Raw genomic sequence first — 57,671 nt, forward strand, 5'->3', positions numbered from 1 at the left:
TTCATGATTCCGCTGCCGGCATCGATCGTCGACGTGGTGACCTTGCCGATGAAGATTGCCGTGTCGGCCGCCACCGAACACCTGCTGTACTGGATGGACTATCCGATTGCGCGCAGCGGTGTGATCCTCACCATCGGCCATTACCAGTTGCTGGTGGCCGACGCTTGCGCGGGTTTGAACTCGCTGTTCACGCTCGAAGCGCTGGGCCTGCTGTACATGAACCTGGTGCGCCATCCTTCGCTGGTGCGCAACGTATTGCTGGCCATGCTGATCATCCCGATCTCGTTTGCCGCCAATACCATCCGCATCATTTTCCTGTCGCTTATCACGTATCATTTCGGCGATGCAGCCGGCCAGGGTTTCCTGCACGGCTTCTCGGGCCTGGTACTGTTCCTGTCGGCGCTGCTGCTGATTATCGGCGTCGATAGCGCACTGAGCTGGATGGTTCGCCGTGGCGGCGCCAGCGACGAAGGCGCTGGCCTGCAACTGCCAGCGCTGGTGCCAGGTGCCTGGGCGCAACTGGGCCAGATTGCCATCCGTCCGGCAGTCTTGCTGCTGGCTGGCATGCTGCTCGCCGTCGGCGGGGCTTGGGCGCTCACGCCGAAGTTTACGCCGAACCCCCAAACCATCGATCTGGCCGCCAGCGTACCAACCCGCTTCGGCGATTGGCGCGAGCTGCAGGGCGTCGTCACCCAGGCCGAATTGTCCACCGCCGAGGACGGCGGCCGCAGCCTGGAGCAGCCGTACGACGACGTATTGATGCGTACCTATGTGAACAGCCAGGGACAGCAAGTAATGCTGGCGCTGGCTTACGCCAAGGAGCAGCGCCAGGACGTCAAGCTGCACCTGCCCGAAATCTGCTATCCGGCGCAGGGCTACAAGGTGCTGTCGCTCTCGCCGGCGCCGCTGACGATGACAGCCGGAGCGCCCGCGCTGCCAGGCAAGCACATGTTGGCTACCGGACAAGGTCGTCTGGAAGCAGTGACCTATTGGACCCGGATCAGTGACGCTTATCCGCAGGGCGGCTTTGCCATGCGCATGCAGATTTTCCGCGACGGCCTGCGTGGCAAGGTCGCGGACGGCATTCTGGTGCGTTCTTCTATGCTCGTCCATGACGATGCGGAAGCGCCGGCTGCCTACGCCGTGCAACAGGAGTTTCTGCGTCAGCTGGTCGCAGCCAGCAGCCCGCGCGGTCATGCACTCGTGGTCGCACGCTGAGGCCAAGTTTTTTCGGATGTACGATGTGAAAGCGGCCCCTTCGGGGGCCGCTTGTTATTTGTGCGCTTGAATACCGGTCAGGCCAGCGTGCCTGCCATGGTGGGTTTGAACTGGCGTCGGCGCAATTGCCGCAGCGCGTGGCGACGCGTGGCCGGCGTGCCTGCCATGACCATCAAATCGCCAAGGCTCAGACGAATCTGCGGGTAGGCGCCCAGCGAATTGAGCAAGCCGGGCAGGGCGCGTCCGCCTTGACCGTGCTTGGCGTAGAACAGCTTCGCAGCCTGGATGATGCGGTCGCCGGACTTGAGCGTGATGCGTTCGAACTCGTGCGAAACGTCCATCAGGTAGCTATTGGCGCCGATGTTATGGGCCGGCCCACCGTGCTGTACCAGGCGCACCCACATTTCCCAATCCTGCCAGGCCGGCATGGCGGCATCGAAACCGCCGGCTGCGCGCATGCGTGCAGGCGTCGTAAACACCTGGTTGCCGATGAGGTTCTCGCCCAGCATGGTCTCAAAATCAGCCACCGGCGCGGCGTTGGCCAGGGTCACCGCGCCGCCTTGATCGACGATGCGGCGGTCGAACAGGCAGGAGAAACGTTCGCCGGCTTGTTCGCGAACGCGCCAGGCGGTAATAAAGCGCTCGAGCCGGTGCGGCAGGAACATGTCATCGTCGTCCAGGCCGGTGATGAACTCGCCCTCGGCGATGTCCAGCGCCTGGTTACGCGCGGCGCAGGCACCGACCGAGGTTTCGTTGTGAATCAATTTGACGTTGGTTTGCTGCTGCAAGCTGCGCACGTAGTCGCAGGTGCCGTCGGTTGAGCCGTCCGATACGATGATCAGTTCGATGGGGCCGTGGGTTTGCCCCAGCACCGACTGCACCGCGCGGCGCAGCAGCGACAGGCGGTTCTTGGTCGGAATATATACGGTCACTAAGGAGGTCATGGTGGGGGCCATTTCAGGGTTTGGAGGGGGAAGCACCCGGTGCCAGGCGGCGCCGCGCGGCGCGCAGTGCCCGCCTGCTCACGCGCGCCAGAACGCGCGGGGCGCGCACAGCGAAATAGCGCAGGCCTACCGGTCCGGCCAGCACAGCTGGCAACAGTCGCCGGTTCTCGGCCATCATCGCGGCAATCGCGTCGAACGATTCCGCGTCGTAGAGCGCACGCAGTGCCGGCGCCGACGTGCGCAGCAGTGCATCGGCCTCGTTGAAGGCGCTGATGCGCTCGGTGATGTACTGGGCGTTCTTGGCCGAGTTGGTCAGGGAGCCGGCGCGCAAGGTCTGGGTGTACAGCAAGTCCGGTAACGCCACCACGCAGCGCGCATGCAGCATCGTGCTGAGCGTAAACAAATGGTCTTCGTGAGCGCCACGGCGCGTGAAGCTGGCGCCGGCCGCTTGCAGCAAATCCCGCCGGGCTACAAAAGTCCACACCGCCGCAGTATGCATGTGTTGGCGCAGATTGTATTCGAGCAGTGCGCTGCCGTGGTCGAACACTTGCTGGCGGTCGTACTCGACCTTTCGACCAAGGCGCCGCATGCCGTCCGCCTCGACCACCGCGATCTCGGACGAGAAGAACAGCAGGTCGAGCGCCGGATATTGCGCCAGCGTGCGGCGAAATACTTCGACAAACGTGGGCCGCATAATGTCGTCGCTGTCGCAAAAATACACGAAGCGGCCGCGCGCGAGCGATAGGCCGAGCTCGCGTGCCTTGGCGGCGCCAGCATTCGGGGTAACGGTGAGGGCAATATGGCCGGGCCCGTGGTAGTCGGTCTGGAAGGTGCGGACAGTGTTGGCAGTGCCGTCGCTCGAACCGTCGTCGATCAGCACCAGCTCGCAGTCCGCGGCCATTTGTGCACTCACGCGCTGCAACAGCGGCAGCATGGCTGCGCCCACGTTGTAGCAAGGTACCACGATCGACAGTAGCGGTGGGCTGTCATCAAGCTGATTCATGAACGCGCTCATTTGGCCCGCCGCAACAGCAGGGTTTCCAGCTTGGGGCTGACGTTGCGACTGGCCAGTCCGACGAACTCGCGCACCACGGCAAACGGCGAGAAGTACAGGCCGAGCAGGTAGGCCAGCACGCCGGCGCCGACTACCAGTGCCAGGTTGACGCTTGGGTGGGCGCTCGGCGGATACAGCGTGATCAGGCCGGACACGAGCAGGATCGGCAACGCCTGCGCCAATGGAATCAGCACGGCCTTGATATAGGCCCTGCCCAAACCCTGCAGGCAGGCGCGCACCAGCACGAAGTAGCCAAGCACGGTGTTGCCGATCTGGACGATCAGGAAGCTGCAGACGATGCCGGTGATGCCGTAGCGGGTGCCCAGCAGATAGGCGAGCGCCACGCCAGTGGCCAGTTTGACGATGCCCATGCGTACGTTCAGGTACATCTTGGCCTTGACCAGCAGCAGCGAAATCACCGGCACGTCAAGACTGCGGAAGATGCCTACCAGGCAGAGGATCTTGACCAGACTGTCGATGAATTGCCACTCGGCGTTGAAGAACGTCGCCACGATCGACGAGCTGGCCACGAACATGCCCACCAGCAGCGGGAAGTTGACCAGCGAGCCATAGGTGGTCACCAACAGGAAGTTGGTGGCCAGGCGGCTGTCATCGTTCTGGATCTTGGCAAACGCCGGGAACAATGCCTGCGTCAGCACTGGTTTGAGCCGTTCGATCAACATGATGCTGATGCTGTTGGCAATGTTGTAGCCGCCGATAGCCGACAGGCTCACCAGGCGCGCCATCAGCGCCGGGTAAGTATTAATGCTGATCACGTTGATCATCGAATCGCTGACCAGTTGCAGCGAATAGCGGATATGCGGCTTGGCCGCAGGCCAGCTGAACCGCAGCGAGAACTTGCGTTCACGCAGGCTGTGGATGAAGAAGATGGCAGCATTGACCGCGCCGCTGACAAGGAAGGCCACCGAAGCGGCCCACGCTTTTTGATACAGCAACGCCAGGCCCACGACCACGACAAAATTGGTCAGCAAGGTAACGATGGTGACGATGGCAATAAAATTGAAGCGCATGTCGCGCGCCAGGATCGCGCGTTGCTGCTGGCCGAAAGGCGCCATCAGGAACAGGAACGACATGATGCGGATCTGGAATTCCAGCTCGGGCGACTTGAAGAAGATGGCAATCAGCGGGCTGCTGAAATACACGGCCAGGAAGGTTGCCACACCGAGGCCGACGTTGATCGCGTACAGCGATGACAACTCGAGCTCGGTGATGTTCTGGCGCCGGATGATGGCGTTAGAGATGCCGAAATCGATGAAGATGTTGAAGAAGGTGACCACCATCAGCGCAACGCTGATGATGCCGTATTGCGCTGGTGCGAGAATATGCGACAACGCCCACAATTGCACGATGCCGACCACGGTGCCGAGGGCGGTGGCGAGGAAGTTCCACTTCACCGCCTGCATCGTCTTGTTTTTTAATTCCACTGTGCCGCCAAATGAGATGATGTAATTAGATAATCGCTGCCTTGACGGGGGCGCCGAAGAAGCCGTAGGCGCCGATCATGGCGCCGATCTGGGTATCGTTGGCCTTGCCCACCAGGTTGTTTTGCCACAGGGCTGCTTCCTGCGAACCCTCCCAGCAGTACAACTGGTTGACTTCGGCAACCCGCTTCGAGCGCGCGCCATTGCTGCGGGCCATCCAGTAAAACCAGATGTCGTCGCCGTTCGGGCACAGTGCCGTAAAGGCGGCCACGTCGAGCACTTCGGGGCCGAACACGCCGGGCGGATACAGCACGCCGCCGATGCCGGTGGGGAAATGCGTGACGTCGGGCCGGGTGTCCTGCACGTCGTGCTCCCAGTCGGAATAGGGCAGTGGCAGGCCGGCGCCGTCGAACCGGATGCGGTGCATGCGGTGGCAAACCACTTCGAGCTTGCCCGGCGTACGGGCGTCGGCCAGCTGGCGCAGCCAGTCGCGCCAGTAATACACATCGTCGTCGGCGGTGACGATGGCGCGCCGTTCGCCTTGCTGCAGCAGCGGGATCATTTTCTTGTAAGAGCGGGTGTCGTCGCAGGCCTCGATTTCGAGGCCTGCCGCCCGCAGCGCCGTCACTGCTGGCGGCAGCTTGTCCATGTCGCGGTGGGCAATCCACAGCACCACCCGCGCCGGCGCCAGCGACTGCGACAGCAGCGATTTGAGCGTCAGGTGCAAGGTGCCAAAGCGTGGCGGATAGGACGTCAGCGATACCACGATGCCAGCATCGTCGCCGGCCTGGCGGTGGGCGCCGTAGTGGCGCCCATACGCCAGCCAGTCGCGCTCGAGCACGACCAGGCGGCGCAGGTTTACAACGCGCTCTTGCAGGCGGCGCGTCTTGTGCTTCAACCAGCTAGTCATCGGCCCGTCCTCAGGCGACGTGCTTGCCAGCGCGCCCGATCGCGTGGTATTCGACGCCTTGCTTGCGCATCGTGGCCGGTTCGTACAGGTTGCGGCCGTCGAAGATCAGCGGCTGCGACAGCGCAGCCTTGAGGGCGCCGAAGTCCGGGCTCTTGAATGCTTTCCATTCGGTCATGATGATCAGCGCGTCGGCACCGGTTACTGCGCTCATCGGTGCGTCGCTGTACGACAGGCCGCGCTGTTCAGCCGGCAAGTCTGCCAAGTCGAGCTCGAAGGCATGACGCGCCTCTTCCATCGACACAGGGTCGAAAGCAACGACCTTGGCACCGCGCTTGAGCAATTCCTTGACCATCACGCGGCTTGGGGCGGCGCGCATGTCATCGGTGTTCGGTTTGAAGGCCAGGCCCCACATGGCAAAGGTCTTGCCGCTCAGATCTTCGCCCAGGCGGGCGACGATTTTGCCGAGCAAAATTTGCTTTTGCTGGTTGTTGACCGACTCGACCGCGTTCAGGATTTCCAGGTGCTGGCCAAACTCGCCGGCGCTGCGTACCAGCGCTTGCACGTCTTTCGGGAAGCAGGAGCCGCCGTAGCCGGTACCGGCGTACAGGAACGAGAAGCCGATGCGCGGGTCGGAACCGATGCCTTTACGAACATTTTCAATGTCGACATCGAGCTTGTCCGCCAGGTTGGCCAGCTCGTTCATGAACGAGATACGGGTGGCCAGCATGGCGTTAGCGGCGTACTTGGTGAACTCGGCCGAGCGCACGTCCATGTACAGGATACGCTCGTGGTTGCGGTTGAGCGGAGCGTACAATTCGCGCATCTTGTCGCGGGCCTGCTGGCCGGCGGCATCGGAGTCGGCGCCAATGACGATGCGGTCCGGACGCATGAAATCGTCGACGGCCGCGCCTTCCTTGAGGAATTCCGGATTCGACACCACGGTGACGCCAACGTCGGTGTTACGGGCGGCCAGTTCTTCGGCGATCGCAGCGCGCACCTTCTCGCCGGTGCCGACCGGTACCGTCGATTTGTCGACGACAACCTTGAATTCGGTCATGTGGCGGCCGATGTTGCGGGCGGCGGCAACCACGTACTGCAGGTCGGCCGAGCCGTCTTCGTCGGGCGGAGTGCCCACGGCGATGAACTGGACATCGCCGTGCGCCACGCTGGCGGCAACATCGGTGGAAAAGGTGAGGCGGCCTGCGGCGCGGTTGCGCTCGATAATCTCCTTCAGGCCCGGCTCGTAGATCGGCACGCCGCCATTATTCAGGATGTCGATCTTGCGCGAGTCGACGTCGAGGCAAAATACCGAGTTACCCAACTCGGCCAGGCAAGCACCCGTCACCAGGCCTACATAGCCCGAACCAATCACCGTAATTTTCATTCGCGTTCCTTGTTTTCACTGTTGGCGCGCCGCCGCAACAGCACGGCGCAATATCGTTTCATTATGATCTCATGCTATGCTACGCTGCAGCATTTAGTTGGGAATTTTACACGTTATCGACATTTGCATCGGTTTATTTTGCATCCAAACGTGCGCCACCCGGACAGCCCTGCAGGCTATCACACTGTTGACGGCCTGTTACATCTCCTTGCTATTCTTGCATGGTAGAATGACGGATGGTCGAGTAATTTTTTAATGTGTGAGCAGGAGTGTTAAGTTGGCAAAGATCGATGTCTTGTTACCTGTCAAAAACGGTATGGATTTCCTTGCGGAGTCGCTTGACAGTGTGCAAGCGCAGACCTTCCAGGACTGGCGTCTGCTTGTGCTCGATCACGGCTCCACTGATGGCAGCCTTGAAATGGCAGCCGCGTATGCGGCGCGCGATCCACGCATCGAGGTGCATCCATTTCCGCAAGCGGCCGGCTTGTCGGGGTTGCTCAATTGCGGGCTCGATATTGCCAATGCCGAATTTGTCATGCGCCATGACGCCGATGACGTTTGCCTGCCCGAGCGCATGGCCATCACGCTGGCTGCCTTCGCGGCCGAGCCGGATTGTGTGGCGATCGGCGGCCAAGCCGAAGTAATGGATGCCGCCGGGCACAAGCTGGGCGTGATGTCGGTGCCGGTGGGACGTGAGCGCGTGACCGCCGCCAGCCTGTTTCGCAACCCGGTGGCGCATCCCACTGCCATGATGCGCCTCGGCGCGCTGCGTGCGCTCGGTGCCCGTTATGGCAACGATTTTCTGCAGGCGCTGCCACAGCAGCAGAGCATGGAAGTGAGCCATCTGGCGGAAGACTATTTTCTGTTTGGCCAGTTGGCGATCCTCGGTAAGTGCAACAATGTGCCACAACAATTGCTGCGATACCGTTGGCACGGCAACAACGTGAGCGCCACCAAATTCATGGACCAGACTGCATTGTCGGTAGCGATTTCGCGGTTCCTGGCGCGCTCGTTCAGCGCACTGAAACAATTACCCGCTTTCGATCCTGCGCCGTTCGTCAACCATGGCGGCTTGCTGCTCGAGATCGATGGTCAGCGCAATTTCGACGCCTCCTTTGAACAAATGGCGAACGTGCTGCAGCGCGGCATGGGGGCATCTCCTGAACTGCAGCGCGAGCTTGATTACCGCCGCGTTTTGGCAAGCCGGAACCCGCTGGCCCTGCTGTGGCGTTATTATCGTTTCAGTAGTGCGCATGTCGCTGAAACCGGGGAGTGGAACGCGGTGCGTTCCTGGCTGGTACGCGTAGTACCGGGCAAGCGCCGCATGAGCGTTGCCGCCCAGCCGGCTTGAAGAATGAGAGTTCGTTTTAACTTCGCTGTCAGCAGACGCGATCACGATTATTGGATATAGGAGTCATATGGTTGCGTTGCTGAAAAGGCCCACTTTGCATTCGCTGAAAATGCCGGATTTTAGCCGGCACCCGTCGCGCATGGTCTATCTCATGGTGGCACTGGCCATCTGCCTGGCGGGCCTGCTTGGCGCAGCCACGCCCATCCTTGTCGATCTCATGGGCGGCAGCGTCGCCAAGCTGCTGGCCTTGCCGGCGGCCATGCTGTTTGGGCTGCTGCTGATCTATGACCGCAAGCTGACGCTGCTCCTTATCGTTGTATTACGCGCCGGGGCGGACAACGCGCTCGATCTCACCCGGTTCTCGCTTGGTGGCTACATGATCGGTATCGGCGGCGTGATCAACGGCATCGTGATCCTGCTTGCCATCCTGCTGATCTTCGAGCGTCCCAAGGCCATACCGCAGCGCGCGTACATGGCATGGGCGCCGTTCCTGTTGATCACTGCCATCGGGGTCGTGCATTCGCCGTTCACCGGCGAGTCGGTGCGCCTGTTTCTGCAACAGTTGTCGTATTTTTCGCTGTTCATTGGCGGCTATTACTGCGTGCGCAATCAGCCGGACTTCCGCTTTTGCCTGAAGCTCATGGTGTGGTCGTCCCTGATCCCGGTACTGTATTCCTTCGTCGACATTGCCTTGCATTTCAGTGGCGGTTTCCGCTTGAAGAGTACGTTTGCCCACGCCAACATCATGGCGTTCTATCTGACCGTGATCATTACCATTGCCTTTTATCTGTTTAAAACCTTGCCGCCCAAGGCCGGCCTGGGCGCGCGCTGTGGACTGGTTGCCTACCTGCTGCTGATGCTGGTGCTGCTGCTGCTCACGAAAACCCGCAGTGCCTGGCTTGCCACGGCACTCGGCTTTGCCCTGTATGCCTTGTTGTTCGACCGCCGCTTCCTGGTATATATGCTGGTCATGGGCGTGAGTGCTTTGTTTATCCCCGGCATTGGTGACCGTATCCTCGATCTTGGCCAGGGTAACGAAGTGGCCACCTACGCCACGCTGAACTCGTTTGCCTGGCGCGTCTACCTGTGGGAGACAGGGCTGGGCTGGATGTCGTCGGTCGATTACATCTGGGGCAAGGGTCTGCAAACCTTCTACGAGAATTCGGTGATCTTCTTCCCTCTGGCGGGCAAGATCAAGTGGGGCGCCCACAGCGTTTACGTGCAGTTGTTGTTCGAACTGGGCGCGATTGGTTTGGTCGCCTTCCTGTGGCAGTCAATCAGCATGATCAAGCAACTGGCGCCGCTGGTGAAAATCGACAAGCTGGCGGCGTTTTCCCTGATACTGATCATTGTCAATTTCCTGATCTGCGCGGTCAGCGACAACATGTTTTATTACCTGTCGTATAACTGGTATCTGTGGTTTGCCATTGGAGCCGGTTGTGCGCTGGCGCGCAGTGTGGTTGTCGAGCGCAACGCCAAACCGGTCGTTCAGTCCCGATATTGAGCCTGGATCTAGTCTGCCATGCAAACCACTCAAGCATTGTCGTCCGACGCCCCCGCTGCTACCGGCCATGGTGCCCACTTGTCGGTACTCGATGGTTGGCGCGGGCTGAGTATTTTGCTGGTGCTGGCGGCGCACCTGTTACCGTTGGGACCACATTCTTTGCTGCTCAACCACAGTGCCGGTGTCTTCGGCATGGTGATCTTCTTTATCCTGTCCGGTTTTTTGATCACATCTTTCCTGCTCAAGGACCAGCGTATTGGTGGTTTCCTGGTCAAGCGTTTTTGCCGTGTGTTGCCGCTGGCGTGGCTGTACCTCGTCATCGCGCTGGTGTTATCGGTAGTGCCGCTCTCCAAATGGGCTAGTCATATGCTGTTTTACGCCAACCTGCCACTCGAAGATGGCTTCCCTAACGATCTGTTGCCCATGACCGAACACTTGTGGAGCTTGTGCATGGAGTTGCAGTTCTACGTGGGCGTGGCGTTGTTGGTAGCAATGCTGCCCAAGCGCGGCCTGTTGTTGCTGCCATTCATAGGAATGGCGTTTACGGCGTTACGCTGGCACGATGGCGTGATCGCTTCGAGCATTAGTTATTATCGTATCGATGAAATCCTGGCAGGCTGCACCCTGGCATTGGTGTATCACGGCGTGTTCGGCGTGCGTGCGCGTGATTTTCTGCGCATCGTGCCACTCTGGCCGGTAGCGGTGCTGCTGGCGTTTTCCAGCATGCCGCAAGGACAATGGCTCAATTTTCTGCGTCCTTACTTGGCACTGCTATTGGTAGGGGGCTCGCTGATGCAGCCCACCTCGCTCCTGGTCCGGGTTTTGCACAATCGCATGCTAGTGTTTGTTGCTGGTATTTCTTATGCCCTGTACGTGATCCACCCGATGCTCACCTTCACCTGGCTCGGTAGTGGCGACGTGATCGTCAAGTACCTGAAGCGGCCGCTGTTCTTTGCCGTGCTGTTCATGCTGGCTTATGGCTCGACTTTTTATTACGAAAGCTGGTTCATGAAGCGCGGCAAGCGCTGGGCCGACAAGGTCAACGGCTGGTTCGATATCCGCCCATGGCGCACCCCAGCCGTTGCTGTTACCGCCGACGTGGTGGCCGAAGCCGCGCCCGACGAGGCGCAACTCGAGCCGACCGCCCCTGAAGCCGATGCCACGGCTGACGCTGAAGACAAGACAGGAGCTGACGATGATCTCGGCGCAGTCAAGGCCTCCACTGGCGCACCCAATGCACTCCGTTAAAGTTGAATAGAATATTTAATGAAAATAGCTTACCTCGTCAACCAATACCCCAAAGTCAGCCATAGTTTTATCCGTCGTGAAATTCTGGCGCTTGAGCGCCAAGGCTTCGAGGTCGAACGCTTCGCACTGCGCGGCTGGGCCGACCAACTGGTCGACGCCGAAGACTTGCGCGAGCGAGAAAAAACCCGCTACCTTCTACGCGACGGCGCGCTGGCCTTGGCCAAGTCCATGTTTGCTGAACTGGTGCGTGCACCTGGTCAATTTCTGGGAGCGGTCAAACTGGCGCTGCGCATGTCGCGACGCGCCGACCGGCCGTTGCCGCTGCATATGATCTATCTGGCCGAAGCATGTCGCATGGTCGGATGGATGCGGGCCTCCGGCGTGCGCCACCTGCATGCTCACTTCGGCACCAATCCGGCCGAGGTGGCCATGCTGGCACGCGAACTCGGTGGCCCGGCATATAGTTTTACCGTTCATGGACCGGAAGAATTCGACAAGCCGGAGTTTTTGCACATCAGGGAGAAGATCGCCCGTTCGGCTTTCGTAGTGGCGATCAGCAGCTTCGGCCGCAGCCAGCTGTTCCGCTGGATACCGTACACCGACTGGCCGAAAGTGGAAATCGTCCATTGCGGCCTGGAGCCGGCATTCCACGCCGGTGCCGCTGTTCCGCCGCCGGCAGCGCCACGCCTGGTGTGCGTGGGCCGCCTGTGCGAACAAAAAGGGCAGTTGCTGCTGGTGCGCGCGGTGGCGCAACTGGTGGCACGCGGCGTGGCGGTGGAACTGGTGCTGGCCGGTGATGGCGAAATGCGCGCCGAGATCGAAACCCTGATCGCGCGCCACCAGTTGCAAAACGTGGTGCGGATCACCGGCTGGATCAGCAGCGACCAGGTACGCGAAGAAATCCTGGCGTCGCGCGCGCTGGCCTTGCCAAGCTTTGCCGAAGGTTTGCCGGTGGTGGTGATGGAATCGATGGCGTTGCGCCGCCCGGTACTGACCACCTACGTGGCCGGCATTCCGGAACTGGTGCACGACGGCGAAAATGGCTGGCTGATCCCTGCCGGCGATGTCGATGCTGTGGCAGCCGGCATCGAACGCGTGCTGGCCACGCCGCTCGAGCAGATCGCCGTCATGGGCGAACGCGCCCACCAGCGTGCGGTCGAGCGCCATTCGATCGATACCGAGGCGGCCAAGCTGGCAGTGCTGATCAAACGCAGCCGGGGCTAGTTGCCCGCAACGGAAAAAAAGCCGCTCCTTACATTGAGCGGCTTTTTTCTTCGCCTGTCGCCGTTTAGCGGATCAGGCTGCTCTGATAGCGCCAGGTATCCGTGCACATCTGCTCGATATTGCGCTGGGCTTTCCAGCCCAGCTCACGTTCGGCGACGTCGGTGGCGGCAAAGCATACGGCGATGTCGCCGGCCCGGCGCGGTTCGATCTTGTACGGGATGGTTTTGCCGCAGGCGCGCTCAAAAGCACGCACCATATCGAGCACGCTGCTGGCGGCGCCGGTGCCAAGGTTGTAGGTCAGCACGCCGCGCTCGTCGTCGAGCTTGTTCAGCGCCTTGACGTGGCCGATGGCCAGGTCCACCACGTGGATGTAGTCGCGCATGCCGGTGCCGTCGGTGGTCGGGTAGTCGTCGCCGAACACGGACAGGCGCTCGCGGCGGCCTTCGGCCACCTGGGCGATGAACGGCATCAGGTTGTTCGGGATGCCGCGCGGATCTTCGCCGATCAGGCCGCTTTCGTGGGCGCCCACCGGGTTAAAGTAACGCAGCAGCACGATGCCCCAGTCGGGTGCGGCTTTAGCGTGGTCGCGCATGATGTTTTCCACCATCAGCTTGGAAGCGCCGTACGGGTTGGTGGTGCGCAGCGGGAAGTCTTCGCGGATCGGCACGGTATCCGGGTCGCCATACACGGTGGCGGACGAACTGAAGATGATTTTCTTGACGTTGTGACGGGCCATGGTTTCCAGCAGCACGATGCTGCCGTGAACGTTGACATCGTAGTAGCGCAGCGGCTGCGCCACCGATTCGCCCACCGCCTTGAGGCCGGCGAAGTGAATCACCGCGTCCACTGCGTGGGCGGCAAATACCTGCTCCATGGCAGCGCGGTCGCGGATGTCGGCCTCGATGAAGACCGGCGCACGGCCGGCCAGCGTGGTCACGCGCTCGACCACATCGGCCGTGCTGTTGGAGAGGTCGTCAACGATCACGATGTCGTGACCGGCGTGCAGCAGTTCGACGCAGGTGTGGGAGCCAATGTAGCCGGCGCCGCCGGTAACCAGAACTTTCATGAGGATTCCTTGGTATTAAAAGTTATTCGCTGTCGCGCTTGGAGCGCACCCATTCGACTTGGCGGTTGATCAGGAAGCCGATATAGACCGGCACCTTCCAGAATATGTACAGTACCGCCATTGCCAGGTTGGCCGCGCTCAGGGTCTGGCGGCCGTAGCGCCACCAGGCCAGCAACACGGCCACGCCCATCGCCACGGCGATCGACAGCGCAAACAGCAGCGGTCCGACCGCGCCGGTGAGCAATGCAAACAAGGCGCTGGCGCCCAGCGCGGCGATCACCACCAGCGACAGCAGCGCCAGCGGCGGCACGATCAGATCGAGCGCCATGCCGACCATGGCCAGGCGGCCACGCATCAGACCTTCAAGCAGAAAGCGCGGCGCGGCCGAGACGATCATGCTCAGGTGGCCGTGTTCCCAGCGGCGGCGCTGGCTCTGGGTGCCGGCGTCGCTGCTGGGAAAGGTGCTCGAGACCAGCACGTACGGGCAGAACAGCGGCGGCGTGCCAGCGCGGGTCAGGTCCATGCCCAGCTTCATGTCTTCGACGATGTGGCCATTGGCCAGCGAAGCGGTGCTGATCACCGACCACGGGAAGGCCATGCCGCTGCCCATCAGCGGGCAGGGGATGCCCAGGCGCAGGAAGCCGAGCGGGCGCACCAGGTTTTTCACGGTCCAGGCGAATTCCGCGATCTTCTTCATCGGGCCGCTGCCGGCAGGCGAGCGCATCAGGTACAGCGCCTGCACCGGCCGGCCGCTGGCCAGCGCAGTGCGCGCCAGGCGGTCGATGGCGCCCGGTTCGACCAGGCAGTCGGCATCGACGATGAGCATGACTTCCGGTGGATCTTCGGCCAGGCATTGCACGCCGAAGTCCAGCGCATAGCCCTTGCCACGGTGTTCGGCGTGGTGGCGTTCGCGCACTTCGGCACCGGCCGCGCGGGCGGCGCCGGCGGTATTGTCCGAGCAGTTGTCGGCCACGACCAGCACGCGGTCGCCGACAAGCATCTGCGGCAGCAGCGTGGCCAGGGTGGCGCCGATGCCGTCCTGTTCGTTATGTGCCGGTACCAGCACCGCCACCCGGGGGCGGCGGCCGGTCATGGCGGGGCCGGGACCGGCCGGCTTGGCTGCCAGCAGCGATTGCACCAGCAGCACCAGCACGGGAATCGCCAGCAGCGCCAGCACGGCGCACAGAATAATGCTGAGCACGGTAATCATGCAGCCTCCCGCGCGGCAATGATGCGGGCCGGGGCGCCAACGGCGGTGGCGCCGTCGGGTACGTCGCACAGCACCACCGACATGGCGCCGATGCGCGCATTGTTGCCGATGCGCACGCCGCCAATCACTTGCGCATAAGCGCCGAATTCGACATCGTCGCCGATCACCGGGGTGGGGCCGCCGGCGTGGCGGTTGCCGATGGTGACGCCCTGGCGCAAGGTGCAGCGGGCGCCGATCACGGTGTCCGGATGGACGAAGATATTGCCGAAATGCCAGACGCGCAGGCCGGGCCCGATGGTCGCGCTCTTGGGCAGGCTGACGCCGGTGACGGTTTCAATCACCCGGAACAAGCCCCAGTACACTGCCAGCCCGAGCTTGCGCCCGAGACCGGGCGGGCGGCGGTCGAGCCGGCGGCCACGGCGATACAGCCACACGGCCCAGATCGATTGTTCCTTGAGGAAAGGGCGGCGCATGCCGTAACGGTCCAGGTCGGCCGCCCAGTCTGCATCATCAGCCATGGTATTGGTGCTTTCGTGTCATGTTAATCTTGCGGCGCCAGGGTGGCGCGCACGGTGGCGTCGGCCTTGCCAGCGACGGCGCTCAGGTCGTAACGCGCCTTGCCCGACGGGCAGGGCAGGGTGGCGCTGGCGCCGTCGGCCAGTGGACCACTGTCAAACAGTTCATCGCGCATGTCGGCGCTGCGCACTTGCAGCGCCAGGGTGGCGCCGCCGGTGGCCTGCACGCTGAAACGGCACTTGGCGCCAGGTCGAGGCGCCGCCCAGTTGACGCGGCCAATGTCGCGCAACACCGAGCTGCGCGACTTGCCGCCGGCTTCAAGCGTGAGCTGGTCGTTGATGGCGTCGTATTCGCCTCCCTTGCCGCGCCAGGGCCCGCGCATCGACAGCAGATTGGTTGGCTGTTCCATCTTCATCGGTTTGCCGTTGCCATCGAGCCAACCGGCCGACGAGACCACCTGGCGCAGATTGGCGCGGATGCGGTGCAGCTCACGGCCGACGTCCTGGTTCCATCCGCTTTTGCCATGCAGGTTGAAGTTGCTGCCGTTTTCCACGTAGATGTAGAACGGCGTGCCGACGTTGCGATCGACCACATAGGCGCCATAGGTTTTCAGTGTGTCCACGACCTTGCGCAGGTGCGCGTTGGCAATCTTGCTGCTGTCGTAGTCTGGTGGCAGCATCATCAGCGCGCCTTCGGGAATGCTGCCGGTATTGCGCTCGGCATCGATGTCGGCGGCGGTGGCGGGGAAAATGTAGGCAGGCTTGCTCGACAAGCCGTTATAGGTGAGCGACATGGCTAGCGCGTGGCGATACGTGGGCTGGCCGTCATCGACCTCGTGGCGGCGGATCAGGCCTGCGGTGGACGGGATACCGACCGCACGCGTACCTTGGTAAAAGTCGGCGGGATCACCCCACCCTCGGCCGTTAAGGCGGCTCCAGGCGTAACCAACTGCCGCCCAGTGGTCGTTACGCTGGCGCAGTTGCCAGAACGAATGCAGCATCCCCGTGTCCGGCTCGGCAATGTCGGCGTGGCCGTCACTGCCGCTGGCTGGAGTGAGGCCGGCCGGCCAGTGCGTGATGGTAATGGCGCGCTGGACGCCCTGGTTGTAATCCCATACATCGGGCTTGCCCTTGGCACCCACAACTTCCTGCGACGGTGATTCCTTTCCACCCAAGAAACTGATAGTGGAAAAAGCACCCCCCCCAATAGCGGGGAAATAACTAGACGTGGGGATCTCGGCAGTCCCGAAAACAGGCCGAACCGGACGGGCATTCCATGGAGAGTCGGCAGCGAAAGGATGCTCGGCAGTACCAAATGCAGGCGGAGCGGAAGGCGCGGACGCCGGCGTGGCGGCAAACGACGTGTTGGCCATGCAGAGCAGGGCCAGCGAACTGAGGATGGAACGGTTCATGGGGCGCGGCAGCGCGGCAGCGGCGCATGCAATCTGATCATCAAGTGATGTATTTTAATCCACTTGTAGAGCGCACAGTAGGGTTTTTTGATGCACTGCAAAATGCTACTGGCCGACACAAGGTCGGCCAGTCATCAGGTGAAGCGCAGCGCCGACCGCAGCCGGCACGGTTCGATCATTTTACGCCGCTGCGCGAACCGGTATAGGTCGGCGAAGCTTGCAGCAACGTCTTTAGCGTGGCAGCCTTGGCGGCATTGGCCGCAATCGTCGCTGGGGCCAGTTCCACGGTAACCAGTTCACCACGGACGCTCGATGCCTGGTTCAGGCCGTTGGACGCGTAGAGCACGAACCACGCGCCGGTTGGCCAGACAAAGCGCTTGGTGTAGCCATTGCTCTGGGTGCCGGTGTCGAAGATCATCGTGCCGCCGGAGTAGAGCGCCATGCGCAGGGTAGCGCCGCCGGTGCCAATCACTTTCAGTTGCTGGGTGCTACCCACCACTGGTGCACCCCATTTGATCTTGCTTAGGCCGGTCGAGTTGCCGTTTTGCATAATGGTTTTCACAGGCGAAGCTGGGAACACGATCGATTGCGACCAGGTGTCGAAAGCGCCGGTCACGGTACCCGAGTTCTTGATCCACGGACCACGCATCGACAGCGCGTTGAGGTTCGGCGTATTGGCGTCGAACGCTTTGCCGGTGCCATCCTGCCAGCTTTGCGCACCGATTACGCGCCGCATGTTTTGACGCATGCGCTCCAGTTCTGCTGCAACAGCGTTATTCCAGCCGCCAGCGTGCAGGCCCAGCGAATTGCCTGTTTCCACGTAGATCACAAACGGCGTGCCGACGTTGCGGTCCACCACATACGCACCGTAAGTTTTCAGCGTCTCGGCCACTTTACGCAGCGCAAGGTTGGCGATCTTCGAGGTGTCGTAGTTCGCTGGCAGCATCATCAGCGCGCCTTGTGGGATCTTGCCGCTGTTGGTTTTGGCTGCATCGCCGTCGGCCGAGGTGGCCGGATAGACGTATGGCTCGGTGGCCGACAGTGCATTGTAGGTGAGCGACATGGCCAGTGCGTGGCGGTACATCGGCAAACCGTCGTTGATTTCGTGGCCGCGGATTAGTCCAGCCGAGGCAGGCACGCCGGTTGCACGGGCGCCCAAGTAGAAGTGGGCCGGATCGCCCCAGCCGGTGCCGGTGGCTGGCGACCAGGCATACAAGCCAGCCTGCCATTTGCCATTGACGTTCTTCAGTTTCCAGAACGAGTGAATCACATTGGTGACCGGATCGTAGATGTCGGCGTGGCCGTCGCTCCCGCTGGCAGGAAGGGTGTTGGCAGGCCAACGCGGCAGTGTAACTTCGGTATTGCCGCCAGCGTCAGGATTATTGACCAGGTTGGCGCCATTGGTGCCATAGATCTTCATCGGCAGATCGGTTTCCTTGGCAAGGAACAAGCCGGTCGAGTAGGCGCCCGCAGTGATGTCCGGGTAGTAACTCGAGGTGGGTATGGTGTACGAGGTGTCGAGCACCGGATTTACCGGGCGCACGTTCCACAGCGACTGCGCGGCAAACGGGTTAGCGTAGGTGGAGAATGATGGAGGGGTGCTCATGCTCGGCGCCGGGGTGCCGGTGGTTTGCGCCTGCACGTTCAAGGTCAGGGCACACGCGCTCAATACCGACCAGCCGATCACTTTGGTGAGCTGGGACGCGGACACAGAAAGCGGTTTATTGAAAAACATGTCTAACTCCTGGGATTAATTTCAAAATGATTGGGCGGTAACGCAACCTGAAATTTATTATACACAAACCCTTTCCGTAGCGAAATTTTTTTCATTCATTTTGGCTGGTTGCAGCACCTGTGCAACACATTGTTACCTTATTGATCATGCGCATAGAAAAATCTGATTAGCCCCGCAGTTGCAGGGCTTGCGCTGGATCTGAGGGACCTGTTTTAACCAAAGAACAACCCACATGGCATATACTCAACGCATAATGACTATTAAATTTAGTTACTACTTAATTTGAATATGAGAGGATGTCAAAAATATATTGTTTTATCGAAATATATTTATTGAAATAGATTATTATCACTGCCGATATTCAATTGATATTTAGTCCCGCCGAGGCGCGCACCGCTGCCAGTCGAAGCGGGTGCAAGCGTTAGGCTCTGCTATATTGCGTTGCAAGACGTCAGTCACCTGTGTGCCCGCTGTGGTCGATGTGCACACGCAGCATTTTGGGCTGGTCAAGAAGTTGACGGTATGTCATGATTCACCCGACAGGGCTAATTACTCGGGCTGCTGCAGCTGTTGTGCGCTTTGACGCACTGCGTGCCGCGCGCCCTTTCGAACATTTTTTAACTATCTAGAGGACCTCATTATGAAAGCTATGATCTTGGCCGCAGGCAAGGGTACCCGCGTGCGCCCCTTAACGTTTGACCTTCCCAAGCCGATGATACCGGTGCTGGGCAAGCCGGTGATGGCTTACCTGATCGAACACCTGGCCAAGTACGGGGTCAACGAGATCATGGTTAACGTCAGCTACCTGCACGAAAAAATCGAGGATTATTTCGGCGAAGGCCACCAGTACGGCGTCCAGATCGGCTACTCGTTCGAGGGCTACACCAACAACGAGGGCGAAGTCGTTGCCGAAGCGCTCGGTTCGGCTGGCGGCATGAAGAAGATCCAGCAGTTCGGCGGTTTTTTCGATGACACCACCATCGTCCTGTGCGGCGATGCGGTGATCAACCTCGACCTGAAATCGGCGCTGTTCGAACACCGCCGCAAAGGCTCCAAGGCCACTGTGATCTGCCGCGAAGTACCGTATGACAAGGTGTCGAGCTACGGCGTGGTGGTCAGCGACAAGGATGGCCGGATCACGCAGTTCCAGGAAAAGCCTAGCCAGGAAGAAGCGCTGTCGAACTTTGTCAGCACCGGCATCTATATCTTCGAACCAGAAATCCTCGACCTGATCCCGGCCGACACCGTGTTCGATATCGGTTCCGAGCTGTTCCCGCTGCTGGTCGAGAAGGGCGTGCCGTTCTATGCCCAGAACCGCACGTTCAACTGGATCGACATCGGCAGCGTCAAGGATTACTGGGAAGTGTCGCAGAGCGTGATGATGGGCGAAGTGGCCCACATGGACGTGCCGGGCATCCAGCTGGCCGATGGCATCTGGGTTGGCCTGAACACCAGCATCGACTGGGAAGGCACCACCATCGAAGGCCCGGTGTACATCGGCTCAGGTTGCAAGATCGAGGCTGGCAGCACCATCATCGGACCAACCTGGATCGGTCACGGCAGCCATATTTGCGCCGGTGCGAAGATCGTACGCAGCGTGTTGTTCGAGTACACGCGCGTGTTCCAGGACGTGAGCCTGGAAGAAATGATCGTCTTTAAGGAATACAGCGTCAATCGCGCAGGGGAGATGAAGCATGTGTCCGAGTACACCGCCAGCGAATGGACCAATGCCCGCGATCGTCGCAGCAAACCGCGGTCCGAGGTAGAAATCGCAGCATAACGACCGTCACATCCGGGGACAGCGCTCTATGGCGCTGCCCTGGCCAAGGTACTTGTCCCCGCTTCCCCCTCGGTTTCCCCTCTCGACATTCGTCACACTTCTCTTCAATCTCAAAATAATCACAATTGTGAGGCTTTTTTACATCACATTTATAAGTGATTGATTTTGTTGAACTAATTTTGTCTTTGCCGAAATTTTATGTACCTTTCATAACGTAATTTTCACAGTGTGGAAAATTTTTGTGTTGCTAGGAAATTTTTATACCGCAATGCAAAATGGTTTCAAAAAAATTATCTAAAGTAAAGAAATTGCAACGGAACAGGGGTTCCTTGTGCTATCATCCTTATAGTTGTTGTAAAAACACATTCTTGGCAACATAGCGTGGCCATTAACTTCTAAGGAATATTCAGATGAAATTCAAAATGCTCGTAGCAAGCTTGCTGGCCGCCGCTTCGTTTAGCGCTGCTGCTGCCGATCAATCGGTACCGGTCTTCGTCAACCCGACCAATGGCAACCAGAACCACTTCAACGGTCAGTTCACGCCAACCGACGGCATCCTGTCCGGCGGCAGCGACGTCATCACCCTGACCGGCCTGGCTGCCGGCTGGTACAATGTGGTCGTTACCATCAGCAGCCAGAACCTGAGCTTCAACAGCGCGCTGTCGAACCTGAACGGCACCAAAGGCACGTTCGATAACTACGGCAAATACAGCTTTGGTTACCTCGCTTCGACCGACAAGGCGCCATTCGTGCTGTCGCTGTTCGGCACTGCAAACAGCGGCGCCACGTACAGTGGCGACATCACCGTCACCGCCGTACCAGAGCCAGAAACCTATGGCATGATGATCGGTGGCCTGGCGCTGCTGGGTTTCATGGCTCGCCGTCGCAAAGCTAAAAACGCTGCCTGAGCAGCCAGGTGAGGCGGCCACGCCGCCCCACCGACAAAAAACCCCCGCGCGCGAGCCCGGGGGTTTTTTTATGGGGCGCTGCCGCAGCCCCCTATAATGGCGCCAGCCAGGTCGTGCCGACCGGGGATCATGGGAGTGGGGCAATGCGTTCATTTATCTTGTTGTCGCTGGGGCTGCTGGGTGCGGCCATTGCCGGCGGCGCCCATGCAGCGCTGGGTCCCAACCAGCTGGCGCTGGTGGTCAACGACAACGAGCCCAACAGCGTGACGCTGTCCGCGTTGTACCGCGAAGCGCACCAGGTTCCGGAGAAAAATATCATCCACGTGCGGCTCGATCCGCGCGCCCGCAAGCTCAGCCCCGAAGACTTCGCGCCGCTGCGCCAGCAGATCCTGGGCCAGCTGGGTCCCGAGATCCGCGCCGTGCTGATGGTGTGGACAGCGCCGTACGCGGTGGGCTGCAATGCCATCACCTCGGCGCTGACGCTGGGCTACGATGCCGATCAGTGCAACACGCCTTGCGGCCCCGGCAAGGCCAGCGCCTACTACGGCGACGGCAACGCGCTGGCGCCGGCGGCGGCCGCCATGCGCATCAGCATGCTGCTGCCCACCACGTCGCTCGATCTTGGAAAAGCCCTGATCGCGCGTGGCACCACCCGCAACTTCCGCTTGCCGGAAGCCAGCGCCTATTATCTGACCACGTCGGACACCGCGCGCAGTTCGCGGGCGCGGCTGTTTCCACCGTCGGGCAAGGTCAAGTCGCACGAACTGACCATCACCAACCTGCGTGCCGACGTGCTTGAAAACGTCAGCGACATCATGGTGTACCAGACCGGCATGATCAAAGTGGACAAGCTCGAGACCCTGAAATTTTTGCCCGGTGCGCTGGCCGACCACCTGACGTCCGCCGGCGGCGACCTGCTCGGTAACAGCCAGATGAGCAGCCTGCGCTGGCTCGAGGCGGGCGCCACCGCCAGCTACGGCACCGTGTCCGAACCGTGCAACCACTGGCAAAAATTCCCGCAACCGGCCGTGCTGCTCAAGCGCTACCTGAGCGGCGACAGCGCCATCGAGGCGTATTGGCGCAGCGTGGCCTGGCCGGCGCAGGGCGTGTTCATCGGCGATCCGCTGGCGGCTCCTTACGCGCGGTGATGTTCGAGCCGGGGTGATTGATCCATTCGGACCAAGCACCTGTCATGATGTCGTCATGCAGATCCAATAATATACAAAATACAATATTCAAAACATTTTGTTAACCTGGATCGCACATGAACTCCATTCGCACTGCCGCCGCCATCCCCGGCCCCCGTACCCTGATCGCCGCCGCCCTGCTGGCGGCCTTGTCCGCCCAGGCCCGCGCCGATGCGCCCGTCGTCATCAGCCAGGTGTATGGCGGTGGCGGCAATAGCGGCGCCACCTATAAAAACGATTTCATTGAAATTTTCAACCGCAGCAGTGCCGTCGTCGATATCAGCGGCTGGAGCGTGCAGTATGCGAGTGCCAGCGGTACTTCCTGGAATCCCACCCGGGTGCCGGCCAACACGCCCCCGCTCGAGCCGGGCCAGTATTTCCTGTTCCAGCAGGCGGCTGGCACCGGCGGCACGACCGACTTGCCGACGCCCTATCTAACCGGGACGCTTGCCATGAGCGGCACCGCCGGCAAGGTGGCGCTGGTGTCGAACGGCACCGCGCTCACCGGCGCCAGCCCGACCGGCGGCGCACTGGTGGACCTGTTCGGCTATAACGCCAGCGGCTTCGAAGGTGCTACCGGTCCCGGCCTGTCCAATACCCTGGCCGCGCTGCGCGCCAACGGCGGCTGCACCGACACCGACAACAACGCCAGCGATTTTGCCACCGGCACCCCGAGCCCGCGTACCACTGCCAGCGAACGCAAGCAGTGTGGCGTGCCGGCCCAGCCGCCGATCGTGGCCAACTGCCCGGCCAACCTGGCGCTGGCCGTGGGCCTGGGCGGCACTGCCGGCCTGTCCGCCAGCGATGCCGACGGCATCGTCAATGCTGCAACGATTACCGCCGGCGCCGTGGGCGGCATTGCGCTGGCCGATTTCCAGTCGGCGTCTGCCGCTGGCGGCACCGCGACGGCCGACCTGACCGTGGCACCCGGCCTGGCGGCTGGCACCTATCCGGTCAGCATCCGCTTCGACAACGACCAGTCGCAGCAGGCAGTGTGCACGGTCAACGTGAAAATCGCCGCGCCGGCCACGCTCACCCGCACCATCCCGCAAATCCAGGGCAGTGGCGCGGCCAGCCCGGTGGCCGGCACGGTGCAAACGACCGAGGGCGTGGTTACCGCCAAGGTCGGTTCCGGCTTCTTCATCCAGGACGAGGCGGGCGATGGCGATCCGCAAACCTCGGACGGCCTGTTCATCTTCACCACGCCTGCCAACACCGCCACCGTGCAGGTGGGCGACCGTATCCGCATTACCGGCACCGTGGCCGATTACGTCCCGACCGGCAGCAGCCATACTTATACAGAGCTGACCACCGTTACCGAGATCGTCGGCCTGGCCAAGGGCATTGCCATCGCTCCCACCAATATCGAACTGCCATTCGCCGATTTCACGCAAGTGGAAGGCATGCTGGTGCGCTTCAATAACAACCTGACCGTGTCGCAATTGCAGTACCTGGCCGATCGCGGCGAGGTGACCCTGTCGTCGGGCCGGCTGGAAACGCCGACCAACCGCTACCGCCCGGGCTCGTCCGAGGCCGTGGCGCTGGCAGCCGCCAACGCACGCAACCAGATCATTCTCGACGACGGCATATTTACAACGCCCACCGTGATTCCTTACCTGGGCGCTGACGGTTCGCTGCGTGCCGGCGACACCGTTTCCGGCCTGACCGGCGTGATCGACTTCGGCGCCAAGGGCGGTGGTGGCGCAGCCTTCAAGCTGCAGCCGACCGTGCCGCCGGTGTTCTCGCAGGACAATCCGCGCCCGGCGCCGCCGGCCCTGGCCAGCGGCAACGTCAAGGTGGCCAGCGCCAATGTCCTTAATTACTTCACCACGTTCACCAACGGTGGCAACCACCTGGGCCAGACCGGCCAGGGTTGCAGCGTGGGCAGCGGCACGCCGTCGCGCTCGAACTGCCGTGGCGCCGACAACCTGGTCGAATTCCAGCGCCAGAGCGCCAAGATCGTCGGCGAGCTGAAAGCATTGAATGCCGACGTGGTGGGGCTGATGGAAATCCAGAACGACGGCGATTATTCTGTGTCGCAACTGGTGGACGCGCTCAACGCCGCCATTGCACCGGGCAGCAAAACCTACGCGGTCGTACCGAAGCCGGTCACCACCGGCACCGACGCCATCCGCGTGGCCATGATTTACAAGCCATCCGCGCTGACCCTGCAAGGCACGGCCCTGACCGACAGCGACGCCATCAACAACCGTCCGCCGATGGCGCAAACCTTTGTCGCGCCCAACGGTGGCAAATTCACAGTGGTGGTCAACCACCTGAAGTCCAAGGGCAGTTGCCCGACCGCCGGCACTGCCGAAGCCGACAAAGGCGACGGCCAGAGCTGCTGGAACCCCACCCGCGTACGGCAGGCACAGCGCCTGGTGGGTACGTTCGTACCACAGGTGGTGGCTGCCGCCGGCGACCCGAAAGTGCTCTTGATCGGCGACTTCAACGCCTACGGCCACGAAGATCCGATCCAGGCCATCATCGACCAGGGTTTTGTAAACCAGCTCGAGCGCTTCGTGCGCGGCGCCGGCGCCATGCCGTATTCGTACGTGTTCAACGGCGAAGCCGGCTACCTGGACCACGCGCTGGCCAGCACCGCGCTCAGCGCCCAGGTGGCCGATGCAGCCGAGTGGCACAACAATGCCGACGAACCGGTGGCGGTCGATTACAACACCGACGGCAAGCCGCAGGACAAGTACACCGACGCGCCATACCGCGCGTCGGACCACGACCCCGTGATGCTGACGCTGAACCTGGCGGGCGCTCCTGCCGATGTGACGGCCAGTGTGCGCACCGCTGCTTCCGGCCTGGTGTTCGCCCGCGCCAGCGGCAAGTGGACCGGCACAGTCAGCATCACCAATACCGCTGGCACTGCGCTGACCGGTCCGTTGCAGATCGCCTTTAAAAACCTGCCGGCCGGCGTGGCGTTGTCCAATGCCAGTGGCAGCCAAGGCGGGGCGCCCTATCTGACGGCAGCGGTGGCCAACCTGGCGCCTGGCGCCACCATCACCGTACCGGTGAGCTTTACCAAGACCGGCACCGCCGCCATCACTTACACCACCACCGTTTATAGCGGCAATTTCTAAGGATTTACCATGTTCAAACCTGCTCTGACTTCCCTGCGCCGTGCCGCCCTGGTCCTGGCGCTGAGTGCCTGCACCAGCCTGGCGTCCGCCGCCTCCGTGTTCCAGATCGAACTCGACACCAGTACGCTGGTAGCCGCGAACGGCAACACCGGCTGGATCGACCTGCAATTCAACCCGGGTAATGGCGGCACGCCGTACGCCGAGGCGCTGCTGACCAATTTCGTCGGCTTCGGCGATCCGACCACGGTCGAGACGGCTGGCAATGTCAGCGGTTCGCTCGCTGGCGGCTACGTGATCGGTAACAACGACGCGAGCGGCTACAACGACCTGTTCCACGCCGTCAATTTCGGCGGCAAGGTGGGTTTTACGGTGACCTTCAGCGGCGATCTCGATCCGTCCCTGTCGGGCCTCGGTTCGGCATTCGCGGTGTCGCTGTTCGACAGCAGCAAAACCGTGGCGCTGGGTGCCGGCGCCGCCAGTGATGCACTGGTGGTGCTGAACTGGACGTCGCTGGGCGGCGCCACCGTCTCGCCGCTGACGAACCAGATCGGCACGTCGGTAAGCGCGGTGCCGGAGCCGCAGACCTGGCTGATGCTGGGCGCCGGCCTGGCATTGCTCGGTGGCGTGGCGCGCCGGCGCCAGCGCGGGTAACGCCTGACTCTATTTATTTGCGCATGATATAAATAGCGCAAAGAAAACATATTAGTCAGGGGCTGGCACGATGTTGCATAGTGTAATTTTTACACGGATATGCCATGCCAGCCGCCCACATCCTTGTCATCGAAAACGACCGCGCGATCCAGCAACTGATTGCGCTCAACCTCGGCATGGCCGGCCACGTGGTCAGCTGCGCACCGGACGCTGCCAGCGCGCTGATGCTGCTCGAGGACGACTGTCCCGACCTGATTCTGCTCGACTGGAACTTGCCCGAATATCGGCGCGGACTGTCCGGGCTGGCGCTGGTGCGCCGCCTGCGCACGCAACTGCATACGCGCGCGCTGCCGGTGATGATGGTCAGCGCGCGCGCCAGCGAAGCGGACAAGATCATGGCGCTCGAGGGCGGCGCCGACGACTACATGACCAAGCCGTTCAGTCCACGCGAAATGCTGGCGCGCGTGCATGCCTTGCTGCGTCGTGCGCCGGGCCGCGCCGGCTGGCAGGATGATGCACACGACACTTCGGATGCCGCCGGGCTGCGGCTTGATCCGCACACGCTGCGGGTGATGGCCGGTGCGCGCGAGCTGGCGCTGGGCCGGGTGGAGTTCAAGCTGCTCGACGTGCTGATGCGCCATCCGGGCCGCATCCATAGCCGTGCACAACTGCTCGACCAGGTATGGGGCAATGCCGTGTACCTGGAAGAACGCACGGTGGACACCCACGTGGGCCGCCTGCGCAGCGCGCTGCAACCGGCCGGCTACCAGCGCCGCATCGAGACCGTGCGCGGCAGCGGCTACCGCTTTGTCGGCGCTGCGGCGTGAGCGCTTCATCGATGACGCCGGCGCTGATCATACTCAGCGAGCGCGAGCAGGAATACTTGCTGCACGCGGTGGAGGCGGCGCTGCCGGTGGACGATGCGCGGCAGTTTTTCCTGTGGACCCAGGGGCCATTGCAGGCGCTGTTGCCGCATCAGGTACTGGTAGCGTTGCACTTCGAGGGCCAGGACCGGTTGCTGCACATGGAATGCCAGCACAGCATGGTGCTCGATGCCGGCCTGCGCCATCGCCTGGCCGGCGACGAGGGGCTGGCGGTACGCCTGGCGCGCCATTGCCGGCAGCACGGTTGCCGCTCGCTGCTGCTCGATGCTGTCCATGGCGCTGATGATGCGCATGCGGCCCACGGTGCCCCGGCCGCTGATGCCGCCCAAGGTACCCAAGGTGCCCAAGGTGCCAAAGCCGCCCTGGCCGTTGATACCGCTGATGGCTCCGCCTCGCAATCGGCCGCGCCGTTCCGCGCGGAGTTGCGCGCGTTGGGTTTCAATAACCTGGCGCTGCAAGCGACCAGCCGCTTGCCGGGCGGGTCCAGCGTGTTCGTGCTGCTGGGATTGCCGCACCGGCCGCATGCGCGCCACGCGTATTTTCTGGCGCTGCTGTTGCCGCACTTGCACCTGATGGTGCAGCACCTGGCGCAATGGCGCGCTGCCTGTGCCATCGCCAGCGTCACGGTATTGTCCCGTCCGGTCAGCGCGCGCGAAGTGGAGATTTTGCACTGGGTGCGCGAGGGCAAGACCAACGATGAAATCGGCCAGATCCTCGGCATCAGCGGGCTGACCGTGAAGAACCACTTGCAGCGGCTGTACCGCCTGCTGGGCGTTTCAAACCGGACCCATGCGATAGCGCGCGGCGCTGCCTTGCGGCTGTTCGAACAACCGCCGCCGCACTGGTCCCGGCAACTGGCGTTTGCGGCGTGAGTGCCACACTATCTGCGGTCGTGTTCGTTGAAAAAGATTGTCTTCCCGGCAAACAGCATGGTAGCCTTGTCGGGTGGTAGCCACATGGCGCGGCAGGACTTTTAAAGTAGTGAGTAACACAAAGGGAGTGGTTGGATGGATGTGGCAAAGATGCGCACGCAGACGGTAACGGGCAGCAATAATTCGCGCGGTTTTACCTTGCTGGAGTTGCTGGTAGTCATCGTGATCATCGGTTTGCTGGCGGCCTACGTAGGCCCCAAATACTTTTCGCAATTGGGCAAGTCCGAAGTGACGATGGCCAAGGCGCAAATCGGTTCATTTGAAAAGGCGCTCGACACCTACCGCCTCGACGTGGGCCGCTATCCCAACACGGAAGAGGGCATGAACGCGCTGCTGGTGGCGCCGCCCACGGCCGGCGCCAAGTGGAACGGTCCCTACCTGCCCAAGGTGCCGTCCGATCCCTGGGGCCGCGCTTACCAGTACAAGGCGCCCGGCGCCAAAGCCGATTTCGAGATCACCTCGCTGGGCCGCGACGGCCAGCCTGGCGGCAGCGGCGACGATGCCGATATCGTCTCCCAATAGACGTCTCGCATAGCCCAGTCTTCACCGAAAGCCGACTTTATCATGCAGTTTGACGTACGCACCTTGTCGGCCGAGATGGTCATTTCCGAACTGGTCATCGATGGCCGCGACGAGGCCGATGCGCGCCGCCAGGTGGAGGCGCGCGGCCTGTTCGTCAGTGCCATCGCGCCGGCCGGCAAGGGACTGCGTGCCGGGAGCAAGCGCAGCGCGCTGTCGCTGGTGCTGTTCAGCCAGGAGCTGCTGGCGCTGCTGACTGCCGGCCTCGGCATCGTGGAGGGACTGGAAGCGTTGCTGGAAAAAGAGGCCAACCCCGGCACCCGCAGCGTGCTCGAGCGCCTGCTGGCGGGCCTGCGCGACGGCCAGCGCTTTTCCGCCGTGCTGGCCGAACAGCCCGACCTGTTCCCGCCGTTGTACATCGGCATCGTCAAGGCGGCCGAAGGCACGTCCGACCTGCCACGGTCGCTGTCGCGCTTCATCGATTACCAGCAACGTATCGACCTGGTGCGCGGCAAGCTGGTCTCGGCCGCGATCTACCCGTGCATCCTGCTGCTGGTCGGCGGCGGTGTCAGCCTGTTTTTGATCGGTTATGTGGTGCCGCGCTTTGCCGAGGTGTACCAGGGCGCCGGGCGCGACCTGCCGTGGCTGTCGCAGCAAATGCTCAACTGGGGCCAGTTCGCCGGCGCCCACACCGGGCTGTTGCTGGGCATGATCGCCTTTGCGCTGACGGCGCTGGTGCTCGGCGTGCGGCGGCTGCTGCGCAATGGCGGCGTACTGCGCCTGCTGGGCCGCCTGCCGGCCATCGGCGAGCGGGTGCGCATTTACGAACTATCGCGCTTGTACCTCACGCTTGGCATGCTCAGCGAAGGGGGCATCACTATCGTCCACGCCATCAATACCGTGCAGGGCATGGTGTCGGCCGGGCTGCGCCAGAATCTGCAAGCGGCGCGCGCCGACATCGAGTCGGGCCAGCCGCTGTCCACCGCCTTCGAGGCGCACCAGCTGACCACGCCAATCTCGCTGCGCATGCTGCGCGTGGGCGAGCGCACCGGCGACATGGGCCCGATGCTCACCCAGTCGGCGGCGTTTTACGACGGCGAGATCACGCGCTGGATCGAACGTTTTACCCGCACCTTCGAACCGTTGCTGATGGCCGGCATCGGCCTGGTGGTGGGCGCCATCGTGGTGCTGCTGTATATGCCGATCTTCGATCTGGCGGGAGATATGTCATGAGCGCCGACGCGATGCCTGCAGCAATGGCGCCCGTGGTCGATGCGGCGCTGCTGGCGCGCGCGCGCCACTTGCGCGCGCAATCGAAGCGCACGCTGGTCGAGGAGCTCGAAGGCTTGAGCGGGCTGGAGCCGCGCGAGCTGGTACGCGCGCTGGCGCAGCCGTTCGCCATGCCGGTGCTGGAGACGGCCGACATGCTGGCCTGCGCGCCGGCCTTCGACCTGCTGCCGCTGTCGCAGGCGATGGCGCGCCACTGCGTACTGCTGCGCACGCTGGCGGCGCAGGCAGGGGAACATGCGGGCCAACTGCTGGCCGTGATCGCCGACCCGTTCGACCTCGACCTGCAAACCTGGTTGTCGACGCAGGCGCGCGCCACGCCGCATGCACCGCTGCCCATGCGCCTGGCGCTGCAGGCCGACATCCAGGCCTATCTGTCCAAGCAGGAGGAGTCGGCGCGCGCCACCGACAACCTGCTGCCCGGCGCCAGCGAAGGCCGGCGCGACGGCAAGACCGCTGCCGTGCTGTCGTTCGCGTCGGTGTCGGAAGCGGCCAGTCCCGCCGTGCGGCTGGTCAACTCCACGCTGTACGATGCGCTCAAGGCCGGGGCGTCGGACATCCACCTGGAAAGCACAGCCGGCGGCCTGGCCGTGAAGTACCGCGTCGATGGCGTGCTCGATCACGCCACCGCCGTCAACGGCATCGAGGTGGCCGAACAAATCATCTCGCGCCTGAAAGTGCTGGCCGAACTCGATATCGCCGAGCGCCGCGTGCCGCAGGATGGCAGCTTCCGGGTGGAGGCGGGCGGCCGCGAGATCGACCTGCGCGTGTCCATCATGCCCAGCATCCACGGCGAGGACGCGGTAATCCGTATTCTCGACAAGCGCGCCATGATCGAAGCCTATGGCTCGCTCACGCTCGAAGCCCTCGGCTTCGATGCGCCGTCGCTGGCCACCCTGCGCGTGCTGGCGCAGGAGGCTTACGGCATGCTGCTGGTGACCGGGCCTACCGGCTCCGGCAAGACCACCACCTTGTACGCCGCGCTCACCGAGATCCACAACGGCCGCGAAAAAATCATCACCATCGAAGACCCGGTGGAATACCAGCTGCCCGGCATCCTGCAAATCCCGGTCAACGAAAAGAAGGGCCTGACGTTTGCCAAGGGGCTGCGCTCGATCCTGCGCCATGACCCGGACAAGATCATGGTCGGCGAAATCCGCGACCGCGAGACGGCGGAAATCGCCGTGCAGTCGGCACTGACGGGCCACCTGGTGCTCACCACCGTGCATGCCAATAACGTGTTCGACGTGTTCGGCCGCTTTACCCACATGGGCATCGATCCGTACGCGTTTGTCTCGGCCTTGAACGGCATCTGGGCCCAGCGCCTGGTGCGCATCAACTGTCCGCACTGCGCCGCGCAGTACACGCCGGACGACGCCGAACTGGCCAGCGTGGGCCTCACCCGCGCCGAAGCGCAGGACTACCTGTTCATGCAGGGTAAAGGGTGCGGCGACTGCCGCGGCACCGGCTACAAGGGCCGCCGCTCGATCGCCGAGATCCTCACCCTCAACGACGAAATCCGCGAGCTGATCGTCGACAAGCGGCCGATCCGCCAGATCAAGCAGGCCGCCCACGCCAACGGCACCCGCAGCCTGCGCCTGGCCGCGCTGGAACTGGTCAAGCGCGGCGGCACCACGCTTACCGAAATCAAGCGGGTGACCCTGCATGCGTAACATGACCCTGGCCATCGGACAATCGCTCCGCATCGGCATTGCGCCGCACGCGGTGAGCCTGCTGCGCGTGAGCCGCTGGCGAGGTGCGCCGGTGACGGTGCTGGCCGAGCACACCATTGCCGCGTCGTCCGCGCACCCGTTCGACGCCATTGCCAACGCCTTGCGCACCTTGTTGAACGAGCAGGGCGTGGAACGCTGGCCGGCGGCATTCGTGCTGGCAGATGAACTGGCGCGCCTGTGGCGGGTGACGCCGCCGCAGGGCGCCACCCGGCTTGACGACTTGCAGGCCGCTGCCGGCCTGCGCTTCCAGTCGCTGTACGGCGAGCCGCCGGCGGCCTGGCAGATCGGCGCCGACTGGAACGCGGTGCAGCCGTTCTTTGCCGCTGCCGTGCCGCGCGCGTTGCTGGCGTCGCTCATGCTGGTGGCCGAAGAATTCCGGCTGGCTGTCGTCGGCGTGGAGCCGCATTTTGTCAGCGCCTGGAACCGCTGGCACGGCGGCCTCAAAGCGGGTGCCTGGTATGCGCTGGTGCACGACGGCCTGATGACGCTGGCCCCGGTCGCCGATGACGGCGTGCGCGCACTGAGGGTTCTGCCGGTGCCACCCGGTGCCGACCAGGCCTGGCTCACCCAGACCTTGCAGCGCGAGGCGCTGCTGCTCGACCTGCCGCCGCCGGCGTTGTTGCAGGCCTGCGGCGCGGTGCCGACGACCTGGTTGCGCGCGGCCGGGGCGGCCAATTCTGCTGGCACGGCCGCAGCGCCGGTCGGCTGCGAGGCGCTCGACCACGCACGGCAAGCGGTGTACGCGGGCTTTTCGCCGGTGGCGCAACTGGCCTGGGGAGGCGCCCGATGAGCAGGAAACCACGGACAATGCACATCGATTTCGCGCCGCGCAGCCTGCGCCGTACGCTGTTCCACGCCCATCCGGCGCTGCTGGCGGTGGGCGCATTAGGCGTGCTGCTGTGCGCTGGTGCGGTGCTGTCTGCCACCCGGCTGGCCGACGAACGGCGCGACCGCGCGCAGCAGTTGCAACATGTGCAGGAGCGGGCGGCGGCCATGTCGGCGCGGCCGGCGCAGGTGGCCACGGTGGACATTCCCGAAGCCCAGGCCGCGTTCGTGAACGGCGCCATCGCCCAACTGAACCTGCCGTGGCGCGAGTTGCAGGACGCCGTGGCGTCGGCCACGCCACCGGCCATCGCGCTGATTGCCCTGGAACCCGACGCGCGCAAGCAGGTGCTCAAGATTACCGCCGAGGCGGCATCGAGCGACGACATGGTCGATTACGTTTCGCAGCTCAAGCAGCAGGAGGCTTTCAGCGCGGTGGCCCTCACGCGGCACGACGTGCAGGAGACCGACCCGCATCGGCCGTTGCGCTTTCAACTGGAGGCCACATGGGTCAATCGCTGAAACCCGCCACCGGTGCAGGTGCTATCGATGCACCGGGCGTGCAGGCGTTGGTCCTGCGTGCAAGGCTGGCGGTGGCCCGGGTGGGCGCGCCGGCCTGCGTGGCGGTGGCGCTGTGCGTAGCCGCAGTGGCGGCATGGGCGTGGCTGCTGCCGCAGCGTGCGGCCCATGCGCGGTTGATGGCGCAACCGCTGCCCACGCCGGCTTCGCTGCTGGCGTTGCAGCCGGCGATGCCGCCGCCGTCGGCCAACCAGAACCTGGCCGACTTCTATGCCACGCTGGGCGAAAAACGCCACGCCGAGCAGCAGGTGCGCACGCTGTTCGATCTGGCCGCCAAAGCGGGCCTGGCGCTGAACCAGGGCGAATATAAATCCAGCTACGACAAGGCCAGCCGGGTGAGCACGTACCAGGTCACCCTGCCGGTCAAGGGCGGCTACCAGCCACTATGGCAGTTCGCCATGAACGGCTTGCGCGACATGCCGTTTGCCGCACTCGACGAGGTGAGCTTCCGCCGCGAGACCATCGCCGATCCGGTGGTGGAGGCGCGCTTGCGCTTCACGCTGTACCTCAAGGATGCGCCATGAAGCCGTATCACATCGTGATGGGACTGGCGCTGGCCGGCGCCGCCGCGCTGGTGCTGTTCGGCGACCGCACGCCGGCCGGTGAGATTGTCGAGCCGGTGGTGCGCCGTGGTGCGCCTGCCGTCGCCGCATCGGAGCGTGCGCACGACCGTGCCGGCGCCGGGGCCCGGCCCGACGTGGCCATCGCGCGCCTGGTGCCGCGCGCGCAGCTGGTGGGCGCAGCGGGTGACGCCACCTTCGGCGCCGGGGAGGGCGTGTTCCTCGGCCAGAACTGGAATCCGCCGCAGCAACAGCAGCAGCCCACGGCCGCCGAGCGCGCGGCCGCCAACGCACCGGCGCCACCGCCGATGGCGCCGCCGGTGCCATTCAACTATTTCGGCAAGGCCGTGCAGGACGGCGCCTGGGAGGTGTACCTGGCGCGCGGCGACAAGACCTATATTGCGCGCAACCAGACCGTGCTCGAAGGCGCCTGGCGCATCGACCGCATCATGCCGCCGCTGCTCACCATGACGTACCTGCCTCTGAATCAGGTGCAACAAATCAATATTGGAGCAATCGACTGATGGCAAGTCATCTTAAAAAACACCACCGGCGCCTGGCGTTGCCGCCGCTGCTGGCCCTGGTGCTGGCGCTGGGCGGCTGCGCCGGCCAGATGGCCTACCGCGACGGCAATACGCTGATGGCGCAGGACCAGGTGGAGGCAGGTTTGCTCAAGTACCAGGAAGCGCTCAAGGCCGAGCCGACCAACGCCGAATACCGCGCCGCCTACGTGCAGGCGCGCGACCGCGCGGCCCAGGGTTTTATCCGCGAGGCCGAACGCCAGTTGGCCGGCGGCCAGCCCGAGCTGGCCGAGCAGGGCTGGCGTCGCGCCCTGGCGCTCGATCCGGCCAACGAGCGCGCCCGCGCCGGTTTGCGCACGCTTGAGCGCAATGCCCGCCAGGCCAAGCTGCTGGCGATCGCCCGCGAGCATGTGGCCAGGGGCGAGTACGACCTGGCCAAACAGCGCCTCAATGCATTGCTGACCGAAACGCCGTCCAACGAGCCCGCGCGCCAGTTGCTGCGCGAGGTGACGGAAAAGACCGCGCCGTCCGCCGTCGAAACCGGTCTGGCAAAAGCATACAAGCAGCCGATCACCATCGAGTTCCGCGATGCGCCGCTGAAGCAGGTGTTCGAGGTGATCTCGCGCCGCTCCAACCTGAACTTCGTGTTCGACAAGGACGTCAAGACCGACCAGCGCACCACGGTCCTGCTGCGTAACAGCACCGTCGAGGCGGCGATCTATTTCCTGCTGCTGACCAACCAGCTCGAGCAGCAGGTGATGGACGCCAACACGGTACTGATTTATCCGAATACGGCCGCCAAGCAGAAGGAATACCAGGAGATGACGGTCAAGACCTTCTACCTGGCCAACGCCGACGCCAAGATGGTGGCCAACACCCTCAAGACCATCCTCAAGACGCGCGACGTGGTGGTCGATGAAAAGCTCAACCTGCTGATCGTGCGCGACAACCCGGAAGCGATCCGCCTGGCCGAGCGCGTGATCGCCACCCAGGACATGCCCGAAGCGGAAGTGATGCTGGAAGTGGAAATCCTCGAAGTCAAACGCAGCACGCTCATGAACCTCGGCGTGCAGTGGCCGACCAGCATCGGCATCAACCCGCTGACCGACCTTGCCGGCGATCTGACGGTCAACGAGTTGCGCAACCTGAACTCGGACCGCATCCTGCTGTCCGGGATCAGCGGCGCCATCAACATCAACAAGACCGACACCGACTCCAATCTGCTGGCCAATCCGCGCATCCGCGTACGCAACAAGCAAAAGGCGAATATCGTCATCGGCGACAAGCTGCCGGTGATTACACCGACCGTTTCCGGTGGTGGCTTGGGCGGCTTTGCCAGCGACAGCGTGACGTATGTGGATGTGGGCCTCAAACTGGCAGTGGAGCCGACGATTTATCTCAACGATGAAATCGCCATCAAGGTGGAGCTGGAAGTGAGCAACCTGGTCAGCACCCTCACTACCAGGAACGGCAGCACCGCTTACCAGCTGGGCACGCGCCAGGCCAGCACCACCTTGCAACTGAAGGATGGCGAGAACCAGGTACTCGCGGGCCTGATCAACAACGAGCAGCGCGGCACCGGCAACAAGATTCCCGGCGCCGGTGATTTGCCGATCCTGGGCCGCCTGTTCGGCACCCAGCGCGACGACAACCAGAAGACCGAGATCGTGCTGTCGATCACGCCGCGCCTGATCCGCAACGTGCAGCGGCCCGAGGCCTCCGCTTCGGAATTCTCGGCCGGCACCGACGCCAGCTTCCGCCGCCGCCCCGACTTCAGCGCGCGTCCCGCCGTGCAAATGCCGGCGCTGCCGGGCGCCCAGCCACGGCCGGGCGTGGGCGCGGTGGTCGAGCTGGCGCCGCCGGCGCAAACCGCGCCGGTGACGTTGTCGCCGTCGCAGACTTCCGGTCCGTCGCCGCAGCAACTGCAACAGCAGCAGCTACAACAACAGCAGCAGTTCCAGCAATTGCAGCAGCAACAGCAATTGCAGCAGCAGCCGCCACAATCGGGTCAGCCGACGGAGCAGATCGCGCCGCCGGCCGAACCTGCCCCACCAGCTGCGCCTGCGCCAGCAGCGCCGGTGGAAGAGTCGCCGATCCCCTCGGTACCGCCGCCAGTGCAAGATGTGCCGCTGTCGCGCGGCCAGCCGGCGCCGTTGCCGCCGGCGTCGGGCCAGCCCCGCCCGCTGCAATGACCGGGACCTGACGGCGATGCGCGCGCGCGGCTTTACCCTGATCGAACTGCTGGTGACGCTGGCCATCGTCGGCCTGCTTGGCGCACTGGTGATTCCGACCGCGCAGGTGGTGGTGCAGCGTCGCCAGGAGCAGGACTTGCGCGAGGCGCTGCAACAGATCCGCAGCGCCATCGACGCGTACAAGCTGGCTTACGACCAGGGGCGCGTCACGCGCAGCGTGACGTCCACCGGCTACCCGGGCCGCATCGACGTGTTGGTCGAGGGCGTGCCTGACATCCAGAACCCCAAGCAGGCCAAGATTTACTTCCTGCGCCGGGTGCCGCGCGATCCGTTCAATCCCGATGCGGCGCTGACCGATGCGCAAACCTGGGGCAAGCGCAGCTACGCCAGCGAGGCGGACGATCCGCGCGAGGGCGACGATGTCTATGACGTCTACAGCCTGAGCGAGAAGGCGGGCCTGAACGGCGTGCCCTACAAAAAGTGGTGATCATGAAAAAACCGGCCAGGGGCTTCACACTGATCGAACTGCTGGTGGTGCTGGGCATCGTCGCGCTGATGCTCACGCTGGCCGTACCGCGCTACTTCCCCAGCGTGGACAAATCGAGGGAGGTGGTGCTTGCTGATAACCTGCGCAACCTGCGCGGCCTGATCGACCAGTATTACGGCGACACCGGCCGCTATCCCGATTCGCTGGACCAGCTGGTGGAGAAAAAATACCTGCGCGCGCTGCCGCGCGACCCGGTTACCGACAGCGACAGCACCTGGATCATCGTGCCGCCCGAGGATGGCCTGAAGGGCAATGTGTACGACATCAGGAGCGGGGCGCCGGGCAATGACCGCAGCGGCAAGCCTTACGCCGACTGGTGATGCGCGGTCGGCATGTACATCCACGCCGGGAAGGCGGTTTTACCTACCTGAGCGTGATCATCGTGGTGGCGATCATCGGGCTGGTGGCCGCCGCGTCGCTCAAGCTCGGCGCCACGGTCCAGCGCAGCCGCGCCGAGCAGCAACTGCTGGTCATTGGCGGCGCCTTCAGCGATGCGCTGCAAAGCTATGCCGACGCCACGCCGGCCGGCCAGCCGCCGCAACCGCCGTCGCTCAAGGAACTGCTGCGCGACCCGCGCTTTCCCACGCCGCGCCGCCACTTGCGCAAGATCTTTGTCGATCCGATGACGGGCAAGGCAGAGTGGGGCATCGTGTACCTGGGCGGGACAACCAGCGTGATGGCGGTGTACAGCCTGTCGGATGCACGGCCGGTGAAGATCGGCAATTTCCCGGCGCGCTTCCAGAGCCTGGCGGGCAAGCGGAAGATTTCAGAGTGGCGTTTCATGGCCAGCGGTCCCGGCACGCCGGGCATGCAGAGAGCGAACACCGGCGCCGCACCACCCGATGCGCAGCTACCGCCGGCACCAGGCGGCCAGCCGCAGGGGCAGCCATTCCCGGCGCCAGGAGCGGGACCTGGATTTGGGCCTGGGACTGGAACTGGGCCTCTACCGGGATCCGAACCGGTATCAAAGCCGGTACGTGAGCCGGGCCCGGAAGCGCAGCCGGCCGAACCGCCGGCTGAAGCCGAGCCGGAGGCGGAACCAGAGCCGTCAAGAGCGCCGGACCCGGAACCGGAACCGAGAACTGAACCGAGGTCAAGACCGGAACCGGAACCGGGACCAGGTCCGGCACCGCAGAAATAAGCGAACGCGCGGACCTGACTCAGCGCGCCATGCGCTTGAAGTCGCGCGGCCGGAATCCCAGTACCAGCAGTGCGCCGAAGTACACCACGCAGCACACGCCGATCACCAGGAACAGCGCCCCCACGCGCAGCAGGGGCTGGTGCTGCATGGCCAGCCAGTTGACGTGGCTGGCGCTGTACCAGGCCGTGGCGCCCATCAGCGCACAGGCGACTACCAGCTTGGCAAAAAACAGCGGCCAGCCCGGCTTGGGGCGGTAGATGTCGCGCTTGCGCAGGCCAGCGTACAGGAAGCTGGCGTTTACGCAGGCGCCCAGGCTGATCGACAGCGCCAGGCCGGCCACCGCCAGGTGCGGCACGAAGATCATGTTCATCAACTGGGTGGCGATCAGTACGCCGATGGCGATGCGCACCGGCGTGCGGATGTCCTGCTGCGCATAAAAGGCCGGGGCGAGGGTCTTGACCAGGATGATGCCGAGCAGGCCAACGCTGTAGGCGATCAGCGGCTCGGACGAGGCCTGCGTGGCGGCAGCGGTAAATGCGCCGTTCTGGAACAGGGTGGCGATCAGCGGTTCGGCCAGCGTGGCCAGGCCGACGGCGGCCGGCATGGCCAGCAAAAAGGTCAGGCGCAGGCCCCAATCGAGCAGCGACGAGTATTCTTCGCGGTCGCCGCTATTATTGGCTTTAGAAAGACTCGGCAGCAGGATGGTGCCCAGCGCCACGCCCAGCAGGGCGGTGGGGAATTCCATCAGGCGGTCGGCATAGGTCAGGAACGAGATGCTGCCCTCGGCCAGGCGCGAGGCGATGCCGGTGTTGATCAACAGGCTGATCTGGGCGGCGGAGACGGCAAACACGGCCGGTCCCATTTTTTTCAATACGCGGCGCACGCCGGCGTCGCGCAGGCCGATCGCCGGATTCCACGACAGCCGTGGCAACATGCCGATCTTGATCAGGGCCGGAATCTGGATCGCCACCTGCAGCACGCCGCCCACGAACACGGCGATCGCCATCGCGTAGATCGGTTGTTCCAGGTGTTGTTGCAAAAACAGCGACGCCAGGATCGACGAGATATTCAGCAGTACCGGGGTAAAAGCCGGAATCTTGAACTCGCTCCAGGTATTGAGGATGCCGCCAGCGAGCGCCACGAAGGCCATGAACGAGATGTAGGGGAACATCAGGCGCGTCATCCACACGCTGGCGTCGAACGACTCGGGCGCGAGGCCGCCGCCGACAGCGAGCAGCAGCGCGGGCGCGGCGATGATGCCGATGATTGTGACCACCAGCGTGGCCCATACCAGCGTGGTGCCCACGTGGTCGGCCAGCGAACGGGTTTCTTCCAACGTTTTCTTGTTCTTGTATTCGGATAAAATGGGCACGAACGCCTGCGAGAACGCGCCCTCGGCAAACAGCCGGCGCAGCAGGTTGGGTAGGCGGAACGCGATGTTGTAGGCATCCGTCATGCCGCCGGCGCCAAAGGCGCGGGCAATTAAAATGTCACGCAATAGCCCGGTGATACGGGACAGCATGGTCATGCTGGAGATGGCGGCTAGGGTTCTGAGCAAGTTCATGGGGCATGATTATAGTTGCTCCGGGCGGAAAAGATCGCTATAATCGCTGGCTGTACAGAATTCTGTTATGCAGACAATAATTGTTTGGCAGGCAGCAGTTTGACTCACTTGGTTCGGCACACGAACGACCTGTTTGGCAAACGATAATGTTTGCAAACTACCTTTATTTTAGGAAATTCCATGGCAAATACCGCACAAGCGCGCAAACGTGCTCGTCAAGCAGTTAAACAAAACGCGCACAACTCGTCGCAGCGTTCGACCCTGCGCACTGCAATCAAAGCAGTTCGTAAAGCAATCCAGGCTGGCGACAAAGCCGCTGCTGCTGAAATCTTCCAGAAGTCGGTGTCGACCATCGACAGCATCGCTGACAAGAAGATCATCCACAAAAACAAGGCCGCTCGCCACAAGAGCCGCCTGGCCGCTGCTGTCAAAGCACTGGCAACCGCCGCTTAATTCCCCCCTTCGGGAATGGCAGCAAAAACCCGCCTGGCTTCGGCCAGCGCGGGTTTTTTCGCATGGGGCGGCGGTTTCAAGCTCCGGCAGCGGCCGAAGCTTGATTTTTATGGCTTGAGATCCTTGGCCGACACTTCCATCCACTCGCCCGGCAGCAGCGGATGCGTGGCCAGCGAGATGCCGCCAATGGCCGTGCGCAGCAGCCGCAAGGTGGGCAAGCCCACCGCTGCCGTCATGCGCCGCACCTGGCGGTTCTTCCCTTCCTGTAACGTGATCGCCAGCCAGCTGGTGGGCTGCTCGGCGCGCTGGCGGATCGGCGGATTGCGCGGCCACAGCCATTCGGGTTCGGCGATGCGCACGGCCTGGCAGGGCAGGGTGGTGAAGTCGCCGAGGTCGATCGGCGCCTGCAATTTCGCCAGGCTGGCCGCGTCGGGCACGCCGTCCACCTGCACCAGGTACACCTTGGCTTCCTTGTGGTCGGGGTGGGCGATGGCGTGCTGCAGCTTGCCGTCGTCGGTGAGCAGCATCAGGCCTTCGCTGTCGTAGTCGAGTCGTCCGGCGGGGTAGATGTTGGGAATGGTCAGATGGTCGGCCAGGGTGGCCTTGCCGTCCTGCGGCGAGAACTGGCACAGGACCTGGAACGGTTTGTTAAAAAGTATGAGTGCCATGCTGTAGAGGGTGGGATTGGTGTAGGCTAGCGCCTCGCATGATAGTCGTGCATAATGCGAAACAGTGTCTTATGTCTTATAGAAGAGTAGTGCGCTTCTTGATCCTGGAGCAGCATTGTAGCTGTTTGCCTGGTGTCCCCTGGTGCCCATTTAGGAGTACGCGATGTACCAACATATCAATGTCCCTGCCGACGGCCAGAAAATCACCGTCAACGCCGATTTTTCCCTGAATGTACCAGATAACCCGATCATCCCCTTCATCGAGGGCGATGGTACCGGCATCGACGTCACGCCGGTGATGATCAAGGTGGTCGATGCCGCTGTCGCCAGGGCGTACGGCGGCTCCCGCAAGATCCGCTGGATGGAAATCTACTCGGGCGAAAAATCGACGCGCGTGTATGGTCCCGACGTCTGGCTGCCTGAAGAAACCCTGGCCGTGCTCAAAGACTACGTGGTGTCGATCAAGGGGCCACTGACCACGCCGGTAGGCGGTGGCATCCGCTCGCTCAACGTGGCGCTGCGCCAGCAACTGGACCTGTACGTGTGCCTGCGCCCGGTGCGCTACTTCCCCGGCGTGCCGTCGCCGGTCAAGGAACCGGAAAAAACCCAGATGGTGATCTTCCGCGAAAACTCCGAAGACATCTACGCCGGCATCGAATACGAGCAGGGTTCCGAAGGCGCGAAAAAACTGATCGACTTCCTGGTCAAGGAAATGGGTGTCAAGAAGATCCGCTTCCCGGAAACCTCGGGCATCGGCGTCAAGCCGGTCTCGATCGAAGGCACGCAGCGCCTGGTGCGCAAGGCGCTGCAGTACGCCATCGACAACGACAAGCCTTCGGTGACCATCGTCCACAAGGGCAACATCATGAAGTACACCGAGGGTGGCTTCCGTGACTGGGCCTACCAGGTGGCGGTCGAGGAATTCGGCGCCGAGCTGATCGATGGCGGCCCATGGTGCAAATTCAAGAACCCGAAAACCGGCCGCGACATCGTGATCAAGGATTCGATCGCTGATGCATTCTTGCAACAAATTCTGCTGCGTCCGGCCGAGTACAGCGTGATTGCCACCCTGAACCTGAACGGCGACTACATCTCCGACGCGCTGGCGGCCCAGGTGGGCGGCATCGGCATCGCCCCGGGCGCCAATATGTCCGACTCCGTGGCCATGTTCGAAGCCACCCACGGCACCGCGCCCAAGTACGCCGGCAAGGATTACGTCAACCCCGGTTCGCTGATCCTGTCGGCTGAAATGATGTTGCGCCACATGGGCTGGACCGAGGCGGCCAACCTGGTCATCAAGGCCATGGAGCGTTCGATCATCTCGAAAAAAGTCACCTACGATTTCGCGCGCCTGATGGACGGCGCCACCCAGGTCTCGTGCTCGGGCTTTGGCGAGGTGATGGTCGAGAACATGGAATAAGCAGGGGAGCATCCACTGTCAAAGCTCCGTTCCTGTGCAGGGCGGAGCTTTTTTCATTCGGGGGGCAATTGCGCCGCGTAGGATCGGTACAACACTTCGCATCGGTCGAACCCAGCCGTATAGGCGAAAAAAAACCCCGCAGACGGGGTTTTTGTACATCGATGCCACCAGATTACGTGGACTGGATGTTGGAAGCTTGCTTGCCTTTAGGGCCTTGCGTGACTTCGAATTGAACTTTTTGACCTTCTTTGAGGGTCTTAAAACCGTTCATGTTGATTGCGGAGAAGTGCGCGAACAAATCTTCGCCGCCGTCATCTGGAGTGATGAAGCCAAAACCTTTGGAATCATTGAACCACTTAACAGTACCTGTTGCCATAAAAAGAACTTTCAAAATTAAAACTGATCACACGAGCCATAAAAGCAAGATGCTTCTTGCTCCTCCTCACGCCTCACTTCTTATCAACATGTACATTTCTGCACGGAGCCGATAACGCATTGTTAGCGGACCAAATTTGAAAGTCAAGAAGATTTATGGGCATTTTGTTACTTTTAATCGAATTGGTTGAAAAGCAACTCTTGTAATTGACAAACCGGACGCCATCTGCGGCAAGTCAGGAAAACGCGTAAGATGGAAAACAATTAGTTGTGCATGGTGAAATGCACATTGCATCAACCCCGAAAGCATTAGAATATAAGCGTATGGCAACCAAGCATGACACCGAAACCCTACTGGAGCGGCAAGCGCTGAAACCCCCACCGTTGTTCCAGGTGGCGCTGCTCAATGACGACTACACGCCCATGGAGTTCGTCGTTGCCATCATCCAGGAGTATTTCAACAAAGACCGTGAAACAGCCACGCAAATAATGCTCAGTGTTCATCGCTACGGCAAAGGAGTGTGCGGCGTGTTCTCAAAAGATATAGCCAGTACCAAAGTGGAGTTCGTTTTAACGCACGCACGCAAGGCGGGGCATCCCCTGCAATGCGTGATGGAGGAAGTATGATTGCGCAGGAATTGGAAGTAAGTTTGCACATGGCGTTTGTCGAAGCACGACAGGCACGGCACGAATTCATCACGGTGGAGCACTTGCTGCTCGCTCTGCTGGACAACCCATCGGCTGCCGAAGTGTTGCGCGCATGTGCCGTCAACATCGAGGATCTGCGCAAGACCTTGACCAACTTCATCGGCGATAATACGCCGACGGTGCCTGGCACCGGCGAGGTCGATACCCAGCCCACGCTCGGTTTCCAGCGTGTCATCCAGCGTGCCATCATGCACGTGCAGTCCGCTTCGAACGGCAAGAAGGAAGTGACCGGCGCCAACGTGCTCGTCGCCATCTTCGGCGAGAAGGACTCGCACGCCGTCTACTACCTGCACCAGCAGGGCGTGACCCGTCTCGACGTGGTCAATTTCATTTCGCACGGTGTACGCAAGGACCAGCAATCGGAAGCCGCCAAGGCGTCCGAGGGGGGGGAAGAGGGCGCCCCGGGCGCCGAGGGCCAACCGAAAGAAAGCCCGCTCGACCAGTTCACGCAAAACCTCAACAAATTCGCTGCCGAAGGCAAGATCGATCCGCTGATCGGCCGCGACGAGGAAGTCGATCGCGTGATCCAGATCCTGTGCCGTCGCCGCAAGAACAATCCGTTGCTGGTCGGCGAAGCCGGCGTGGGTAAAACCGCGATTGCCGAAGGCCTGGCCTACCGCATCACCCAGGGCGACGTGCCTGAAATCCTGCAAAGCGCCGTGGTGTACTCGCTGGACATGGGCGCGCTGCTGGCCGGCACCAAGTACCGAGGCGACTTCGAACAGCGTCTCAAGGCCGTCCTCAAGCAGCTCAAGGATAACCCGGCCGGCATCCTGTTCATCGACGAGATCCACACCATCATCGGCGCCGGTTCGGCGTCGGGCGGTACGCTCGATGCATCGAACCTGCTCAAGCCGGCGTTGGCCAATGGTCAGCTCAAGTGCATCGGTGCGACCACCTACACCGAGTTCCGCGGCGTGTTTGAAAAAGACCACGCGCTGTCGCGCCGCTTCCAGAAAGTGGACGTCAACGAGCCGACCGTCGAGCAGACCGTGCAAATTCTGCGTGGCCTGAAATCGCGCTTCGAAGAGCACCATGGCGTGAAATACACGTCGTCGGCGCTGTCCACGGCGGCCGAACTGGCGGCGCGCTTCATCAACGACCGTCACCTGCCCGACAAGGCCATCGACGTGATCGACGAGGCCGGTGCGGCGCAACGCATCCTGCCGAAATCGAAGCAGAAGAAAACCATCGGCAAGACCGAGATCGAGGACATCATTGCCAAGATCGCGCGCATTCCGCCGCAAACGGTCAACCAGGACGACCGCAGCAAGCTGCAAACCATCGACCGCGACCTGCGCAACGTGGTGTTCGGCCAGGATCCTGCGATCGAAGCGCTGGCGTCGGCCATCAAGATGGCGCGCGCCGGCCTCGGCAAGTCCGACAAGCCGATCGGTTCGTTCCTGTTCTCCGGTCCGACCGGCGTGGGCAAGACCGAGGTTGCCAAGCAGTTGGCGTTCATCCTCGGCATCGATCTGATCCGCTTCGACATGTCCGAGTACATGGAGCGTCACGCGGTGTCGCGCATGATCGGCGCGCCGCCGGGTTACGTCGGTTTCGACCAGGGCGGCCTGCTGACCGAAGCCATCACCAAGAAACCGCACGCGGTGCTGCTGCTGGACGAAATTGAAAAAGCCCACCCGGACATTTTCAACATCCTGCTGCAGGTGATGGACCACGGCACGCTCACCGACAACAACGGCCGCAAGGCGGACTTCCGCAACGTGATCATCATCATGACCACCAACGCGGGCGCCGAGAGTTTGCAGAAGGCCACCATCGGCTTCACCAACTCCAAGCAGGCCGGCGACGAGATGGGCGACATCAAGCGCATGTTCACGCCTGAGTTCCGCAACCGTATCGACGCGATCATCAGCTTCCGTGCGCTAGACGAGGAAATCATCCTGCGCGTGGTGGACAAATTCCTGATGCAGCTGGAAGAGCAGCTGCACGAGAAAAAGGTCGAGGCGATCTTTACCGAGAACTTGCGCAAGTTCCTGGGCAAGAAAGGCTTCGATCCGCTGATGGGCGCACGCCCGATGGCGCGCCTGATCCAGGACATGATCCGCAAGGCGCTGGCCGACGAACTGCTGTTTGGCCGCCTGGTCACCGGCGGCAAGGTCACCGTGGACCTGGACGAGAAGGACGTGGTCAAGCTGGAGTTCCCCGAACCGCCGGACGCCGCGCCCACCCTGCCGCCGGAAACGGTGGAAGTCGAATAAGCGTCAACGCTGGCAGAAAAACCCGCCCACGCAAGTGGCGCGGGTTTTTTTACGTCCTGATTTTTGCCTGCGGCACCCCGAGCTGTGCCAGAATTGTCGTTCAATCCGACAACTTAACCTGGTCTCCATGAAACTGTCCCGCCTGTCGCAACTGCTGCTGTCCACCGGCCTGCTGGCCACTCAGATCGGCGCCCACGCCGCCGACGCCTACTACCGATTCCCTGCCATCCGTGGCGACGCCGTCGTGTTCACCGCCGAAGGCGACTTGTGGAAGACCGGCGCCCAGGGCGGCGCGGCCCAGCGCCTGACCACGCACGCTGCTGCCGAAACCAATGCCGCCATCTCGCACGACGGCCGCTGGGTGGCGTTCACCGGCGCCTACGAGGGCGCACAGGAAGCGTACGTGATGCCGCTCGCTGGCGGCCTGCCCCGGCGCATCACGTTTGAAAATGGCGCGGTGACGGTGCTGGGCTGGACCGCGCAGGGCGAGGTGCTGGTCAGCACCCAGGACAGCAAGGGACCGTCGGCGCACCGCATCGTCGCGGCTGTCATCCCCACTACGCTGGCGCGCCGCGTGTTTGCCGTGGCCGACGCCAACGACGCCGTGCTCGACGACGCCGGCAAGACCCTGTACTTCACCCGCTACGGCCTGGCGCTGACCAATGACAACGTCAAGAACTACCGGGGCGGCGCCCACGCGCAGCTGTGGCGCTACGATGTCGATGGCAAGGCCGAGGCGGTGCAACTGCTGGCGTCCGATGCCGGCAATAGCAAAAGGCCGATGTGGTGGCAAGGCCGCCTCTACTTCATCAGCGACCGCGATGGCGCCGATAACATCTGGTCGATGACGGCCGTTGGCGCCGACCTGCGCCAGCACACGCGCCACAAGGACTGGGACGTGCGCAACGCCGCGCTGGGCGACGGCCGCATCGCCTACCAGCTGGGCGCCGACGTGCATGTGCTGGACCTGGCGTCGGCCAGCGACCGCCCGCTGGCAATCGACCTGGTGTCCGACTTCGACCAGCAGCGCGCACGCCAGATCCGCTCGCCGCTGGAGCAGCTGACCAACGTCCAGCTGGCGGGTACGCGCGAGCGGCTGGTGCTCACTGCGCGCGGGCGCGTGAGCCTGGCCGGCACCGGCGCCCAGCGCCGCGTCGAAATCGCGATACCCGAAGGTGCGCGGGCGCGCGAGGCGGTATTCAGCCACGACGAGCGCTGGGTGTATGCCATCGTCGATACCACCGGCGAAAACGAAATCTGGAAGTACCCGGCCAATGGCTCGGGACCGGGCGAACGCCTCACAAAAGACGGCATCAGTCACCGCTGGCAGTTGTACCCGTCGCCGGACGGCCGCTGGCTGGGCCACACCGACAAGAAGGGCCGTTTCTGGCTGCTGGACCTGACCACCAAAGCCAATGTCGTGATCGACGACGCCGGCAAGGCGGGCGTGGACAAGCACGACGAAATCGTCTGGTCGGCGGATAGTAAAAACCTGGCCATCGTGCGCGCCGCCAGCACCGAGCAGCGCGAGCAGATCGGCCTGTACAACCTGGCTTCAAAACAGCTGGCGTTCGTCACCAGCGACCGGTTCACGTCCGGTTCGCCGGTGTTTTCGTCGGACGGCAAGTGGTTGTACTTCCTTTCGGCCCGCAACTTCACGCTGGCCAACGGTTCGCCGTGGGGCGATCGCAATATGGGCCCCGTGTTCGACAAGCGCACCGGCGTGTATGCGCTGGCGCTGCAGCCGGGTAACCGCTTCCCGTTCAAGCCGGACGATGAACTGAGCCTGCCGGGCGAAAAGAGCGCGGTCGGCACCGAGGACAAGGCGGTTGAACAGGCGGCTGAAAAAGCGGCAGAAAAAGCCGTGGAAAAAGTCGCCAAGACCACCGACGCCAAGCCGAAGGCCAACGCCGGCAAGACACTGCCAGCCATCGTGTTTGCCGGCTTGCAGGACCGCCTGTACGAAGTGCCGCTGGCGCCGGGGAACTATCGCGCGCTGGCGATGGACGACAAGCGCCTGTACTACCTCGAGAGCGAAGCGCCTGGCGGCAAGGCCAACCTGAAAACGCTGGCGATTGCCGCCAACGGCCCGCAGCCGGAAACCTTTGCCAGCGGCGTGCGCGAGTTCGACCTGGCGCAGGACAAAAAGCACGTTTACTATCGCACCTTTGCCGCCGGGCCGGGCGAGATGATCATCGTCGATGCGGGCGCCAAGGCGCCAGCCGATATCTCCAAGGCCAGGGTCAAGGTGGACGACTGGAGTTTTACGTCCAACCCGCGCCTGGAGTGGAAGCAGATGTTCAACGACGCCTGGCGCATGCACCGCGATTTCCTCTACGACGCCAATATGCGCGGCGTGGACTGGGCTGGCGTGCGCCAGAAGTATGCGCCGCTGGTCGAGCGCGTGACCGACCGCGCGGAACTCAACGATATTCTGGGCATGATGGTGAGCGAAGTGGGCGCGCTGCACTCGCAGATCCGTCCCGGCGACTTGCGCCGCTCGGCGCCGGAAGGCACGCCGGCCGGCCTGGGCGCGCTGCTCACGCGCACCGCCGATGGCTACCAGGTCGATCACATCTACCGCAGCGAACCGGAACTGCCGTCCGAGCGCGGACCTTTGGCGCAGGCCGGCGTGGACATCAAGGAGGGCGAGATCATTACCGCCGTCAACGGCAAGCCGGCCAGCGAAGCGCGCGACATCGCCGACCTGCTGCTCAACCAGGCCGGCAAGCAGGTGCTCTTGCAGGTCAAGGACAAGAACAACCGCAGCCGGCCGGTGATCGTACTGCCGGTGGATATGACCAAACAGGCGGCGCTGCGCTACAGCGACTGGGAACAGAGCCGCGCACGCCAGGTGGAGGCGGCGTCCGGCGGACGTATCGGCTACCTGCACCTGCGCGCCATGGGCGCGCGCGACATCGCCTCGTTCGCACGCGACTTCTACGCCAACGTCAACCGCGAGGGCCTGATCATCGACGTGCGCCGCAATAACGGCGGCAATATCGACAGCTGGATCATCGAAAAACTGCTGCGCAAGGCGTGGGCCTTCTGGTCGTCGCCGGGCAGCCAGCCCGCTCCGAACATGCAGACCACGTTCCGCGGCCACCTGGTGGTGCTGATCGACCAGCTGACGTATTCCGACGGCGAGACCTTTGCCGCCGGCGTCAAGGCGCTGGGCCTGGCGCCGCTGGTGGGCATGCGCACTGCCGGCGCCGGCGTATGGCTCAGCGATAACAATCGCCTGAGCGACGACGGCATGGCGCGGGTGGCGCAGAACGGCCAGTTCAATACGGCCGACGGCCACTGGCTGATCGAAGGCGTGGGTGTGACGCCGGACGTGGAAGTGGACAACCTGCCGCATGCCACCTTCACCGGCCAGGATCGTCAGCTGGAAGTGGCGCTGGACCTGCTGGCGCAAAAGCTCAAGGCGCAGCCGGTGCAGCCCTATACGCCGCAGAAGATCCCCGCATTGAAGTAAGGTGTGCGAAAGCGGACAGCGCCGGTGTTCGACTATGAACAGCCGCTGCTGAATGCGCGATTCCCGGCGCGGAAAGTGCCGTGGCACGCTAGTTGCAATGTCACGGCATCACCACTTCAGGATATTCAATGAAACTCCAGGACTTCCGCATCGGCTGGCGCACCTTGCTGCACGAACCCGGCTACTCGCTGGTCGTGATCCTCGGCTTGGCCGTCGGCTTGTGCACCTGCATCCTGCTGCTCGGGTATGTCCGCTATTCGCTGCAATACGATGCGCACGTGCCGAACGCCGACCAGATGGTCGTGGTTACGCAGCGCTACAACGTCGATCCGCAGTCGCCGCTGCACGATGTGGCGCCGGCCTTCCTGCGCCAGACCGCCCTGGCAACGCCCGGGGTGGTGGACGCCACCGTGTTCTTCCCGTCGCGCCCCGAGACCACGCCGCTGGTGGTGCGCATCGGCGAGCATCGCCACCACTTGCAGGGACTGCTGGTGCTGCCCGGGTTTGCCGACATGCTGGGATTGCAGGCGGTGCAGGGCGACCTGCACCAGGCGCTCGCGCAACCGGATGCGGTGGTGCTCACCCAGGCCACCGCGCAGCGGCTGTTCGGCACCACCGACGCCGTGGGCCGCACCATGCAGGCCGAAGGCAAGACGGTGCGCGTGGGCGCGGTCGTGCGCACGCCGCCACCGACCACCACGATCCCGTTCGACTCGCTGCTGGGCGCGAATTCCACGCTCACCGACCCGATGGTGCGCGACGAACTGCTGACCGGCCAGCAGGGCTGGATGGGCAAGGTGCTGCTGCGGGTGACGTCCGAGGCTGCGCTGCCGGCCATCGTCGCGGCGTTGCAGCAGGCGGTCGATCGCGCACCCAGCCTGCGCAATGTGCCGCCCGAAACGCTGGCGCGGCTGGGAACGCGCAAGATCATGGACATCGGCGTCACGCCGCTGCGCCACGCCTACTTCGACCACCAGGTGCAAGGCAACCGCGTGTTCAAGCCCGGCAGCCGCGCCAACCCGGCGGTGGTTGCCGCGCTGGCCGCCATCGCGTTGCTGGTGCTGGCGCTGGCAGCCATCAATTACGTCAACCTGGCTACCATTCGCGTGCTGCGCCGCCAGCGCGAGGTGGCGGTGCGCAAGGTACTCGGTGCCAGTGCGCGCCGCCTGGTGCTGCACTTCGTGGTGGAATCGGTGGCGGTGTCCGTGATGGCCACTGTGCTGGGACTGGTGCTGGCGTGGCTGGCGCTGCCGCAGTTCTCGCTGCTGATGAACCGCGATCTCGATGGCCTGCTGTCGCTGCCGCACATCGCCGCCGCGCTGGCGCTGGGCGCCTTGCTGGGCGTGGCGACGGCGCTGTACCCGGCGTGGATCGCGTTGCGCGTGCTGCCCACGCAGGTGCTGGCGGAACGTGGGGACAGCGAATCGATGGCCGGCATGCGCTGGCGCCGTGCGCTGACTATCGGGCAGGTGGCAATCGCCATGGGCTTTGTGAGCGTGACCGCCGCCGTGGCCTGGCAGACCGCGTTCGCGCTGCGCGCCTCGCCGGGCTTCGATCCGGCACCGTTCGTCATTGTCGATCTGCCGGCGCCGGTGCGTGACAGCGCGCCCGCGCGCGCGTTCATGACCGCGCTGGCCGCGCAGCCGGGCGTGCAGGGCATCGTCATTTCGGAAGACCCGGTGGGACGGCTCGACCAGGCGTGGACGCGCGAACTGCGGCGTGAGGGCGGCCCTGGTGCGGGCATGGAAATGAAAGGCGTGAGCGCCAATTTCTTCGAGCTGTATCGCATCGCGCCCGAAGCCGGACGGCTGTTCCAGACGGCGCTGGACAAGGAAGACGATCCGGTACCGGTCGTGCTCAACGCGATTGCCACCCGCGACCTTGGCTTTGCCTCGCCGCAGGCGGCGGTTGGGCAGGTGGTGCTGTTTACCGGCTTCGACGGCAAGGTCGTGCGCAAGCGCGTGGTGGGCATCGCGCCCGACCTGCATTTCCATACGCTGCGCGAGGCGCCGCGCGCCACCGCCTACGAGTTATGGACGGCGGGCGTGGCGCTGAGCGTGCGCGCATCGGCACCGGCCGCGCAGGTGGAAGCGCTGGTGCGCGACCTGTGGCCGCGCTACTTCCCCGATGCGATCATGCATACCGAGCGCGCCGGCGCTATCCTGGCGGCGAACTACGCCGACGAATCGCGCTTGTCCACGCTGCTGGTCATTGCCACCGCCATCGCGCTGGCGATTGCCGCCTTCGGCACCTACGTGTTGTCGGCTACCACCGTGCAGCGCCGCGCCAGGGAGATCGTGCTGCGCAAGCTGCACGGCGCGCGTAGCGGCGATATCGCTCTGCTGGTAGTGCGCGACACGGGTGTGCTGGTGCTGGTCGCCGCCATCGTCGGCTTGCCGCTGGCGGCACTGGCCATCCAGCGCTACCTGGCCGGCTACGTGGCGCATGCACCGGGCGGCTACTGGACCTTGCTGCTGTCGCTGGCAATGACTGTCATGGTGGCGCTGCTGGCAATAGCGCGGCAGGCGCGCGTGGCCATGCGCATGGCGCCGGCGGATGCGCTGCGCGCCTGAGCGCCATCAGAAATTGGTGAGGCTACGGAACTGGGCGGCGCGGCGGCGCGACACTTCGATCTCCGCGCCATCGCGCAGCGTCAGATCCAGCCCGCCTGCATCATTGGACACCACCCGCTCGACGAAGCCGAGATTGACGATGTGGCGGCGGCTGGCGCGGAAAAACCTTTGCGGATCGAGCCGTTCTTCGAGCTGGCTCAGGGAGCGCAGCATGAGCGGCTGGTGCATGTCGAAATAGGCGCGCGTGTAATTGCCCTCGGACTCGAACATGCGGATGTCGTCGAGGGCGACGAACCAGCAACGCTCGCCGTCCTTGATGAACAGTTTTTGGGGCATGGCGGCGGGTGTGGCTGCCGGCAGCACATCGGTAAAGCGTTGCGCCGCGCAGCGCTGCAGCGCCGCCGCCATGCGCGCGGGCTGGATCGGCTTTTGCAGGTAGTCGAACGCGTTGACTTCGAACGCCTGCAAGGCGTAGCGGTCGAAGGCGGTTGTAAAAATCACCTGCGGCGCGGCGTCGAGGGCGGCCAGCATGTCGAAACCGCTACCGCCCGGCATTTGCACGTCGAGGAACACCAGGTCGGGTTTTAACGAGGCGATCTGCTGCATGCCGTCGGCGGCGTTGGCTGCTTCGCCGACGATGTCCACGTACGGGTGCGTCGCCAGCAGGCGCCGCAATTCGGCACGCGCCAGGCGCTCGTCATCGATCAGCAGTACCCGCATGGTTTGCATCATGGCAGCTCCGGCACGGTCATGGTGGCGCGCACCCAGCCATCGTCTTCGGTCAGGTCGAGCCGGGCGCCGGCGCCCAGTATCAACGCCAGCCGCTGGCGCGTGTTGGCCAGCCCCACGCGGGTGGAATCGGTGAACGGCGCCAGCGCGCCATGGTTGGCGATGTCGATGCGCACCACCTGGTCGGTGTCGCGCCACGCACGGATGCGGATGTCGCTGCCGGTGGGGCTGGCCTCCACGCCGTACTTGACGGCGTTTTCCACCAGCGTTTGCAAGGTCATGGGCGGAATGCGCACCGCGTCCATGCCCGGACCGATATCGATGACGATGCGCAGCCGTTCCTCGAAGCGGATTTTCTCGATCGCCAGGTAGGCTTGCACCGCTTCGATTTCTGCCGCCAGCGGCACGGTGTCGTGGTGGCCCGATTGCAGCGCGTAGCGCATCACGCTGGCCAGCTGGTCGATCATTTGCGCGGCCGCGTCCTGGTCCTGGTACACCAGCGCACGCACGCTGTTCATGCTGTTGAAGAAAAAGTGCGGATTGACCTGCGCCTGCAAGGCGCGCAGTTCGGCTTCTTTCGCGCTCAGTTGCAGTTGCAGCGCTTCCGCTTCGAGCCGGGCATTGCGGCGCAGGTAGGCAACCAGCATGTAAAAAATCGTCCAGACCAGGTACACGCCCCACCAGAACAGCAGCGCCCCCGGCAGCCAGCCGGCACCATGTATCTCGCCGAACGGCTTGATGACGAAATAGCCGACCGTTTGTATCGCCGAGGCTGTGGCCGACGATCACCGGTTGCGCCAGTTTGTTGGCGGCGATGTACTCGCTCAACTGCTGTTCGGCGGTGGCCAGCAGCGGGCCGTCGATGGCCGGTACGCCGGCAAAGCCGGCCAGGGTCAGCACGTGGCAGCGGCGCGCGCCGCAATAGCGCTTGATGGTGCCGTCCCATACCGCTCCCGACGATGCCAGGCCCGGGATCAGTATCATCGGCGCCCCGGTGGCGTTGCCGGTGACGTCGATCTTGAAGGCAGGGGCGGCGATGGCCGTTGAGGCGAGCAGCAAGCTGGCGGTGATGGCGGCAACGGTGCGGGCGAAGGACATGGCGTTTCTCCGTGATGGGTAGGTGTGGCCATGTTAGCGGTGGGGTTCACGGACGGCGAGCGCTGGTGGATGAGCGGTCGCTGGCAGGTGATGAACGGCGTGACGCTTTTAAGGCGTGACGGTTTGACCGCCGTCCTCCGCACGCAACCGGCGCCACAGCGTGGTGCGGCTGATGCCCAGGTAATTGGCGGCCGCGTCGCGCCGGCCGCCAAAGCGGGCCAGCACCTCTGCCGTGCTTGCCGTCTCGCGGTGCGCCCGGCCGATGCTGAACGACGATGCAGTGGCGCCGGCGGCAGCGCCGCCCGCGCCGGTGTTGCCTACATCAGCGCCAGCACCGGCGCCAATACCGCCGTGGCCTGCCAGCTCCGGCGCCACGCCAACGATGAACGCGGGCGTGAGCGCCTGCAGTGGCTCGGCCGCCAGGAACAGCGCCAGGCGTTCGGCCACGTTGCGCAGTTCGCGCACGTTGCCGGGCCACGCGTACGCTTGCAGCAGCGGCGCGCACGCCGCGATCTCGGCGCGCAGGTTGGGGTGCGGCCTGGCGCCGAGCGACGCCAGCGCATGCTTGAGCGACCATTCGGCCAGCGCCGCCACGTCGCCGGGCCGCGCGCGCAGCGGCGGCAGCGCCAGGCGCAGCACTGCCAGCCGGTAGAACAGGTCGGCGCGGAAGCGGCCATCGCGCACGCGCTGCTCGAGGTCGCAGTGAGTGGCGCTGATGATGCGCACGGCAACGGCGATGGGCCGCGTGCCGCCCACCCGCACCACCTGCCGTTCTTCCAGCACCCGCAGCAGGCGGGTTTGCAGCGTCAGCGGCATCTCGCCGATCTCGTCGAGGAACAGGGTGCCGTGGTTGGCCGCCTCGAACAGCCCGGCGTGGCCGCCCCGGCGCGCGCCGGTAAACGCACCGTCTTCGTGGCCGAACAGTTCCGATTCGAGCAGCGACTCGGCGATGGCGCCGCAGTTCACCGCCACGAACGGCCGGTTCTGGCCCAGGCTGCGCGGTCCTTCGTTGTGAATCGCCTGCGCTGCCAGTTCCTTGCCGCTGCCGGTTTCGCCGGAGATCAATACCGTGGCCGGCGATTTCGCATACAGCACCACCGACTGGCGCACTGCTTCCATGGCGGCCGATTCGCCGCGCAAATCGGTGATGCCGTGGCGGGCGCGCAGCGTGTCGATCGCGCCGCCCGTGGTGGCGCCGCGTGCGCGGCCCCGGCCCCGGTCCATTTCAAGCTGGGTCAGGCGCGCCAGCTCCAGCGCATCGTCGAACGCATGGCGCACCGATGCCGCCGAATACACGAACACGCCCGTCAGCCCCGCCTCTTCGGCCAGGTCGGTGATGCGGCCGGCGCCGACGATTGCCTTGATGCCGGCCGCTTTTAAATCGTTGACCTGGTCGCGCGCGTCTTCCTCGGTCACGTACGTGCGCTGTGCCACGTCGATGTCGAAGGTGGTGGTGAATTCGGCCAGCTCCTGCAGCCGCTCCTGGTAAGTGACGATGCCCACGTGCGGGGACACGCGCCGCGCCCGTGCCAGCGCCTGCATCACGTCGAAGCCGCTGAAGCGGGCCACGACCACCGGCACCGACAGTCGGCTTCTCAGGTAGGCGGCGTTGGAGCCGGCCGCGATGACAGCGTCGCAGCGCTCGGTGGCCAGGCGCGCGCGGATATGGCGCACGGCGTCGTCGAAGCCGAGGTGGATTTGTTCGATGGTGGCGCGGTTGTCGTATTCGAGCGTGATGTGGCGGAACACGTCGGACAGGCGCGAGACGGAAACGGTCCAGAGAACGGGTTTGTCGTCAGGATCGAGCGGCAGGGAAGGAGGTAGGCGCATGTTTCAATTGTAGTGCAGTTGTTTCGATGTTTCAAAATGAAACAATTTTGCAACATATAAAATCAGCAAGTGATTGATTTTAAAGGAGGTAGCGGGTGGCACGGCGCTTGCAAAGTAACGCCTAACTTCACCGCAACATTGAAAGGTCACCCATGAGTTATTCCGCAGGCGCCGCATTCCGCCAGGCCGTCCAAGAAGAATCGCCGTTGCAGGTCGTCGGCGCCATCAACGCCAATCACGCCTTGCTGGCCAAGCGCGCCGGTTTCCGCGCCATCTATCTGTCGGGCGGCGGCGTGGCGGCCGGCTCGCTCGGCTTGCCCGACCTGGGCATCTCGAGCCTGGATGACGTGCTTACCGACATCCGCCGCATCACCGACGTGTGCGACCTGCCACTGCTGGTCGATGCCGATACCGGTTTCGGCGCCTCGGCGTTCAATGTCGCGCGCACGGTCAAGACCATGATCAAGGCCGGCGCCGCCGCCATGCATATCGAAGACCAGGTGGGCGCCAAGCGCTGCGGCCACCGCCCCGGCAAGGAAATCGTCTCGCAGCAGGAGATGGTCGATCGCGTCAGCGCCGCTGTCGATGCGCGCACCGACGACCAGTTCGTGATCATGGCCCGCACCGACGCGCTGGCGGTCGAAGGACTGGACGCGGCGATCGCGCGCGCTGTGGCATGCGTGGAGGCGGGCGCCGACATGATCTTCCCGGAAGCGATGATCAGCCTCGAGATGTACAAGCAGTTCGCTGCCGCCGTAAAGGTACCGGTGCTGGCCAACATCACCGAATTCGGTTCCACGCCGCTGTTCACGGTGGACGAGCTGCGCGACGCCGACGTGGGCCTGGTGCTCTATCCGCTGTCCGCGTTCCGCGCCATGAACAAGGCGGCTGAAAATGTGTATGGCGCGATCCGCCGCGACGGCACCCAGCAAAATGTGCTCGATACCATGCAGACGCGCGCCGAGCTGTATGAACGGATCAATTACCATAGCTTCGAGCAGAAGCTCGATGCCTTGTTTGCAGCTCAAAATGCGGCCCAGAAAAAATAACGGAGACCACCATGACCGACACCACCACCACCTTCAAACCGAAAAAATCCGTAGCCCTGTCCGGCGTGGCGGCCGGGAATACCGCGCTGTGCTCCGTCGGCAAGACCGGCAATGACCTGCACTACCGTGGTTACGACATCCTCGACCTGGCCACCACCAGCGAGTTCGAGGAAATCGCCTACCTGCTGGTGCACGGCAAGTTGCCCAACGACGGCGAGCTGCGCGGCTACAAGGCCAAACTGCGCTCGCTGCGCGGCCTGCCGCAGGCCGTCAAGTCCGCGCTGGAAGCCTTGCCGGCCGCCGCCCACCCGATGGACGTGATGCGCACCGGCGCCTCGGTGCTCGGCTGCGTGCTGCCGGAAAAGGACGACCACAATGTGCCCGGCGCGCGCGACATCGCCGACCGCCTGATGGCGTCGTTCGGCTCGATGCTGCTGTACTGGTACCACTACAGCCATAACGGCAAGCGCATCGACGTGGAAACCGACGACGATTCGATCGGCGGCCACTTCCTGCACCTGCTGCACGGTTTCAAGCCGCCCGCGAGCTGGGTGCGCGCCATGCACACGTCGCTGATCCTGTACGCCGAACACGAATTCAACGCGTCCACCTTTACCGGCCGCGTGATCGCGGGTACGGGTTCGGACATGCACTCGGCGATCACCGGCGCCATCGGCGCACTGCGCGGTCCCAAGCACGGCGGCGCCAACGAGTTCGCGTTCGAGATCCAGAAGCGCTACGAAAACGCCGACGAAGCGGAAGCCGACATCCGCAACCGCGTGGCCAACAAGGAAGTGGTGATCGGCTTCGGCCACCCTGTGTACACGATTTCCGATCCGCGCAACGTGGTCATCAAGGAGGTGGCGCGCCAACTGTCGCAGGACGGCGGCTCGATGAAAATGTTCGACATTGCCGAGCGGCTCGAAACCGTGATGTGGGACGTGAAAAAAATGTTCCCGAACCTGGACTGGTTCTCGGCCGTGTCGTACCACATGATGGGCGTGCCCACCGCGATGTTCACGCCGCTGTTCGTCATTTCGCGCACGTCCGGCTGGGCCGCGCACGTGATCGAGCAGCGCATCGACAACAAGATCATTCGCCCCAGCGCCAACTACGTCGGCCCGGAAGACCTGCAATTCGTACCGATCAAGGACCGTTCGTAATGACTACGCCAATGAACACGCAATACCGCAAACCGCTGCCCGGCACCACGCTCGACTACTTCGACGCGCGCGCTGCCGTCGATGCGATCGAACCGGGCGCCTGGGCCGGGTTGCCTTATACCTCGCGCGTGCTGGCTGAAAACCTGGTGCGCCGCTGCGATCCCGCCACGCTCGATGCCTCGCTGTCGCAACTGATCGAACGCCGGCGCGATCTCGACTTCCCGTGGTTCCCGGCGCGCGTGGTCTGCCACGACATCCTCGGTCAGACCGCGCTGGTGGACCTGGCCGGCCTGCGCGACGCCATTGCCCTGCAGGGCGGCGATCCGGCGCTGGTCAACCCGGTGGTACCCACCCAGCTGGTGGTGGACCATTCGCTGGCGGTGGAGTGCGGCGGCTTCGATCCCGATGCCTTTACCAAGAACCGCGCCATCGAGGACCGCCGCAACGAGGACCGGTTCGACTTCATCGACTGGACCAAGAAGGCATTCAAGAATGTCGATGTGATCCCGCCCGGTAACGGCATCCTGCACCAGATCAACCTCGAACGCATGTCGCCGGTGATCCAGGCGCAGGACGGCGTGGCCTTTCCCGATACCCTGGTCGGCACCGACTCGCACACGCCGATGGTCGATGCGCTGGGCGTGATCGCCATCGGCGTGGGTGGCCTGGAAGCGGAAAGCGTGATGCTGGGCCGCGCCTCGTGGATGCGCCTGCCCGACATCATCGGCGTGGAACTGACCGGCAAACCGGGACCCGGCATTACCGCCACCGACACCGTGCTGGCGCTGA

At 63.4% G+C, this 57,671-nt stretch carries 49 protein-coding genes (2 of these 49 cut by a window edge); 33 read left to right on the top strand and 16 right to left on the bottom strand.

All coding sequences use genetic code 11. The features are described 5' to 3' along the window. Positions 1-1,218: the 3' portion of an exosortase B gene (gene xrtB, locus ASF04_RS06075; protein ID WP_056139063.1), read on the top strand. The gene continues 420 nt to the left of window position 1, outside the view; the window shows 1,218 of its 1,638 coding nt (coding positions 421-1,638); its start codon lies off the left edge, out of view; it ends in the stop codon at positions 1,216-1,218. A gap of 77 nt (positions 1,219-1,295) precedes the next feature. Here xrtB and ASF04_RS06080 read toward each other — a convergent pair whose 3' ends face one another. From ASF04_RS06080 to ASF04_RS06100, 5 genes are read right to left on the bottom strand one after another with little or no spacing between them, the layout of a single operon-like run. After that, on the bottom strand, positions 1,296-2,162 hold the full coding sequence (locus tag ASF04_RS06080) for a glycosyltransferase (protein WP_162241419.1): 867 nt from the start codon (positions 2,160-2,162) through the stop codon (positions 1,296-1,298). A gap of 13 nt (positions 2,163-2,175) precedes the next feature. Next, entirely contained in the window at positions 2,176-3,165 is a 990-nt protein-coding gene (locus ASF04_RS06085; RefSeq protein ID WP_162241420.1) for a glycosyltransferase, read from the bottom strand. A gap of 8 nt (positions 3,166-3,173) precedes the next feature. After that, a complete protein-coding gene (locus ASF04_RS06090) occupies positions 3,174-4,661 on the bottom strand; it encodes an MOP flippase family protein (RefSeq protein ID WP_156368546.1) in 1,488 nt (495 codons plus the stop codon). 25 nt (positions 4,662-4,686) lie between these two features. After that, complete coding sequence (locus tag ASF04_RS06095) at positions 4,687-5,568, bottom strand: hypothetical protein (protein WP_056139072.1); 882 nt, start codon at positions 5,566-5,568, stop codon at positions 4,687-4,689. 10 nt (positions 5,569-5,578) lie between these two features. Further along, positions 5,579-6,952, bottom strand: coding sequence for a UDP-glucose/GDP-mannose dehydrogenase family protein (locus ASF04_RS06100; RefSeq protein WP_056139074.1), 1,374 nt, complete (start codon positions 6,950-6,952; stop codon positions 5,579-5,581). Between the two features lie 277 nt (positions 6,953-7,229). On the opposite strand from ASF04_RS06100, the gene ASF04_RS06105 reads away from it, so the two are divergent. The 4 genes from ASF04_RS06105 to ASF04_RS06120 all read left to right on the top strand — a co-directional run bounded on the left by ASF04_RS06105 (position 7,230) and on the right by ASF04_RS06120 (position 12,279). Next, positions 7,230-8,303, top strand: coding sequence for a glycosyltransferase (locus tag ASF04_RS06105; protein WP_056139075.1), 1,074 nt, complete (start codon positions 7,230-7,232; stop codon positions 8,301-8,303). Between the two features lie 109 nt (positions 8,304-8,412). Next, a complete protein-coding gene (locus ASF04_RS06110; protein ID WP_229204940.1) occupies positions 8,413-9,807 on the top strand; it encodes an O-antigen ligase in 1,395 nt (464 codons plus the stop codon). Between the two features lie 18 nt (positions 9,808-9,825). Next, a complete protein-coding gene (locus ASF04_RS06115) occupies positions 9,826-11,055 on the top strand; it encodes an acyltransferase (protein WP_082488581.1) in 1,230 nt (409 codons plus the stop codon). An 18-nt stretch (positions 11,056-11,073) separates the two neighbouring features. Then, entirely contained in the window at positions 11,074-12,279 is a 1,206-nt protein-coding gene (locus tag ASF04_RS06120) for a glycosyltransferase family 4 protein (protein WP_056139080.1), read from the top strand. A gap of 64 nt (positions 12,280-12,343) precedes the next feature. Here ASF04_RS06120 and galE read toward each other — a convergent pair whose 3' ends face one another. The 5 genes from galE to ASF04_RS06145 form a co-directional block, all read right to left on the bottom strand. Beyond that, positions 12,344-13,345 (bottom strand): UDP-glucose 4-epimerase GalE, encoded by a 1,002-nt coding sequence (gene galE, locus ASF04_RS06125; RefSeq protein ID WP_056139082.1) that lies wholly within the window; start codon positions 13,343-13,345, stop codon positions 12,344-12,346. Between the two features lie 22 nt (positions 13,346-13,367). Beyond that, positions 13,368-14,555, bottom strand: a complete 1,188-nt coding sequence (locus tag ASF04_RS06130) for a glycosyltransferase family 2 protein (RefSeq protein WP_056139085.1) — start codon at positions 14,553-14,555, stop codon at positions 13,368-13,370. Further along, positions 14,552-15,073 (bottom strand): serine acetyltransferase, encoded by a 522-nt coding sequence (locus ASF04_RS06135; RefSeq protein WP_056139087.1) that lies wholly within the window; start codon positions 15,071-15,073, stop codon positions 14,552-14,554. The genes ASF04_RS06130 and ASF04_RS06135 overlap by 4 nt, the downstream gene beginning before the upstream one ends. A 23-nt stretch (positions 15,074-15,096) precedes the next feature. Next, positions 15,097-16,212: a hypothetical protein gene (locus ASF04_RS06140; RefSeq protein ID WP_056139088.1), complete on the bottom strand. Its 1,116-nt coding sequence runs from the start codon at positions 16,210-16,212 to the stop codon at positions 15,097-15,099. Positions 16,213-16,657: 445 nt separating this feature from the next. Then, positions 16,658-18,217: a hypothetical protein gene (locus ASF04_RS06145; RefSeq protein ID WP_056139091.1), complete on the bottom strand. Its 1,560-nt coding sequence runs from the start codon at positions 18,215-18,217 to the stop codon at positions 16,658-16,660. 640 nt (positions 18,218-18,857) lie between these two features. On the opposite strand from ASF04_RS06145, the gene ASF04_RS06150 reads away from it, so the two are divergent. The 18 genes from ASF04_RS06150 to ASF04_RS06235 all read left to right on the top strand — a co-directional run bounded on the left by ASF04_RS06150 (position 18,858) and on the right by ASF04_RS06235 (position 37,552). Next, positions 18,858-19,997 carry a sugar phosphate nucleotidyltransferase gene (locus ASF04_RS06150; RefSeq protein ID WP_056139093.1) on the top strand — a complete coding sequence of 380 codons (1,140 nt, stop codon included), beginning with the start codon at positions 18,858-18,860 and terminating at the stop codon, positions 19,995-19,997. Positions 19,998-20,407: 410 nt separating this feature from the next. Then, positions 20,408-20,905, top strand: a complete 498-nt coding sequence (locus ASF04_RS06155) for an FxDxF family PEP-CTERM protein (protein WP_056139095.1) — start codon at positions 20,408-20,410, stop codon at positions 20,903-20,905. Positions 20,906-21,048: 143 nt separating this feature from the next. After that, complete coding sequence (locus tag ASF04_RS06160; protein WP_056139097.1) at positions 21,049-22,053, top strand: TIGR03790 family protein; 1,005 nt, start codon at positions 21,049-21,051, stop codon at positions 22,051-22,053. 116 nt (positions 22,054-22,169) lie between these two features. Continuing rightward, positions 22,170-25,184 (top strand): ExeM/NucH family extracellular endonuclease, encoded by a 3,015-nt coding sequence (locus ASF04_RS06165; protein WP_056139099.1) that lies wholly within the window; start codon positions 22,170-22,172, stop codon positions 25,182-25,184. A gap of 9 nt (positions 25,185-25,193) precedes the next feature. Further along, a complete protein-coding gene (locus tag ASF04_RS06170) occupies positions 25,194-25,835 on the top strand; it encodes an NF038129 family PEP-CTERM protein (RefSeq protein ID WP_056139101.1) in 642 nt (213 codons plus the stop codon). A gap of 104 nt (positions 25,836-25,939) precedes the next feature. Next, complete coding sequence (locus ASF04_RS06175; RefSeq protein ID WP_056139104.1) at positions 25,940-26,662, top strand: winged helix-turn-helix domain-containing protein; 723 nt, start codon at positions 25,940-25,942, stop codon at positions 26,660-26,662. Next, positions 26,659-27,591, top strand: coding sequence for a LuxR C-terminal-related transcriptional regulator (locus ASF04_RS06180; protein WP_229204941.1), 933 nt, complete (start codon positions 26,659-26,661; stop codon positions 27,589-27,591). The genes ASF04_RS06175 and ASF04_RS06180 overlap by 4 nt, the downstream gene beginning before the upstream one ends. Before the next feature lie 135 nt (positions 27,592-27,726). After that, positions 27,727-28,173, top strand: coding sequence for a type II secretion system major pseudopilin GspG (gspG, locus tag ASF04_RS06185; RefSeq protein WP_056139107.1), 447 nt, complete (start codon positions 27,727-27,729; stop codon positions 28,171-28,173). A gap of 42 nt (positions 28,174-28,215) precedes the next feature. Continuing rightward, positions 28,216-29,403, top strand: coding sequence for a type II secretion system F family protein (locus ASF04_RS06190; RefSeq protein WP_056139108.1), 1,188 nt, complete (start codon positions 28,216-28,218; stop codon positions 29,401-29,403). Further along, a complete protein-coding gene (locus ASF04_RS06195) occupies positions 29,400-31,130 on the top strand; it encodes a GspE/PulE family protein (protein ID WP_056139109.1) in 1,731 nt (576 codons plus the stop codon). Before ASF04_RS06190 ends, ASF04_RS06195 begins: the two co-directional genes overlap by 4 nt. After that, positions 31,123-31,980: a hypothetical protein gene (locus ASF04_RS06200; protein WP_229204942.1), complete on the top strand. Its 858-nt coding sequence runs from the start codon at positions 31,123-31,125 to the stop codon at positions 31,978-31,980. Before ASF04_RS06195 ends, ASF04_RS06200 begins: the two co-directional genes overlap by 8 nt. Positions 31,981-31,997: 17 nt before the next feature. Continuing rightward, positions 31,998-32,534: a PilN domain-containing protein gene (locus tag ASF04_RS06205; protein ID WP_082488582.1), complete on the top strand. Its 537-nt coding sequence runs from the start codon at positions 31,998-32,000 to the stop codon at positions 32,532-32,534. Next, positions 32,519-33,115, top strand: coding sequence for a hypothetical protein (locus ASF04_RS06210; protein ID WP_056139114.1), 597 nt, complete (start codon positions 32,519-32,521; stop codon positions 33,113-33,115). The genes ASF04_RS06205 and ASF04_RS06210 overlap by 16 nt, the downstream gene beginning before the upstream one ends. Next, on the top strand, positions 33,112-33,675 hold the full coding sequence (locus ASF04_RS06215) for a hypothetical protein (RefSeq protein ID WP_056139116.1): 564 nt from the start codon (positions 33,112-33,114) through the stop codon (positions 33,673-33,675). Before ASF04_RS06210 ends, ASF04_RS06215 begins: the two co-directional genes overlap by 4 nt. After that, positions 33,675-35,864: a secretin N-terminal domain-containing protein gene (locus ASF04_RS06220; RefSeq protein ID WP_056139118.1), complete on the top strand. Its 2,190-nt coding sequence runs from the start codon at positions 33,675-33,677 to the stop codon at positions 35,862-35,864. The genes ASF04_RS06215 and ASF04_RS06220 overlap by 1 nt, the downstream gene beginning before the upstream one ends. A 16-nt stretch (positions 35,865-35,880) precedes the next feature. Beyond that, positions 35,881-36,351: a type II secretion system protein gene (locus tag ASF04_RS06225; protein WP_056139121.1), complete on the top strand. Its 471-nt coding sequence runs from the start codon at positions 35,881-35,883 to the stop codon at positions 36,349-36,351. A gap of 2 nt (positions 36,352-36,353) precedes the next feature. Continuing rightward, positions 36,354-36,731 carry a type II secretion system protein gene (locus tag ASF04_RS06230; RefSeq protein WP_056139123.1) on the top strand — a complete coding sequence of 126 codons (378 nt, stop codon included), beginning with the start codon at positions 36,354-36,356 and terminating at the stop codon, positions 36,729-36,731. Continuing rightward, a complete protein-coding gene (locus tag ASF04_RS06235; protein WP_056139125.1) occupies positions 36,731-37,552 on the top strand; it encodes a type II secretion system protein in 822 nt (273 codons plus the stop codon). The genes ASF04_RS06230 and ASF04_RS06235 overlap by 1 nt, the downstream gene beginning before the upstream one ends. 19 nt (positions 37,553-37,571) lie before the next feature. Here the strand turns inward: ASF04_RS06235 and murJ are convergent, their stop codons facing one another. Next, a complete protein-coding gene (murJ, locus tag ASF04_RS06240) occupies positions 37,572-39,116 on the bottom strand; it encodes a murein biosynthesis integral membrane protein MurJ (protein ID WP_056139127.1) in 1,545 nt (514 codons plus the stop codon). Between the two features lie 180 nt (positions 39,117-39,296). Here murJ and rpsT point away from each other — a divergent pair, with 180 nt between their 5' ends. Next, positions 39,297-39,569 carry a 30S ribosomal protein S20 gene (gene rpsT / locus ASF04_RS06245; RefSeq protein ID WP_019921878.1) on the top strand — a complete coding sequence of 91 codons (273 nt, stop codon included), beginning with the start codon at positions 39,297-39,299 and terminating at the stop codon, positions 39,567-39,569. A 107-nt stretch (positions 39,570-39,676) separates the two neighbouring features. On the opposite strand, the gene ASF04_RS06250 is transcribed toward rpsT, so the two are convergent. After that, positions 39,677-40,237, bottom strand: coding sequence for a pseudouridine synthase (locus ASF04_RS06250; protein WP_056139129.1), 561 nt, complete (start codon positions 40,235-40,237; stop codon positions 39,677-39,679). Positions 40,238-40,400: 163 nt separating this feature from the next. Between ASF04_RS06250 and icd the strand changes: the two genes are divergently transcribed. Beyond that, positions 40,401-41,657 (top strand): NADP-dependent isocitrate dehydrogenase, encoded by a 1,257-nt coding sequence (icd, locus tag ASF04_RS06255; RefSeq protein WP_056139131.1) that lies wholly within the window; start codon positions 40,401-40,403, stop codon positions 41,655-41,657. A gap of 172 nt (positions 41,658-41,829) precedes the next feature. Here the strand turns inward: icd and ASF04_RS06260 are convergent, their stop codons facing one another. After that, positions 41,830-42,033 carry a cold-shock protein gene (locus ASF04_RS06260; protein WP_019921881.1) on the bottom strand — a complete coding sequence of 68 codons (204 nt, stop codon included), beginning with the start codon at positions 42,031-42,033 and terminating at the stop codon, positions 41,830-41,832. 323 nt (positions 42,034-42,356) lie between these two features. On the opposite strand from ASF04_RS06260, the gene clpS reads away from it, so the two are divergent. The 4 genes from clpS to ASF04_RS06280 all read left to right on the top strand — a co-directional run bounded on the left by clpS (position 42,357) and on the right by ASF04_RS06280 (position 51,013). After that, the gene (clpS, locus tag ASF04_RS06265) at positions 42,357-42,659 is read left to right on the top strand and encodes an ATP-dependent Clp protease adapter ClpS (RefSeq protein WP_019921882.1); all 303 of its coding nucleotides are present in this window, start codon (positions 42,357-42,359) and stop codon (positions 42,657-42,659) included. Then, complete coding sequence (gene clpA, locus ASF04_RS06270) at positions 42,656-44,962, top strand: ATP-dependent Clp protease ATP-binding subunit ClpA (RefSeq protein WP_056139133.1); 2,307 nt, start codon at positions 42,656-42,658, stop codon at positions 44,960-44,962. The genes clpS and clpA overlap by 4 nt, the downstream gene beginning before the upstream one ends. 127 nt (positions 44,963-45,089) lie before the next feature. Further along, positions 45,090-48,440: a S41 family peptidase gene (locus ASF04_RS06275; RefSeq protein WP_056139136.1), complete on the top strand. Its 3,351-nt coding sequence runs from the start codon at positions 45,090-45,092 to the stop codon at positions 48,438-48,440. Between the two features lie 128 nt (positions 48,441-48,568). Continuing rightward, positions 48,569-51,013: an FtsX-like permease family protein gene (locus ASF04_RS06280; RefSeq protein WP_056139137.1), complete on the top strand. Its 2,445-nt coding sequence runs from the start codon at positions 48,569-48,571 to the stop codon at positions 51,011-51,013. 6 nt (positions 51,014-51,019) lie between these two features. On the opposite strand, the gene ASF04_RS06285 is transcribed toward ASF04_RS06280, so the two are convergent. Both ASF04_RS06285 and ASF04_RS06290 read right to left on the bottom strand, forming a co-directional pair. After that, complete coding sequence (locus ASF04_RS06285; protein WP_229204943.1) at positions 51,020-51,745, bottom strand: LytTR family DNA-binding domain-containing protein; 726 nt, start codon at positions 51,743-51,745, stop codon at positions 51,020-51,022. Further along, entirely contained in the window at positions 51,742-52,389 is a 648-nt protein-coding gene (locus tag ASF04_RS06290; protein ID WP_229204944.1) for a sensor histidine kinase, read from the bottom strand. The genes ASF04_RS06285 and ASF04_RS06290 overlap by 4 nt, the downstream gene beginning before the upstream one ends. A gap of 281 nt (positions 52,390-52,670) precedes the next feature. On the opposite strand from ASF04_RS06290, the gene ASF04_RS06295 reads away from it, so the two are divergent. Next, positions 52,671-52,862 carry a hypothetical protein gene (locus ASF04_RS06295; RefSeq protein WP_156368547.1) on the top strand — a complete coding sequence of 64 codons (192 nt, stop codon included), beginning with the start codon at positions 52,671-52,673 and terminating at the stop codon, positions 52,860-52,862. 86 nt (positions 52,863-52,948) lie between these two features. Here ASF04_RS06295 and prpR read toward each other — a convergent pair whose 3' ends face one another. Next, a complete protein-coding gene (gene prpR / locus ASF04_RS06300) occupies positions 52,949-54,670 on the bottom strand; it encodes a propionate catabolism operon regulatory protein PrpR (RefSeq protein WP_056139141.1) in 1,722 nt (573 codons plus the stop codon). Positions 54,671-54,822: 152 nt separating this feature from the next. On the opposite strand from prpR, the gene prpB reads away from it, so the two are divergent. The 3 genes in view from prpB to acnD are tightly spaced (at most 11 nt apart) and all read left to right on the top strand, a layout consistent with a single transcriptional unit that may run on beyond the window. After that, positions 54,823-55,719: a methylisocitrate lyase gene (gene prpB / locus ASF04_RS06305; RefSeq protein ID WP_056139143.1), complete on the top strand. Its 897-nt coding sequence runs from the start codon at positions 54,823-54,825 to the stop codon at positions 55,717-55,719. 11 nt (positions 55,720-55,730) lie between these two features. Then, positions 55,731-56,882, top strand: coding sequence for a 2-methylcitrate synthase (gene prpC / locus ASF04_RS06310; RefSeq protein WP_056139145.1), 1,152 nt, complete (start codon positions 55,731-55,733; stop codon positions 56,880-56,882). Positions 56,883-56,893: 11 nt separating this feature from the next. Further along, positions 56,894-57,671: the beginning of a Fe/S-dependent 2-methylisocitrate dehydratase AcnD gene (acnD, locus tag ASF04_RS06315; protein WP_056139148.1), read on the top strand. Its footprint extends 1,820 nt past the window's final position; 778 of the gene's 2,598 nt are visible here — the first part of the coding sequence; its start codon is at positions 56,894-56,896; the stop codon falls past the right edge of the window.

This window comes from Duganella sp. Leaf61 (assembly GCF_001421905.1).
Classification (GTDB): Bacteria; Pseudomonadota; Gammaproteobacteria; order Burkholderiales; family Burkholderiaceae_D; genus Rugamonas; species Rugamonas zoogloeoides.

Excerpts from the sequence above, each read along its gene's own strand:
- ASF04_RS06080 (WP_162241419.1), bottom strand. The coding sequence starts at position 2,162 with ATGACCTCCTTAGTGACCGTATATATTCCGACCAAGAACCGCCTGTCG.
- ASF04_RS06085 (WP_162241420.1), bottom strand. The coding sequence starts at position 3,165 with ATGAATCAGCTTGATGACAGCCCACCGCTACTGTCGATCGTGGTACCT.
- ASF04_RS06095 (WP_056139072.1), bottom strand. The coding sequence starts at position 5,568 with ATGACTAGCTGGTTGAAGCACAAGACGCGCCGCCTGCAAGAGCGCGTT.
- ASF04_RS06100 (WP_056139074.1), bottom strand. The coding sequence starts at position 6,952 with ATGAAAATTACGGTGATTGGTTCGGGCTATGTAGGCCTGGTGACGGGT.
- ASF04_RS06110 (WP_229204940.1), top strand. The coding sequence starts at position 8,413 with ATGCCGGATTTTAGCCGGCACCCGTCGCGCATGGTCTATCTCATGGTG.
- ASF04_RS06115 (WP_082488581.1), top strand. The coding sequence starts at position 9,826 with ATGCAAACCACTCAAGCATTGTCGTCCGACGCCCCCGCTGCTACCGGC.
- ASF04_RS06120 (WP_056139080.1), top strand. The coding sequence starts at position 11,074 with ATGAAAATAGCTTACCTCGTCAACCAATACCCCAAAGTCAGCCATAGT.
- galE (WP_056139082.1), bottom strand. The coding sequence starts at position 13,345 with ATGAAAGTTCTGGTTACCGGCGGCGCCGGCTACATTGGCTCCCACACC.
- ASF04_RS06130 (WP_056139085.1), bottom strand. The coding sequence starts at position 14,555 with ATGATTACCGTGCTCAGCATTATTCTGTGCGCCGTGCTGGCGCTGCTG.
- ASF04_RS06135 (WP_056139087.1), bottom strand. The coding sequence starts at position 15,073 with ATGGCTGATGATGCAGACTGGGCGGCCGACCTGGACCGTTACGGCATG.
- ASF04_RS06145 (WP_056139091.1), bottom strand. The coding sequence starts at position 18,217 with ATGTTTTTCAATAAACCGCTTTCTGTGTCCGCGTCCCAGCTCACCAAA.
- ASF04_RS06150 (WP_056139093.1), top strand. The coding sequence starts at position 18,858 with ATGAAAGCTATGATCTTGGCCGCAGGCAAGGGTACCCGCGTGCGCCCC.
- ASF04_RS06155 (WP_056139095.1), top strand. The coding sequence starts at position 20,408 with ATGAAATTCAAAATGCTCGTAGCAAGCTTGCTGGCCGCCGCTTCGTTT.
- ASF04_RS06160 (WP_056139097.1), top strand. The coding sequence starts at position 21,049 with ATGCGTTCATTTATCTTGTTGTCGCTGGGGCTGCTGGGTGCGGCCATT.
- ASF04_RS06165 (WP_056139099.1), top strand. The coding sequence starts at position 22,170 with ATGAACTCCATTCGCACTGCCGCCGCCATCCCCGGCCCCCGTACCCTG.
- ASF04_RS06170 (WP_056139101.1), top strand. The coding sequence starts at position 25,194 with ATGTTCAAACCTGCTCTGACTTCCCTGCGCCGTGCCGCCCTGGTCCTG.
- ASF04_RS06175 (WP_056139104.1), top strand. The coding sequence starts at position 25,940 with ATGCCAGCCGCCCACATCCTTGTCATCGAAAACGACCGCGCGATCCAG.
- gspG (WP_056139107.1), top strand. The coding sequence starts at position 27,727 with ATGGATGTGGCAAAGATGCGCACGCAGACGGTAACGGGCAGCAATAAT.
- ASF04_RS06190 (WP_056139108.1), top strand. The coding sequence starts at position 28,216 with ATGCAGTTTGACGTACGCACCTTGTCGGCCGAGATGGTCATTTCCGAA.
- ASF04_RS06195 (WP_056139109.1), top strand. The coding sequence starts at position 29,400 with ATGAGCGCCGACGCGATGCCTGCAGCAATGGCGCCCGTGGTCGATGCG.
- ASF04_RS06200 (WP_229204942.1), top strand. The coding sequence starts at position 31,123 with ATGCGTAACATGACCCTGGCCATCGGACAATCGCTCCGCATCGGCATT.
- ASF04_RS06205 (WP_082488582.1), top strand. The coding sequence starts at position 31,998 with ATGCACATCGATTTCGCGCCGCGCAGCCTGCGCCGTACGCTGTTCCAC.
- ASF04_RS06210 (WP_056139114.1), top strand. The coding sequence starts at position 32,519 with ATGGGTCAATCGCTGAAACCCGCCACCGGTGCAGGTGCTATCGATGCA.
- ASF04_RS06215 (WP_056139116.1), top strand. The coding sequence starts at position 33,112 with ATGAAGCCGTATCACATCGTGATGGGACTGGCGCTGGCCGGCGCCGCC.
- ASF04_RS06220 (WP_056139118.1), top strand. The coding sequence starts at position 33,675 with ATGGCAAGTCATCTTAAAAAACACCACCGGCGCCTGGCGTTGCCGCCG.
- ASF04_RS06225 (WP_056139121.1), top strand. The coding sequence starts at position 35,881 with ATGCGCGCGCGCGGCTTTACCCTGATCGAACTGCTGGTGACGCTGGCC.
- ASF04_RS06230 (WP_056139123.1), top strand. The coding sequence starts at position 36,354 with ATGAAAAAACCGGCCAGGGGCTTCACACTGATCGAACTGCTGGTGGTG.
- ASF04_RS06235 (WP_056139125.1), top strand. The coding sequence starts at position 36,731 with ATGCGCGGTCGGCATGTACATCCACGCCGGGAAGGCGGTTTTACCTAC.
- murJ (WP_056139127.1), bottom strand. The coding sequence starts at position 39,116 with ATGAACTTGCTCAGAACCCTAGCCGCCATCTCCAGCATGACCATGCTG.
- rpsT (WP_019921878.1), top strand. The coding sequence starts at position 39,297 with ATGGCAAATACCGCACAAGCGCGCAAACGTGCTCGTCAAGCAGTTAAA.
- ASF04_RS06250 (WP_056139129.1), bottom strand. The coding sequence starts at position 40,237 with ATGGCACTCATACTTTTTAACAAACCGTTCCAGGTCCTGTGCCAGTTC.
- icd (WP_056139131.1), top strand. The coding sequence starts at position 40,401 with ATGTACCAACATATCAATGTCCCTGCCGACGGCCAGAAAATCACCGTC.
- ASF04_RS06260 (WP_019921881.1), bottom strand. The coding sequence starts at position 42,033 with ATGGCAACAGGTACTGTTAAGTGGTTCAATGATTCCAAAGGTTTTGGC.
- clpS (WP_019921882.1), top strand. The coding sequence starts at position 42,357 with ATGGCAACCAAGCATGACACCGAAACCCTACTGGAGCGGCAAGCGCTG.
- clpA (WP_056139133.1), top strand. The coding sequence starts at position 42,656 with ATGATTGCGCAGGAATTGGAAGTAAGTTTGCACATGGCGTTTGTCGAA.
- ASF04_RS06275 (WP_056139136.1), top strand. The coding sequence starts at position 45,090 with ATGAAACTGTCCCGCCTGTCGCAACTGCTGCTGTCCACCGGCCTGCTG.
- ASF04_RS06280 (WP_056139137.1), top strand. The coding sequence starts at position 48,569 with ATGAAACTCCAGGACTTCCGCATCGGCTGGCGCACCTTGCTGCACGAA.
- ASF04_RS06285 (WP_229204943.1), bottom strand. The coding sequence starts at position 51,745 with ATGATGCAAACCATGCGGGTACTGCTGATCGATGACGAGCGCCTGGCG.
- ASF04_RS06290 (WP_229204944.1), bottom strand. The coding sequence starts at position 52,389 with ATGCTGGTTGCCTACCTGCGCCGCAATGCCCGGCTCGAAGCGGAAGCG.
- prpR (WP_056139141.1), bottom strand. The coding sequence starts at position 54,670 with ATGCGCCTACCTCCTTCCCTGCCGCTCGATCCTGACGACAAACCCGTT.
- prpB (WP_056139143.1), top strand. The coding sequence starts at position 54,823 with ATGAGTTATTCCGCAGGCGCCGCATTCCGCCAGGCCGTCCAAGAAGAA.
- prpC (WP_056139145.1), top strand. The coding sequence starts at position 55,731 with ATGACCGACACCACCACCACCTTCAAACCGAAAAAATCCGTAGCCCTG.